Raw genomic sequence first — 57671 nt, 5'->3', positions numbered from 1 at the left:
TAACGGAATGTCTGGAGCAGAACCTTCAGGTGAACTGGATTTCTCTGCGAATATCGCCGTCCTGCTTCATCAAAGGGGCAAGAGCGTATGTTATTCAAATGGCTCTGGCGGAATGGGGAGATATTTTATATGCCTCGCCAGAGCCAGGCAGTTTGGATGAGCAAAATGAAGAGGAAGTGGAGCTGCTTTTTCTTCATGCTGGTGTTTATGATGAGAAACAGCTGTTTATTTTGGCGTCAGAACTTATGGATGTAGAGAATGTTGTTGTTGAGCCTGTCCGGGCTGAGGAATTTACGATTCTGCCGTCTTCTGCTCCTGTCCTTGATAAGAGATTGGAAACGCCGGAAGCGTCTTTGTCTGCAAAAGCCAAACCTCAGACCATTCGGGTCAGCGTTGAGCGCTTGGAGCACTTAATGAATCTTGTTGGTGAGCTTGTGATCGATCAGACACGGATTCAGCAGGTTGAGCAAATACAGAGAAGACGATTTACCGATGATTCCGTAACGGAGCTGGCTCATATTTCTGATCATCTGTCTCGTATTATCGGTGATTTGCAGGATAGCGTCATGAAGGCAAGAATGCTGCCAATCGAGCAGCTGTTTAACCGATTTCCACGTATGGTCAGGGATTTGAGCCGGAATTTGGGGAAAAACATCAATTTGGTAATTGAAGGAAGAGATACCGAGCTTGATCGTACGTTAATCGAAGAGATCAGCGATCCGCTTATCCATCTTATACGCAATGCGGTCGATCATGGCGTTGAAACACCGAGTGATCGGATCGCCGCAGGCAAGCCCCCGACAGGTCAGTTGTTGATTCGGGCCGCGCATGAAGATAATCAGGTTGTGATTTACATAAAGGATGATGGGGCTGGAATCGATTCGGATAAGATGAAGTCCTCTGCCGTAAGAAAGGGACTTCTCACAGCGGAAGAAGCAGAGGCTCTAAGCAAGAGGGAGGCCGTGGATCTTATATTCCGCCCTGGATTTTCAACTGCCAGTGCTGTAAGCGATGTATCTGGACGCGGAGTGGGAATGGATATCGTAAGAAGTCATATCGAGAAGTTGAACGGAATGATCGATATTGATACGGAGCTGGGAGCAGGTACGCAGTTTAAGATCAAGCTTCCGCTTACACTTGCTATCATTGAAGGCCTTCTCGTAAAGATTTCCGGTCAAACCTTTATTATCCCGATGAGCAACATTGCTGAAATTGTAAGACTGAAGACAGAGGAGCTTGTGACAATCCAGGGGCAGTCGGTTCTATTGCTTCGTAATCAGGTTATTCCTGTATCCAGGGCGCATGAGTATTTTAATCTGGAAGGCCCAAAACAGCCTAAGAGCCAGCTTTCACTTGTTATTGTCGGGTCGGCAGAAAAGCGCTTAGCCCTGGTTGTTGATGAGCTTATCGGAAATCAGGAGATTGTGATCAAATCACTTGGCTCTTTTATTGGCAAGGTGGAAGGTGTCGCCGGCGGTACTATTCTTGGCGACGGCAGCGTAGCTCTCATTATGGAGATATCGACATTGTTTAATTTGTTTGGTGAAGTGGATAAGGCAAAGAAGTTAAAATAAAGGAAGATAACTTTGTATGGGAGTTATAAAAGTATTGGTTGTGGATGATTCACTCTTTATGCGTAATTTGATTGTTCGTTTGATAAAAGAAGACGATTCCATTGAAGTGATCGGGACCGCGCGAAATGGAGTCGAGGCTGTTCAGATGGTCAAGGACCTCCGTCCCGATGTTGTAACCATGGATGTTGAAATGCCGGAAATGAACGGTATGAAAGCATTGGAATGCATTATGGATGAGCTTCCGACCAGAGTTATCATGCTTAGTGCATTCACACAGGAAGGGGCCGAGATTACGATCTCGGCACTTCAGAGTGGGGCGGTAGATTTTATCTCTAAACCTTTTTTAACGGAAATGTCCGATGTTGGAGAAGTGAAAAAGGAACTGGTAAGCAAAATTAAGTCAGCAGCGCGAACCTCTCTTTCTACGCTCATCGCTGCAAGAAACCGTCTGAATCCGGTTGTGCATCAACCTGTAATAAGTAAAAAATCAGGGCCGAAGGATTTTAAGGAGATCGTGGCTGTTGGCACTTCCACAGGGGGACCCAAAGCATTACAGACTTTTCTGAGCGGACTTCCTGCACAGTTTCCTTCCCCTGTATTCGTTGTCCAGCATATGCCTCCGAAATTTACGTTATCGCTTGCGCAGAGACTGAATCAATTATGTCAGATTTCGGTCGTGGAAGCATATAACAATCAATTAGTGCGAGGTGGAACCGTATATATTGCCCCTGGGGGTTACCATATGAATGTAGTAAAGAAACAGGGGGAATACCGTATTGCTTTGCATCAGGAGTCTCAAGTAAATGGCCATCGGCCATCGGTGGACGTGCTTTTCCATTCTGTGTCTAAGCTAGTAGATGTAAAGCGACATTTCGTACTTATGACAGGCATGGGGAGTGATGGAGCCAGAGGAATGGCTCATGCGAAACGCCATGGTGCAACGTCTACCATCGCAGAGTGCGAGGAGACCTGTGTCGTATTTGGTATGCCCAGGGCAGCGATCAGGTTGAACTGTGTGGATCATGTACTGCCGGTTACTGCCATTGCTGCTAAGCTGAAACAATTGATATGTTCTTCCTAGAACCTTTTTGAACTTGAAGAAACGCCGTTGTCCTTTAAATCAGGATGATTAAGGCGTTTCTTTTGTTCAAATTAAAAAAAGTATAAGCTTGGTATGATCCATTAATCTTAAATAATTTCAAATTTTAGAAGATTTCTGAAATTAGGGGTGTTTGTGATCTGCCTTTCGGTAGTATAATGGTAGGGAATTGCCTAAAAGTGGGTAAAAAGCTGCTAAAGGAAATTAATTTTAACGCTGTGGGGGGCTGAAGTCAATGATCATTGGGGTTCCTAAAGAAATTAAAAACAATGAACACCGAGTGGGAATGACGCCAGGTACGGTAATAAGCTACAAAAATGCGGGGCACGAAGTTTGGGTAGAAACTGGGGCAGGTGTCGGGATCGGATTTACCGATGATGATTATATTCGATCTGGTGCCAAAATCGTCCCCACTGCCAAAGAAGCGTGGACGGTAGATATGGTGGTGAAAGTGAAGGAGCCGCTGCCGGAGGAATACGCATACTTTAGGGAAGGATTGATATTGTATACTTATCTGCATCTGGCTCCCGAAGCGGAATTGACTAAGGCGTTGATTGACTCAAAGGTAACGGCGATCGCTTATGAGACGATACAACTGGAAGATGGAAGTCTTCCGCTGCTTACACCGATGAGCGAGGTTGCGGGCAGAATGTCTATCCAAATCGGCTCCCACTTTCTGGAGAAGGCTCATGGTGGAAAAGGAGTTCTTCTCAGTGGTGTACCGGGTGTAGCACCGGGAAAGGTCGTGGTGTTAGGTGGAGGGATTGTTGGAACCAACGCTGCAAGAGTCGCTCTTGGAATGGGGGCGGAAGTAAGCATTCTAGACATTAACCCGATCCGTCTTCGTCAGCTGGATGACCAGTTTCAGGGGCGGATCAAGACGATCATCTCGGACTCGTTTCATATTGCAGAAACGGTGAAAGATGCAGATCTCGTTGTAGGAGCTGTCCTCATACCTGGAGCGCGGGCCCCTCGGCTGGTCACAGAGGAAATGGTAAAAGAAATGAGTCCGGGTTCAGTCATTGTCGATGTGGCCATTGACCAGGGAGGATCGATAGAAACGATCGACCGGATTACGACACATGATAATCCGACTTACGAGAAGTTCGGCGTTATTCATTATGCTGTTCCCAATATACCCGGTGCAGTGGCGCGTACATCTACAATTGCTTTAACCAATGCGACGACGCCTTACGGTCTTAGAATAGCAAATCAAGGGATTCACCAGGCATCAGCTGCTAACCGAGCTATAGCCAAAGGAATCAATATAATCGGCGGGAAGGTAACGTATCAGGCGGTGGCCGAAGCTCACGGATATGACTATACCCATATTGACAATTATTGGGCAGACCTTGAAAGGGCAGATTAGGCTTATCACAAGCCAGTTGAAAAAGGCAACCTGATGATCAATTATACGAAGAGGGGTGACAGGTTTATTGATCTGTCACCCCTTTTGCCTGTAAAGCCATTCCCCGTTTTTTAGAAATCATCATAAAATATGTGCTCGTTCATTGCCTCATCCACAGCGGTTTGAATATCCTCTGAACCGATACAAATATAATGATAATCCTCTTCCATATGCTTTTTTAGTGCACGCTGCTTTACAAACTTTGGGCTGGCTTCTCCCGAATCCTCATCATAAACGAGCAAAATTCCGTCGGTTTTTCGAAATAATAGTTCGTCTCTGGCTTTAAACTGCCAGCTTCCCTGATAAGATTCTTTGCTGACAGCGGCGTAGTAGTCTACCCCCCGAAGGATTTGCATGTAATACTCTTTTTTGTCGTCACTCCATTGCTCTTCCGGATGAGCATAAGCGGTAATAATGGAGCATTTCAGCTGCGGGTACTGCTGCTTTAATGCGATAGCCGTTTCACATGCCCACAGGTCTATCCCGTACTGGCCTGGTGTAATCACCCATTCCAGCCCTTCCTCAATTAAAGGAACCAGCTTCGATTCAATCGCTTTTTTTATATATGGAATTCCTTTGTGCTTAAGATTGTAAATGCCGAGCTCATGAGCCCGGTAACCTGTAATCAGGAGATTTTTCATTTAGATAGCACATCCCTTGATGATCATTCATTGTTTATTAAGTGTACCCGCTCTGCTCGTGGCAAGGCAAGAAGTCATCTGACAAACAAACATAAAATAATAAAATTTGAAATAAATTAAATGGATGGTGTTACACTTTTTTCTATATTGGGTAATAACGAAGGAATACATAATTTTTAGGAGGAATTTCTTTTGAAAAAATGGACAGTGGCATTATTCAGTGTAATTTTGGCAGCGGGGATAACTGCTTGTAGTACTGAAAAGGGGGCGAATGATGGTAATGCAACACCGCCCGCAGAACAGGGAAGCGGCCAGACGAAAGAGACACCGTCAGATGCGCCTAAGGAACAAGCGCTTCCTACGGTTGAGGAATTGATTACGAAATCAGCAGAGGCCAGCCAAAAGATGAAGAGCTTCTCTATGGACACGGTTATTAAACAAAACATTGTAATCGGTGAAGGCGAGAGCAAGCAGGAACAAAACATCAATATGTCCATGAAAGTGGATGCGACCATGAAACCAATGGAAATGTACCAGGAAATGCAAATGGAGGTTCCGGGCCAAGGAAAGCAGGACATCAAGCAATACGTTACCCAGAAGGGAGTATATACCTCAATGGGTGATGAGTGGTTCCAGCTGCCTGAAGAACATGTGAAAGATATTAAGGCTAGTATGGAGATGACAACAGAAGGTCCGGAGAAACAGTTGGAGCAGTTTAAGTCAATCGCCCAAGATACGAAGGTGAGTGAGGAAGGCGACTTATATATTCTGAACGCAGACGTTTCCGGTGATAACTTGAAGGAGCTGGCGAAATCCTACATGAGTCAAACCGGTGGAACGGATGATCAAACGGCTGCGATGATCGAGCAGATGGATATAAAGAGCATGAAAATCGTTCATGGTGTGAATAAGGAAACCTATCTGCCGGCAAAGTCGGAAGTTGAGATGGTGATGAGCATGGGTGAGGCTGAGCAGAGTGTTTCCGTAGATATGAAGATGAATAGCACGTTCTCCAAGCATAATGAAATCGAGAAGATAGAAGTTCCGAAAGAAGCACAGGAGGGTGCGAAAAGTCTGGACGACGCGAAATAGGCAAAAGGATATCATAACTTAGCCATGCATGCCTTTAGGCAAAGTTGTAAGAGGCTGTCCCAAAAGTAGCTCTACTCACTAGACGAGACACTCACTTAATGAGTAAATTATGCAAAAAATAAAGAAATGGCGGTGCCAAGGAGGTTATCCCTGCGCCGCCATTTCTGCTTTTTGGTCTATTGCTGCCTTCTTGAAGCAATTCTGGAAAAGCGGTCGCGGTCGCCTTTGTTCCCGATATATCTTCCTTGTAAAATGAATTCAGGATATTCGGGGGCAAGAGCGATTGGAGGAATGCTTCGTTCCGATAGCAAGAAGTAACAAACCATGATATGAAATATGGAGCGTCGTTTCGAATCAGTCATTTTCTAAAGGAGGTGGGATAAGTGAACGAGGTTAAGGATCATCTTGATTACGGACTCGCCGTTCTTTTCATTGGGTTTAACCCGAGTTTGCGTTCGGGTGAAGTAGGCCATCATTATGCGAATCCCCGCAACAATTTTTGGCGTATATTGTATCGTTCCGGACTTACTCCACGACAATATGACGCATCTGAAGACAGCGATTTGTTAAAGCTGGGATATGGCTTTACAAATATTGTGGCCAGACCAACCCGGGGAGCTGAGGATATCAGACGGGAAGAATATGAGCAGGGGCGTGAAATTTTACGATCCAAGCTTGAAAAATACCGTCCTCGCGTTGCGTGTTTCGTTGGTAAAGGGGTCTATACAGAGTTCAGCCGAAGAACACGGGTTCAATGGGGGTTTCAGCCTGAGTCTGTTGTGGACGGAGTGCTTGATTTTGTCGCACCCTCTTCCAGTGGTCTGGTTCGTATGCCGATGGATGAAATTGTACACATATACCGGCAGCTTGGCGATTTTATACAGAATTGAAGGATACGTAAGAATGATGCCAGAGTGTTGACGGTAGGACTAACGGATGGAAATTAAGAGGAACGCCTAAGTTCATGATGAACCTTGACGTTCCTCTTTGTATTGATAAAACCGTTTACGCTTGTCTATCGCAGCTTGGCAAGGTCTATTTCCGGAACAAGCCCTTCGTCTGCAGCACGGCCTAACAGTGCCGCTACAGCAGCATATCCATCCTCCCCAAGGTTGGCGGTAAAGGGGTTTACATACAATTCAATATGCGCTTTGGCTACCGCTTCCTCCATCTCCTGTGCGTGGCTCATGACGTAGTCTCGGGAAGCCTCTGGATGGGCCCAGGCGTATTCGACCGAGGCGCGTGTCCATGTTGCAATCTGATCCAGTTGAAGTGATCGGTGTGCGATGATGGCGCCGAGAGGAATCGGCAGGCCGGTGTCCGTTTCCCACCAGCTTCCGAGATCTGTTATCAGATTTAGACCATAAGAAGGATAGGTAAAGCGAGCTTCGTGTATGACAAGCCCTGCATCCACTTTTCCATCACGGACCGCAGGCATGATTTTCTCAAACGGCATAACGATTATTTTGCCGATTCCGCCAGGAACATTCTGCGCTGCCCATAGACGGAAGAGCAAGTAGGCGGTAGAGCGTTCACTCGGAACCGCTACGGTGCGCCCTGATAGAAAAGCTGGATCAGCCGGATCTGAAGCGCTGGGCGTTCCGGCTCTCAGAAGAAGCGGGCCGCAACCGCGTCCAAGCGCTCCCCCGCAAGGGATAAGTGCGTATTCATCAAGCACCCATGGCAAGGCGGCATATGATATTTTCAAAATGTCATGTTTGTTCGTACCTGATTCGGCAGCCCAATAGTTCGTGATGTTGATGTCGGCATAAGATACATCCAGCCGAGGGGCCCCTGGAATCAGGTGATGTACCCAGGCGTGGAATACAAAAGTGTCGTTCGGACACGGTGAAAAAGCAATCTTCATGACAGCACCCCCGATAGTTGTGAGATAGCAGTTTCCAACGCTTGCAGCGCTTGGGGAATTTTCCATGCATCGCGGTTTCGCGGACCTACTATATTCGATACAGCGCGAATTTCCAGCACAGGCAGTCCGCAATCATGAGCGGCTTGTGCTACGCCGAACCCTTCCATTGCTTCGGCAGCTGCCCCAGGGACGCGTGCTGCGAGTGCATCGGCTGTTGCTTGTGTTCCCGTAGTCGTTGATACACTAAGAATTGGACCAGATAAGGCAATCAGCCCCGCCGCTTGAAATGCTTCAGTGATCTGTCTCATCAGCTTAGGCGGCGTTTGAATATAGGCAGAGCCGAACCCGAGCTGATCTACGCTGAGGAAGCCTTCCTGCGTTTCAGAGCCAAGATCGGCAGCAATAATACTGCTGGCAACCACCACGGAACCGACAGGAGCTTGTCCTGAAAATCCACCGCCAATGCCTGCACTAATGACCAATTTATACTGACCTGATCCCAAAGCTCTGGCTGTACTCGCTGCCGCCGCTGCAGGTCCGACACCCGCTGTTATGACTTCATAGCGGTCTTCACCGTTTAGACCGCGAAGTACGGCCTCTTTTTCTGCGGCAACGGCTGTGACGATCAGAATTTTTTTCACAGATTCATTCATAGCATACTCTCCCTTGTAACGGTGTTAATCCTACCGTACTAACTTAACGTTATATGGTTACGGTCTTTTTGTAAAGGAAAGGAAGAATATATATTGTACCAGTGTCTTGCCAGCGGCCTGTTTGATGAATAATGATATCTTTGTCGGCTGTATTTTTTCATTCTATATAGATTGAACTAAACAAAGGTACTACTTCAACGAAAGAAGTCGGAATTATTCTGGAGAAACGTCAGTGTTCGCCTAAAAGCTTTCCGCAGGAAAGCTCGCTTCGAAAGCGTAATCTGTCCCCGGATTTCAACGATTGTATAAATCCTTCAGAGAAATCTGGGGGCAAGAGCGATCGGAAGAATAATCCGAATTCGTAGTGATGCTTAGGCTAGGATCATTAGTTCAATATAGCAAGGGTATGGAGCATGAAGTATAATGAATGAATACACATCCAGATAGAGACGGAGGTTCGAGAGCTTTGAGAAAAAAGGGTGCCAACGGGCAAAAGAGCAGAGCAAGATTGTTAACGGTTGCAGCCAATGAATTTGCGCGGTCTGGTTATCATAAAACAAAAATTAGCACCATTGTTTCCCGGGCAGGACTGACTCAGCCATCGTTTTATTTGTATTTTGATAGTAAAGAAGCTGTGTTTAATGAACTGATGCAAACGTTTCGTTCCCGGTTGAAAGAACTCATTGCAGACAGCCGTCTGGAGGCCGGAATTAGACGTGAAGATGTGCCGGGCCGGATTAGAGCCGTTCTAAAAGGTTTGTTCGATTTTCTAAAGAAAGATCCGGATTTGACCCGGATCGGTTTTTACATTGGTCAGGAATCCGGTGAGGTCAAGAAAGAACTTGCCATGATGATTGCACAGAATTTGAAGGCTGAGCAAAACGATGGGTATTTTCATCAAGACATCAATATGACGATTGTGGCGGAGTGCCTGGTAGGAACGATTGAGCGGCTGACCTCGCATCAGCTGTTGACAGGTCAATGCACGTCAGAAGAATTGGCCCATCAAGTCGTCCATTTATATATGTTTGGAATTACGGCTTAATTATTCGGAAGCCTTTAAATGCTCGTCTGATTCTATCGGAGGCCGCTTTCCGCGCTTAAGTTCTTTGATTGTGAGACCGAAATCCATCTGAAGGTGGGGATAATCCGGGAAGTTGGTCCAGTCGCCGCCCCACTGAAATCCAAGGTCTTTGGCAACTGCGACGACCTCCATCCAGTCTGATTTACCATTTCCATTGCCGTCATATTCCAAATCCCAGATGACACTGCCGTCATTCAGCCGGAGTGCAAAATCGATAGCCAGGCCATAATTATGCATAGATTCACCCGCTCTGGCATTGGTAACGATATCTCCTTTCGCACTTCTTCCTTGCTTATACAAACGCTCCTGTTCTTCATTACTTCGATAACCATCTGTAATTATAATTTTGATTCCAAGCTCTCTTGTCTGTGCGACAAGTTTATTTTTCTGGTCAAGTACAACGGGGTGTATGCCGGTAATCGAAGGGGCATCTTCTATATCTGGATCGGATATAAAGTTATCAATAGTCGTCGATAGCTGCATATATAAAATGGCTAGTAGTATCGCAATGATTATAAAAGTTGTCTTTTTTTTACGCTTGACTCTTGTCTTCACTTTTGCCATATCGTTTCTTTTCTCTACCTACTTTCAGCATTTATATTAATAACGATTATATCGGCTATTTAGTCTTTATTCTATAATTTCCATTTTCCAATCCCTATTATATTAAACTATGGCATAAAGCCTCTTTTTTCGTTTAGATGATAGATATCCAAACCGTTCTTCTATGAATGCCATAAGATAGACTATCAAAAGAAGGAGGTTGATGGAATTGTCAATAGTAAAGTTTTCGACAGGTCCAGTAGAAAATGCCATTAATGTTACAACGCTGCCGGGAGAATCCAGAACGTTTTTTGTAAAAGCGGTGAATAACGGTCGCACAAGTGCCAGAGTTCAAATTAGATTGTTCCGGTTGAATGGAGAAAAAGTGTTGGTTGCAACCAGAACATTTACTCTCGCTCCAGGCTCGTCTGCATTCCGTGTATTGAACGTTGCCCAGCTGGCTCAATTCGAAGTCCAGATCAGAACCAACAGCAGACATGTACTTGTATCCGGATGGGGCAAAAACGCTGCTGGCCGAATCGTTGCCGCTCATCGTTACACGCCAGAAGAACTGGCTAAATCCGTAGTACGCTAAATGTTCGTAACCTCCAGCCTATACTCACTATAGTAGCTCCTTTGTGCAAATACCCCAGTTCGTTCTCAGCGAACTCGGGGTATTTTTTTGTAAAAATGGCCGGGCTATCGGGATTTCACGGATCTCATCAAAAACGGCCCATTTGCTTTGTTTGCAGGGAAGGTAAAGTGGATGGTGTATATAAATGGAATGTTTTCTGCATCCTAAACAGACAATAGGCAGAAGTTGTGAAAGGGGAAATTTTTATATGGAAAATGTTCAATTGATTGCACATAAATTAAACCAGGTATCGATGCTGCTCACTCAAATGCAGCAGAGCGGACAATATGATCAGCTAGCCGCTGTTTTAAATGATTTAAGTCAGATGGATGCGGAACTGCAAACGGTTCAAACTCAAATTACACCTGAAACGTCAGCACATTTGAGACAAGATTTCGTCAACTGCCGCATGATGCTTCATGACATGATGAAGATGGTGTTGGAAATCCGTTCGGATACGGCCCAGCGGTATCGCGAGGTTTTGGGCGATCAGAAAGTATCGTTTGAGCAAATGAATGAGTCGGAGCAGCAAAATGTATATCCTGAAGCATACCAGTACAGACAGGTGTTTAAACAGATGGATGATGTAAGCAGCCGCCTTCATCAGCTGAACGGTATAATCATGGATGCTGGTTACCAAGCCGGACGCGATCAACAGAAGGATGGTGCAGAGATATACGGAGACACCATTCAGGATGAATTGACATCGAAGCCGGATTCGACGGGCTGGTTTTGATTAAGTTTGAATCCAAAAACAAAAAGGGACCCGAAAGGTCCCTGTGATCAGTTTGTTTCCTTGCGCCATTCAGTTATGGCTGCGTGAAGACGAGACATGGCTTCTTCCGCTGTTGCGCGGGTGCATGCCATGTTCATTCGCATAAAGCCTTCGGCATTCGTGCCGAAAGAACTGCCTCTGTTCATTCCAATTTTGGCTTTCTGAACGAGGAAGCGGTTCAGCTCCTCATCGCTCATTCCTAGCCCACGAAAATCGATCCAGAGAAGGTATGTGGCTTGTGGAAGCTTTACCTTTATCTCAGGTATATGTTGTTGAATATAGCTTTGAACGTACTCCATATTTCCACGAACATAGGTTAACAAAGCATCAAGCCATTCTCCGCCTTCACGGTAAGCCGATTCTGTCGCAACGGCACCGAGTGGAGTTATCGTTCCGAGTGCATAACGTTTGAGCACTTTATGAAATCTACGGCGCAGCGTATCGTTTGCAATGATGATGTTGGCCGTGTTGAGCCCGGCGATATTAAAGGTTTTGCTGGCCGCCGTACAGATGAAAGAACGCATTGCTGCATCTTCTGAGAGGGAGGCAAATGGTATGTGTGATCCTGGCTCGTAAATCAAATCGGCATGGATTTCGTCTGATACAACAAGGACATCGTATTGTTCACATAAAGAAGCAATGCGGGAAAGCTCAGCTTGAGTCCATACTCTTCCAATCGGATTATGGGGGCTGCATAAAATGATGATTTTCGCCCGCTCGTTAGACAAGCTTCGTTCAAGGTCCTCAAAATCGATTTCGTAATCGCCCTGTTCATTCAGGATCAGTGGATTTTGTACAAGTTCTCGTCCATGATCCTTCACAACGTTGTAGAAGGGAGGATAGACGGGGGTTTGAATGATGACCTGGTCTTCCGGTTCTGTAAATACTTCTACAATCAGACTTAACGCTGGCACGACGCCAGGGCAATACTGAATCCATTCCGGTTGGATGTTCCAGCTGTGACGCTGCTGCATCCAGTTTATGATTGCTTCTTGGTATGATTCGGTTTGAAGTGTATAACCGAATACACCGTGCTTGACACGGGTATGCAGAGCCTCGATAACAGCAGGCGGAACTGCAAAATCCATATCTGCGACCCACATCGGAAGAACATCATCTGCTCCGAATTGACCCAGGGTATAATCCCATTTTACAGAAGCGGTACGGGTACGATTAACAGGTAAGTCAAAATTCATACGATTTCCTCCTAACGTGTATAATTATGCGATAACCTTGGCCAAAGATATTAAGCCTGTAATTGTAATAACATTCAGGATCGTTGACAGGAGCACGGTCTGTGCCGCAAAATCAGGTTCATTCTGATACTCTTCCGCAAGGATCGATGTATTTACTCCGACGGGCATCCCGGAAGCGATAATGAGGGCCTGAGCGGGAATTCCTTCGAGACCGAGAGCAAGTACGATGAGTATTCCGATTGTCGGAGCGGCAAGCAATCGCAGCGCTACGCTGAGATACACCTCGAATCTGCGTAATCTGAGCGGATATTTAATAATTTGAGCACCTAGCGTAAGCAAAGAAATGGCGACAAGAGATTGGTCAGCATACGTCAGCGGTTGAGACACAAAAACAGGCAAAGGAACCGCAAAAGCATGCAGCAGCAGTCCCAATACAAGCGCGTAAGGTACCGGCATTTTTAGAAAGCCGATGATGGCGTGCCGATACAAGCCTTCACTTTTTGCCCCCTGGATGGAAATGACACCATAGGTGAAGGTAAGGAGACTTTGAAGGGACATGATTAATGCTTGTATCGAACCGGCCAAGGAGTCGCCTTTAAACACAAGATCATTGATCGGCAGGCCGTAGTTTCCTGCATTGTCCAAGATCAGGCTGTTTGTAAATGCAGCTTTCAACCCTCGGCTGAATTTACAGCGTTTGGCGGTCAAACTTCCTATAATATAAAGAGCAGTTACATAGATCGTATAAAATAATGTGACGGTTCCAAGTAATTTGGGTGACATGTCAGATTCATACATACTCATGAATACAGCAGCAGGTGTGATGTAATAGAAGTTGATTTTGGCCAGTGTATATAGATCAAGCTTAAAAGCTCGCTGCATTAAAATGCCGATTCCGATCAGGACAAAAATAGGCAGGACTACTTCCAGAATAATGTCAGTTATCATGTTGTTCATCTTCTTTCTTTTCTAAAAACATATGGAAGGAAGTACCCAGTCATTATATCATGCCGCTGTTGTTTTCACACGGTTGAAAAAGTAAAAGCCGTCTTATTCCGGTGAGGAACAGGCGGCTTCACACTTTATTATGGACGTTTACTTCTTTTCAGGTTCGGGATAATCTTTGCCTAACGTATCAACCGTTACTTTTTTTATTATTGGAAGGGAATCTTGGGGACGGTTGCTTCTATCTGTTCGCAGGGCGGCGATTTCATCGACAACATCCATGCCCTCTGTTACTTTCCCGAACGCAGCATATTGACCGTTCAGATGAGGGGAATCGGCGTGTACGATGAAGAACTGGGAGCCTGCGGAATCAGGGGATTTGGTTCTGGCCATCGATACAACTCCGCGTGTATGTTCCAGGTCGTTCTGGAATCCGTTAGCGGTGAATTCGCCAGCAATGCTGTAACCCGGACCTCCTGTTCCATCTCCATCTGGGTCCCCGCCTTGGATCATAAAGCCGGACATGATGCGGTGAAAGCCTGTCCCATCATAAAATCCCTGTTCAATTAAAGAGATAAAGTTGTTCACTGTATTTGGAGCGATTTCGGGATATAGCTCAAGTGTGATCTTTTTGCCGCTATCCATCTCAATGGTGACGATCGGGTGGCTTGCATTTGGATCGGGAAGAACTTTTTCCTCGGCAGCCGGTTCTTCAGCCGGTGCGGGTGTGCTTGCATTGCTGTTGTTATTTGTGTCTCTTGTTTCGTCCGAGCCGCAGCCGGCTAAGATGACCAGCAAAGTCATCATGGACAGAAGAAGGGTCCATAATTTGTGCTTAGGTTTCATTATAAGTTACCCCCTAAAGTGTAGTCCTGTTGTATCTTAACACATGTCTTGTTATACAGACAAAACAACAGCAAGAAAAGCGCTTTTGTCATCCTGCATAAGGATTGAAAGCGCTTTTTCAAGTAGACTATTTTACTCGAAAGGGTGCCCTCTACTTTGTTAAGGGGGAACAAAATCCGTGAAGGACTCTTACCCTTTCCTGGATTCGGTGGAAGGCTTGGCCGCTAGGGAACGTTGTCCGGATTCCAACGAGCGTACTTCGGCGGGGCGGGTGACCCGCCTTCAAATTGGGTATTGTCCTGAATTAAAAATCTTCAGGCAGCTTTCGGTCGTTCTCATCATCGACACCGCCAACACCATTCAGCAGATCGATACCATGCTGGTCGGTATCTTGAGCAGCAGGATCGACAGGGCTGTCCATCTGGATTTCATCGGCATCAGGTACATTTTCCAGCGGAGTTTCGTCTGTGCTTTCATGGTCTTCTGCAAATGCCGCATCATAGACCGGATATCCATGAGGATATGTCTCATTGGCATCTTTGCCGAGAGGAGGTGTTGCGTCTGCAGGGCCAGCTTCATTTTGGCTGAATCCGCTGTGATCAGCATCTTCACTGCTCAAACTTTGGCTCGTCGTCGTGCCTACATCTTTACGATCGTCCTCGGGTATATCGGTCATGGGGTCCAAGGGGTCCATTTTTTCATATTGTTTATGAACAAGATCACCGTACGAATTCCGATTTAATTCATCTCGCATATTGCACATCTCCTTTCAGTGTCCAGAGCTTCAAGCTTCTTATATTTGAAAATTACCCGCCTAAAGCGAAATGAATCCTATGCTTATTGTTGAAACATCCCCCCAAAATTATTCGAAAGCCATAGGGGGCTCACTTGCTAAATAGCAAGCTTCGGGCTATGAAGCAAAAAAATCCCTCTTTTCTTCGGGATGTCCTTGAAAAGAGGGTTCGATCTACTGATGAACATAGGATTGTTTATTTGGTCGCTAACTTTTTCCCTGATAATGTTATCGAGCGATTCACAAGCACTTCCATGGCATCGATGGAGCATTCTTTGTAGAAAGCACTTAACTCAATGCAAGATAATTCGGTACATGCCAGTATCACGCAGTGGCAGTGCTCTTCATAAACCAGTTGATGAATTAGAGCTTCCAGCTTGCCGGGGTCTACGTTATTCTGTCCCTTAACGTCGTTATAAATGATGTCCATCACTTTATTTTGAAGTGAAGGAGCCGGTTCATATAGCTTCATGCCGTACTTTTCACAGCTGTCATGGTAGATACCGCTGCTGATTGTACCATTTGTTGCCAGGAGAGCGATCTTGCTGCCATCTCCATAACGTCTGTGAAGCTCCTGTACCGTCTCATCCACCATGTTAATGATGTTCACGGAGGTCATCTGCTGCATGTCTTCATAGAAATAATGAGATGTGTTGCACGGAATGGCGATGTTCGCAACACCAGCCTGTTCCAGCAGTTTAAGATCGTTCGCCACAGCGTTAAGGAACCATTCATGACGTTCTTCCAGGATGACTTCAGTTCGATCCGGCAAAGTGGCGTGGTTCAAAATAAGTATGTCGATATGGTCCTGATCACGTTCGGCCGCTGTATTTTCAATGATTCTTTCAAAAAAGACCGAGGTCGCCTTTGGTCCCATACCGCCAATGATGCCTAATTTTTTATTATCCATAGTTTAACAACTACCTTTTTATAAATTCATTCACAATCTCAGCTTCATTAAAAGGAATTTCGGTTTTTCCGATAATCTGTGTAGTTTCGTGACCTTTCCCCGTGATCAGAATGATGTCGTCTTTCTGTCTGATCGAGAGCGCATATTCGATCGCTTCTTTGCGGTCAACGATCGCTTTGTACGAGCCTCCAGCGGCTTCCATTGAAGCGACAATTTCTGTAATAATTACATCGGGGTCCTGATCCTTGGGATTATCCGACGTAACGATAGACAAATCGGCATGTTTGGCGGCGACTTTTCCCATGGAGCTGCGTTTGTCACGGCCAAGTTCGCCTGCAGCGGCATACACGCCAAATACGAGAATGATGCGGCCTTTGGCATAGGGACGGAGGGTTAACAATGCTTTTTCAAGGCTGTCTTCCGTGTGTGCAAAGTCCACAATGACCAGGTTGCTCTTGTCCTTGTACACAACTTCCATACGGCCCTTTATGCCTTCTACCGCTTGAATTCCTTCCTTGATTACTTCCAGATCAATTCCGCTACAGTAGGCGCAAGCAATGGCAGCGAGGCTGTTAAGCACATAGATTTCGCCGGGGAGATTTACTTTGATCTCGATGCTTCCCGCCGGGGTATGCGCATTGTAAATGGTTGAATCTATGGAATAGCGAATGTTCGAGGCGTATACATCAGCTTTATGGTTAATTCCATATGTAATAAGCTTCGACTTATAATGCTTAACTTTGTCTATCAACCTTCTGCCGTACGGATCATCTGCATTGATGATATTGTAATCGGATGTGAGCTGAAACAGCTGAGATTTGGCTTCAAAATACTCTTCCATGCTGTTGTGAAGCTCCAGATGATCTGGCGTCAGATTAGTAAAGATCCCTGTGTGAAAACGGCTGTATGCCACTCGTTTAAGATTTAATGCATGGGAGGAAACCTCCATGACACAGTGACTGATATCCGAACTGACCATATCTGCAAATATTTGCTGAAGATACAGTGATTCCGGAGTCGTGTTCTTGTTTTTTTTCAGCTGATCGCCGATCATCGTTCCGATCGTACCAATAACCCCCACTTGCTTGCCGGCTTTTTCCAAAATTGATTTCATAAAATAGCTGATCGAGGTTTTACCGTTTGTGCCTGTAATGCCGATCATATTTAGTTGATCTGTTGGCTTGCCGTAGAAGTTAGCCGACAGGAGCGCAAGCGCGTCGCGGGTATCCCGAACTTTGAGTACCGTGACGGCATGATCTATTTGCACGTCTTTTTCGACTACAATTACTGTAGCTCCTTGATGAACAGCTTTAGGTATAAAACTATGGCCATCTACGGTGAAACCCGATATCGCAACAAAGACGCACTTGGGTGTGACTTCCCTGGAATCGAAGGCGACTGCGTCTACATCCAAATCCAGATCCAGATCACCTTGCACGAGATCAAACTCGAGGTCTTTCACAATGGAAGTTAATCGCAAGGGAAACAGCTCCTTTCCATGGCTTATCTTCTAAATATTTTCTTGAGTATTTTTCCGCCGATCATCGACGTATAAGCAATGTTTCTTCCTTATAATGCGAAAGAGATTACTCTTTCCGAAGTATACTTTGACTGAGCTCCATAAGCGTGTTTATTAGAATAGTCAACAGCGACTGTATGAATTCCATGAATCCCCAAGGAGCGAATCGTACTTAAACCAATATAATAGTTGCAGCCTAAAATTACCGCCTTGTTATTCATAAGAAGCACATTCTGGTACAGAAAATATTAGAGCATATCAACTAATAATAATACTTCCTCATTAGATAGATTACAAATAGATTTGTATCATTGGGAGATTTTGTTCAGGTCTGCTACACCTTGATTTCCGCTCGAAATTAAAGAACAGCACAGCCAATTCATGATATATTGATAAGAGTGTGTTATATGGAATTGATACAAACTGGTAAATTGCTTTAATTACGAATAGGGGTAGAGGTGCTAACCGAATGAAGGCTGTGCCTAAATATTTCGATGTTTGCATGAAAGCTGTACTATTGACAGTACTTTTTCTATTATCGATCCCGCATACTGCTGACGGACGTGAGGCAAGAACGTTAATTTCGGATTGGCAGATTAGATGGGACTTACAAAGACCGGCAGCCATATCCCCGGCTCAGGTGAAACATAATATGGATTGGGTCAATATAGACCAACCGGCAGTTCTGACCAAGCCCGAAAATGCTGAATCTGTATGGTTTCGGGTAACTCTTCCGGAAAATGTATGGAACGATCCGACTCTTCTCCTCGATCAGATCGAGGGGCAGAACGTTCTGGCTTTCGTGGATGAGAAGCTTGTTTATGAATCCCGACGTGATTATTTGTATACGATGCATCGTGTGTTTCTTCCAGTTCAGCAGGAGGATATGGGGAAGAATCTATACATTTGGATTGAGACACCAAAAGATTTCGTTGGGGTTATAGGCAACCTCCAAATTGGAGAATATGAGGATTTGCGGGGAGACTTCATCCTGAGGGATCTGGGTGACTTTGTGATGGGAAGCACCTTTCTTTTTATCGCCATTGTCATGTTTTTCAGCTGTTTCTTTTTGCCGAAACCATCCAGGTCATCTTGGCTTTCACTCGGTATGGTCATTGGCTCTTGCGGAGTTATTCTTATTACATACTCACCGTTTTTGTATACGTTCTATGAAGAGTATGGAAATATATGGTTCACATTGTTTGATGTAGCACTGTATATTCTTCTTCCGGCATTAATCTTTTATTTTCAAAAAATATATGGCCCAGGCCCGTTTGGTTTGATTCGACATTGGACCAATTTTCAATTCATCTACTCGGCAATTTGTTTTATATTTCTGATTATCAATCAGCTGAACGATAACCAGTTTTATAAAGCGTATTATTTTGTTTCGTCACGATTGCTAGGCGTTATTATGATCTTGCAGATGTTGTTTCTGGCAGGAATGACGGTGGCTTATATGCTGAAACGGAAGAAGGAGGCATATATTTTTTCAATTGGTTTCAGTGTGCAGACCGCCGCAGTATTAGGAGATTTGATAACTTTTTATGTGAAAAAAGGCAACCACCATTTATTTTTATGGAAATGGGGCGTACTTGCATTCGTCGTTTCTCTTATCGTTATACTCGGTCAGAGATTTGTTCGCAGCCATGAGAAGCTGATTAAATATTCAAAGGAACTGGAGCTGTTTAATAACGAGCTGCAGCGTTCCGAGAAGATGGAGATTATCAGTGAGCTTGCTGCTTCCGTTGCCCATGAAGTCCGTAATCCGCTTCAGGTAACCCGAGGGTTCATGCAACTTCTGGAAGAGAAGTCGAGAGCGGATCAACAAGAATATTTAAATTTGGCTCTTGAAGAACTGGACCGTGCTTCAGCGATCATTACCGATTTTCTCACTTTTGCCAAACCAGAGCTGGAGCAGGTGACGGAGCTGAACCTGTCTGATGAACTTCGCCATGTTACCGGAATCTTATCGCCACTGGCTAATATAGGCGGAGGCACGATCAGCCTTGAGGTGCCCGAGTCCATTTACATTCTAGGCAATTCGTCCAAGTTCAAGCAGGCGATGATCAATCTTGTCAAGAACAGCATCGAAGCGCTTGATGGAGAGGGAACTGTCAAGATATGGGCTTGCACGGACAAGGAACAAGCTGTCATTCGTGTTCGGGATAACGGAATCGGGATGGATATGAATGAGATTTCCCGTCTTGGTGAACCTTATTTCTCGAACAAAACTAAAGGAACCGGCCTTGGATTAATGGTGACTTTCCGCATCATCGAAGCGATGAAGGGAAGCATTCACTTTATAAGCCGAAAGGGAATTGGCACGGAAGTTACGATTAAGATCCCTGCATCGACACATGCTAAGGAGAAGTGCCCATCAGAACATAAAAATAGAGAATAAGAGGTCGTCCCCATAGCGGTTTTCTCGCATCTTAGGGACGGCTTCTTTACTATTCATAAATCACTTCAATGTGATGCTCAGCAAATAAATTAAGCCATACTTCTGATGGTTTCGTATTCGTAATCAGGTAGTCGATCACATTCCAATCTGCGAGCTTTACAAATGCTTTTCTATCAAACTTGGTATGGTCAGCAAGAAGGATGATTCTCTCTGCTTGCTTGATCATCAGCTTCTTGAGCTCGCACTCAATCTCATTGGAGTCCATAATACCGCTTCCGATGGCCAAAGCCTTGCAGCTAATAATTGCGGTATCCGCATTGTACTTTTGCACCGTTTCCTGTGCTGTAGGTCCGATCAGTGACAAGGATTGGGGACGTAATGAGCCGCCCGTTGAAATAACATTGTAATGTGAAATAACGGGCTCAAGCAGGATGTTAACAGAACTGGTGATGATCGTTAGTTCTTTCTTATTGCCCAGCATCTTAATAAACTCCATGGCGGTAGTACTCGGATCGACCATTAGTGTCTCGCCGTCATTGATCAATTTAATGGCCTTCAGTGCAATATCTCGTTTTATATCTATATTTGTAGCATGGCGTGTAGTAAACGGTACATCCTCATTAATATGACGATTCAGCATCGCCCCTCCATAAGTACGGGTAACGACACCTTCTCGCTCCAGCTTCTCCAGATCACGTCTTATGGTTTCCTCTGTAACCTTAAACTGCTTGCTAAGCTCGGCAACTAGCACTTTGTTATTCAGATGAACCATTTCAACGATCTGATTACGTCTCTCTACGGCTAACAATGCTTTCACCCCAAATGCAATTATCTTTGTTTCACAGATTATTCTACCATAAAAACGACATAAATAATACAAAACAAAAATAAAACAACACATAAAAAGATTATTTTTGTTGATTTCAAAGATATAGAGGGGTAAGATGAGCTTGAAAGTGATATTGCTGAAGCGATAACCAGGTATTCAATCGAGAACAAAATTTACAAACTGGAAGGAGTTTACCCAATGACAAACTCGATGCAGAATAAAGAAAATATAAACATGCAGGCTCCATTTGTGCGAGAAATCTGCGAAATAACTTATCATATGTGGAGCATGGGCTGGGACGAGCGTAATGGGGGCAACATAAGCTGCTTGCTGGATAAAGAAGAGGTAGCTGCATATGTTGATATCGAACATGTAGAGCGAACATTACCATTGTCTTTTCCCGTACCGGAGCTTCGAGACAAATACTTTATTGTGACAGGTTCAGGAAAATATTTCAAAAATATAATCTCTGATCCGAAAGCCAATCTTGGCATTGTTCGTGTAAATGAAACAGGCGATCAGCTGGATGTTCTGTGGGGCTTAAGGGATGATGCGGTGCCTACAAGTGAGCTTCCTTCTCATTTTATGAGTCATATTGAGCGGTTAAAAGTTGATCCTAACCATCGCGTAGTGATGCACACGCATGCTACAAATGTCATTGCCATGACCTTTGTCCATGAACTGGATGAGAAAAAGTTTACGAAGACGCTGTGGCAGATGTGTACGGAATGTCTCGTCGTTTTCCCGGATGGCGTCAGTATCTTGCCGTGGCTCGTGCCGGGGACGAGCGAAATTGGCCGCCAAACAGCTGACAAGATGAAGGACCATCGGGTCGTCATTTGGCCGCATCATGGCATCTTTGGTACAGGGGCTTCTTTGGATGATGCCTTTGGTTTGATTGAAACTGTGGAAAAGGCAGCACAGATTTATATGCTGGCTTCACATCAAGGCATAAAGCAGACCATTACAGACCAGCAGCTGCTTGATCTGGCTCAAGCTTTCGGAGTCACCCCTCTTGAAGGGATTTTAGGGGAATAGTCATCAGGAAAGAAACGAATAAGAGGTCGTTCCCATAGCGGTTCATTCGCGTTTTTTGGGACGGCTTCTTTGTTGTATATATATCTAGGTCAAAGGACCTTTTACAACGCAGTGCTTTTGTGTGATTGTGTACATTTAAGGAATAATTTATCAATTTGCCGTAATTTTGCAGGTGCATCTCATAGTTATATCGAATCTATTCTTTCAGAAATGATTTAAATGAATATATGCCATACATCATTTATGGTTGAGGTGAACGATGAAGGTTCCGTTGATACTTAGGGTGTTTGTGTTTTTTATGTTTGCTGAGGCTTTGTTATACGGAAATCCGGGTGCGGCATATGGAAAATCCCCGGAAGTGCTAAGTATTTCAGAGTGGTCTATCTTATGGAGCAGTTCCGCTAAAAACTCATCTAAGTCGGTACCATTAAACGTGCCTGTTGATGCGTGGCAGCCTGCCGCTTCCAAAATGAAAAAACCGCCAGACGCGGAAGTGGTATGGATCAAAATGAAGCTTCCGGTTATCGATAGCCATGCTCCGGGTATTTTAATTGAAAAAATTTATGGGAAGGAAATCTCGGTTTTTGCTGACCAGATTAAGCTGTATGAATCCAGTCGCACGTATAATTACAAGCGGAGTCAGGTTTTATTGCCCTTGCACGCTGATTTGTCGGCCGATCATCTCTATATCCGGGCTGAAGTAGTAAGTAATTATGTAAATATGGAGAATGAAATATATATTGGTGATTTTCAAACCCTGTTCATCCGTTTTATTAAAAATAATTTGGCGGATATTGTGCTTGGCTGTACATTTATATTTATCGCTGGTGTAATGCTGATCTGGTCTATTTTTCTAAACAAACGATATAGGGCAAGCGTCCTGTCGTTGTCTCTCATCATACTGTCTGTTGGAATTCTGGTTTTTACATACTCCCCATTTATACATACGTTATTAGAAGAATATGGACACCTATTTACAGAGCTCTATGATATAGCTCTATTAGTTTTGCTTCCTTCCTTCAGTCTGTTTTTTGAAAAAATATTCGGTCCGGGACGAAAAAATATTTTGCGAAAGGTCCGAAAATTTCAGATTGGATATTCGGCTTTTTGTTTCATGTTTTGGCTATTAAACGATCTGAACTCTGATCATTTCTACGATATATATTACTTCTTCTCCGTTAAGGTGCTTGGCTTGATGATGATCCTCCAGTTTATGCTTCTGCTAGGCAGTTCTATGGTTTATGCGGTTAAAGGCAACAAAAACGCTGTCATTTTTAATATCGGTTTCGCTGTTTTTGCTGTCATTAGTTTAGGGGAGTTGATCCGTTTTTTCGTAAGTGGAGGCGATTATCAGCTGGATTTGTGGAAGTGGGGTGTCGTCGGATTCATAGCGGCTTTGCTCATCATTTTGGGGCGGGCTTTTGCACAAAACCACGAACAGATCATAAAGTACTCTCAAGAGCTGAAAATGTTCAACAATGAACTACAGCGTGCGGAGAAAATGGATATTATAAGTGAATTAGCTGCCTCTGTAGCTCATGAAGTTCGCAATCCGCTTCAGGTGACGAGAGGGTTTTTGCAACTGTTAATCGGGAAATCCAGTGCGGCCGAGCGGGAGTACTTGAGTATGGCTATGGTGGAGCTGGATAGAGCATCCGGCATTATAACTGATTTTCTGACCTTTGCCAAGCCGGAGTATGGAAAGATTGCGGTGTTGAAGGTGTCGGATGAGTTCAAGCATATTGAAGGAATACTAGCTCCGCTGGCTCATTTGCAGGGAGGTACAATTACAGTTGATATACCGGACAATATTTGTATACAGGGGAACTCGTCCAAATTCAAGCAGGCACTGATCAACATTATCAAGAACAGTGTCGAGGCGTTAGATGGTGAAGGTCGAATACATATTCGGGCTTATATTTTGAATGGAACTGTACGGATACATATCGAGGATAATGGCGAGGGAATGGACATCGATGTTCTATCAAGACTTGGTGAACCTTATTTTTCTAACAAAACCAAAGGAACCGGTCTCGGGCTGATGGTCACGTTTCGTATTATTGAGGCCATGGAAGGAAGTATTCATTACAGCAGCAAAAAAGGAGTGGGAACGGAAGCCGTTATTACGCTTCCCGCAGCTGACAGCTAATAGCTGAAGCTGTGGAAGGCAAAGGGCTCGTTCCCACTTCCTTGTTGAAGATGATGATATAAGTATGTATTTCTTAGGATGTATGATGTCGTATTACCACATGGCCTTTTCTTTGGCTTCGGACTTGATCACTCCGGAAGGATTCGGCGGAATGACAAGATACAGTTCGTTGGATTGTTCTTCGACAGCCTTAATCTGAATGTGGTCCGGAATCCATACGCCTAGCACTTCTTTAATGGTGGATTTGGGATCACTAAGCAATTTTGCCTTAAAGCTCGGATCCTCCCATGCTTTTTGAATCAATTGTGTTTGAAAGATGGCTTCTGTCGTCATTAGAATCACCCTTTCAAAATGGTTATTATTTACTCTATAAGAATAACATGGAAGCTGCATAAAATCTATTATTATTTGCTTAAAACAGATAAATAATAGTTTAGACCGCCATGCTCCAGCATTTTTCGGCCGTTTTCTATGTTTTCTGCTTCTTGCATGAGCTCGTTTACTAGCGTTTCATGAAAAGATATGACGTGAGGTACGTTGATGTTTAAATCCAAAATCTTCAGATGAGCAGCCGATGCGATACTTACATAATGATTAAGTGTTTCGTGGAGATAGACAGCACGGTGAACATCATCGGTGGTTAATACATGTTCCTTGGAAAGATTGTAATCTGACTTAATCAGAGATAGTAAACAATTGTAACTGCCGTCAGACAGATCCTGCTCCCAATCCGCCCAATCATCCATCATCTGCAAGGTGAGAAGGACGTTGTTCATCAGATCGTTAGCTACCGGGATGAGGTCATGACGGTTTGAAAGCAGCAATGCAGCAGTGCTTCCAAGTTTGACGGGTGCGGCTTTTTTTGCGATCTGGGTTGGATTGTGCTGGAAGTAATCCTGCTGGCTTTCATAAATGACACCTTCCGACCATTCCTGAATATAGCTTTTATAATACGACCATAACGGAGACTCTATCGGGAATAAGGTCTGATATATACTTATGAATTCCGTATGTAGAAGATTGGCCAGTGCCAACGGATGCTTCCATGTTCCTGGGGTGTGATGTTCCGGCAAGCTGTCCATAATGTCGTCCTGAATGAAAAAGTACAGCATTCCGAAAATGTTGGCTGTTGAAAGATCGCGATACACATTTGCAGGAAGATCAGTTAGATCTTTCATCCAGAAAGGAAGGAGATAACAAATATAGTTTTTGGCGCTCCCTTGTTGAAAAACATCAAATTTCTCCATGTACTGAAGACCGATCTGATTCAGAGGCGGAGGGAATTCAGCGATTTTCTTACTGCATTCCGCAAAGACTTCGGCTAACTCCTCTTCATATGGTTGGAACCAATCCATAACTTCACCAGCCTATTATAGATTTTATGCGATGTCTAACTGATAGCTTGTTTTATTGACTAATATTATCACATATCAGTTAATTTTTTACAAACGTAACATTACTTTAATAGATTTAAAAAAGACCTGCCTTTTTCGGCAAGTCTATGTGCTATTCCACAACAATTTTTCGCTCCGCTGCGAGCGTTCTGAGGTCAATCAAAATACGTTCATTTTCGGAAGGAGGAAGATGGAGTTTTAAACCGTATTCATAACGGATTGAATCATCGGTTCGCTGCCATTGAATCGTTGCCGGACATACAATCGGTGATTCGGTAAGGGGAAGATGAATTTTCACCATCACCTGGTTGGTATCCGCATGAAGATTGAGACTGGACCTAATTTTACAGCCCGTTTTGCTCAGGTTTATGAGTTCTGCTTCTGCAGGCTTGCTCTTTACAGAAGTTCCGTTAAACTCGATCAGTTCAAGCAGACAAGAAATGGGCGTTGTAAGCGAGTAACGAAACGGTTCTTTACGGGATTTCAATGATCTTCCTCCTAAAGTATTCTCTTGTCAATAACTTCCTTGATTATATCGAAAGCCACATGGAAAATCCATCCTGAACTATAATCTACCGCAGTATTGATTTACAAATGTAGACAAGGAGTATCCTTTATGCCCGTCCTTATGTTTGACAGCTTGCATACGCGTTTAAAAAGAGATGAATAGACGCTTAATGAACCACACTATTAAGGAGGGAATCCATATGACTCGGAAAGTTGTCGGTGCATTTCGTACGGAGCAGGAAGCAACACGAGCAATAAATGAATTGAAGGAGATCGGTTTCAATTCAGAGGAAATTTCTGTGATTGCCAAAGATCGTGACGAGGTGACCACGATCAATAATGAAACGGGGACCAAAGCTCCCGAAGGTTTGGCATCCGGAGCCGCTACGGGGGGCGTATTGGGTGGTGTAACCGGTCTATTGGCGGGCCTGGGTGCCATGGCGATTCCGGGGCTTGGCCCGATCGTTGCAGCTGGGCCGATCGCAGCAACCTTGACAGGCGCGGCTGTTGGTGCCGGTGCAGGTGGTTTGGTTGGCGGTTTGATAGGGCTCGGTATACCGGAGGAAGAGGCCAGGGAGTATGATGAATATTTGGATGAAGGCCGGATCCTTGTTCTGGTTGATTCGGATGATCATAATAGAGATCGAGTATATAATACGTTCCGCCGAAACGATACGCTCAATGAGCATGTATACAACGAGAATGGTGAATACACAGGTGCTGGCGTGGATATCGACTCTTATGCCGACAAGAAAGATGCAGCGGAAGAAACGGCACAGGACCCTAACCTCTATCAGGGATACGGAGATGGAGCCGGAGGTGCTGTTGATAAAGGAGAACGTAATCTGAACAGGAAGAACAAGTAGTAGAGTCGATATGGAAACGAAAATAGAAGGATATACAGATGCAAGGTGCCCGGGTCAAAGACCTTAGGGGCACCTTTTTCAACATTTATAAAGGTATGTTAATAGGGGGTTATGTCCGGTAGTTTCCTATGTGTTCTCTATAACCATACTGGTGTGGAATATAGGGACACTTTCTATATAAAAATAGGCATCTGTGCAACCGTATACAATATGAGGGTGATAAAAAAACAAAAATATAGTATAAATTAAATAGTATACTCACCTAAGAGGTTAAGCGAGGAGTTTTAATATGAAAATAAGAGATGATAATGGAAGAAATTGGTTTAAGTTGTTGATGAACAAACCATCATTCTACCGAAAAATGATATTGCTATCTTTATTATCATCGATTATCCCAATCCTGATTTTAGGCGTATCCAGTTATGCCATGATGAATAAAATGGTTAAGGATGATGCCAGTTACGACGTGTCGAGAATATTGAGTTACGCCTCACAGACGATCGATACCGGAATGGACCGTGTACAAAACAATTTGATTCAGCTTCAGCTGGGGTCATTTTTTAGCTCGGATTTAGTAGAATTGAAGCGTAACAATTATGCAGGTTTTTATACGAATGTATATCAAAATTTATCAGCTTTTAAGAATGGAAATCCTCAAATTAAAGACATTTCATTGTATTCTATAGATGAAAACTATGTGATATCGGCTACTTACGGCGGGCAGAAGCTGGAGTCTGATGAAGAAATAGAGAAGGCTCAGCAACTGTTGAACGACACGAAGCAGTTATACTGGAAAACCGGTTATTCTCTAAACGGTACTGATTACAATGACGGCATATCCATCATCAGTACACTTCCACTACATACGAACGATCCGATTGGATTTCTTCAGATCATTATCGACAATCAGATGTTTACGTCACTCGCTAAACCATTTGTTAAATATGAGAACGAACGAATGTATGTGCTTGACGATACGGGGAAGCTGGTATTCCATATCAATGATCCATCTGTTCCTGACGAGTTGTTCGAAATGATAACGGTTACAAACCAGGGGGAGAAGGACTTTTTTTACAATTGGGAAGGGAAGGAATATCTTGTTACGTCAAAGCTCTCGCCAATATATAATCTGCTGTACATAGACATGATTCCAACCGAGGAGCTGTATAGCAGCTCCAAGTGGATCGTTAATATGACCATTCTGATGATTGGGATCGTTCTCGTTACCGGCATTGTACTTGCCATGTTCGGTGCGCAAAGAGTGTATCGCCCAATCAAAAAGCTGATTCATCATGTCAGCGGCAATCAGGCAGCTGATATGGGAATGGATGAGTTCAGTTATGTGAACAAACGATGGGCTGAAATTAACAGCAAGGCAATGGAACTGGAGGGACAACTGAATGAGCAGTTTCCGCTTATTCGTGAAATCTTTGCCTTACGATTGATGGAAGGGCAGTTTATTCATGATCGAAAGGAACATCTGCTTGCGCTTTTGCGAAGGTATAACATTCCTGAACAGCAATCGGCAGCTGTCTTTATTATCGCTGTAGATCAATTTGTAGAAGAGGCCAAATTCCAAGAGGAAGATAAGGATTTAATCATATTCGTTATGAAAAATATTGCAGCTGAGTTATTGGAGCAGCAAGGGCTTGATGGAATTGTTATCAATGTTCTGAATGATCAAGTTGTAGTGTGGCTTTGGAACGAACATAAAGAGATGGAGGATTGGGAGCGCTCCCTTAAAGCGGCAGCTGAAGTCGTACGACAGCAGATCGCACATTATTTGAACTCCCCCGTAACGATTGGTTTGAGCAGAACGGCAAATCAAGTGGAGCAAATACCGGACTTATACCGTGAAGCACAGCTGGCGTTTCATTCCCGTATGATCAATGGAGGCAACCAGATCATTGAGAGTAAAGGGGTTACCAACTCGTTGAACTATCGGTACCCAGCGGAGATCGAGGCCCATTTTACCGCTTCGCTTCAGGTGGGGGACTTTATTGAGACAGAACGAATGCTAAGAGCATTTGCTGATCAAGTACAGAAGGCTGTACATAATCCGGAGCTTATCCTGATGTCATACGATCAATTGCTGTCTACAACACTGCGAACAGCCTTTCTGATGGATATACATTACGACAGCTTGTTTGGGAGAACACCTTATGATTTATCTGCAGAGATGAGAGAGTGTAAGACTATCCAAGAGTTAAATGATTGGTTTACGGGGGAAATACTGGAGCCGATCATGATGTCTGTCAGCAATCAAAAGAACCAGGAATATGAAAATCTTATTCATAAAGTAACGCAATATATCGAAGAGCATTATCAACAGGATATTTCACTGGATCAGTGTGCTCAGATTTGTGATATAAGCCCACAATATTTAAGCAAACTTTTCAAAAAGGTGATGGATATTTCTTTTATTGAGTATTTAACACAGGTTCGCATAGCTAAAGCAAGAGAACTGTTGGTAACGACGGATTTGCTCGTAAATGAAATCGCGGAGAAAATCGGTTACCACCCCAAAAATTTTATACGTGTATTTAAAAAGCATATAGGGGTACCACCTGGTCAATATCGTGAAATGCATAGAAAAAAGTGATTCCCTTTTTTTCTACTGACTTGCAAAGGACGAGAATGAATGTGACCTCTCGTTCTCTGCAAGTTTTTTTTGTGTTTTTAAGAGTTTCTTTTTTTAGTTTGGCATGACCATCAGAGGTTAATTTTTGGGATGCTAACGTTGAAAAAGCCTGTTATATCAAAGGATGCGCTTTTTTTGCAGCAGCGATTTTATTGAATAAGAATTGGTCATTGTTTGTCAGGTAACCAGCTTGGTATGATGCAGACAAGAAACCATTTTGGCAAGTTTAGCTTCATGAATAAACAGGAGGTGGTGAGTACCTTGTCGCAATCCAATACCCAACAAACAATCTTGGTACATGGAAGTGGAAGGGAACAGAAAGAAAGAAAAGTATCCAAGCTAACTAGACTGAAGGTTATATTCGCCAGAGAGAAATATTTATATTTGCTTGCACTTCCGGGGCTACTGTATTTCCTCATATTTAAGTATTTTCCGATATGGGGACTGGCATTAGCCTTCAAAAATTACTCTCCTTATCTGGGATTTTGGGATAGCGAATGGGTTGGCTTTAAATACTTTGCCGAGTTTTTTTCCAATCCGGATTTTTTACTATTATTCCGAAACACGATGGCAATCAGTTTATTGAACATTATTTTCTTCTTTCCGATCCCAATAATCTTGTCGCTGCTTATCAATGAAGTGAGGAGCTTGAGATTTAAGAAGATTGTTCAAACGATCATTTATTTACCCCACTTTTTATCATGGGTAATCATTGCAGGTATTTGTTTTATTATTCTAGGTCACAGCGGTGTGATTAATCAGATTATTGTCGAGCTTGGCGGACAGCCGATCGGATTTTTAACGGAGCCGAACTATTTCTGGGCTTTGCTCACAGGACAGAGCATTTGGAAGGAAGCTGGTTGGGGTACGATCATATTTTTGGCAGCGCTTGCAGGCATTAACCAGGACCTGTATGAAGCAGCACAGATCGATGGAGCGAACCGCTGGAAGCAGATGTTGAATGTTACACTCCCAGGGATTAAAAGTACGATTGTTGTACTGCTGATACTGAGACTTGGTCAAGTGATGGAAGTAGGGTTCGAACAAGTTTATCTGATGATGAGTTCTCCGGTTTCGCATGTTGCCGATGTATTTGATACTTATGTATATCGGACAGGGATACAGAACGGACGATTCAGCTATGCGACGGTTGTCGGCATATTCAAATCGGTAGTCGGTCTTATACTTGTCGTATCCGCGAATCGCTTGGCTAAAAGATTTGGTGAGGAGGGGCTTTATTAATGACAAAGACATTCGGTTTTAAATTTGCGAACGGTGTCATTTATGCAATTCTGTCGTTATTTGCATTAATAACCCTGCTGCCGTTTCTGTACGTTATCATTGTTTCTTTTACAGATCCTACTGAATATTTGAGTAAACCGCTCATTATTATTCCGGAAAAATGGAGCTTAAGCTCTTACAAATACATTTTGTCTACCGAGATGTTTATCCGCTCACTAGGAGTTAGTGCTTTCCTGGCCATAGTAGGCTCAGCGTTCAGTATTATGGTGACGAGTGCTCTCTCGTACTCGTTGTCGCGCAAACGTTTTTTCGGCAAAAAGTTTTTCCTTGTTGCGATTCTCATGACGATGCTGTTTAATCCCGGCATGATCCCGAACTTTTTGCTTGTGGATAGTCTGGGGCTGATGGATACGCTATGGTCACTTATTTTACCGGCTATCACCAGTGCATGGTATGTGTTCTTGATGAGAAACTTTTATCGGGAATTGCCGGACGAGCTTGAAGAAGCTGCAAAAATCGACGGATGTAACGATATCGGCGTATTTTTCAGAATCATGCTTCCGATATCACTGCCTGCCATTGCAGCCTTCGGATTGTTCTTCGCCGTCGGCTTCTGGAACACTTATTTTAACGGTGTCTTGTATATTAACTCGGAAGAGCTTAGACCGATGCAGGTTGTACTGCAGATGATGCTCATACAGGCTTCTACCAGTGTAGCGGACCCCTCTGTAGCTGCGATGCTGCAAAGCGAGCAGATGCTGCCACCGGAGACGATCAAGATGGCTGCTGTTGTGGTCGCGTCTGTACCCATTATCATGGTTTATCCTTTCTTGCAGAAGTACTTTGTCAAAGGTATGCTGGTCGGTTCTGTTAAAGGTTAATACCGCGGCAAGCCAACCATTTTAATATTTTGCTTCATCAAAAAAGGGAGGGTTTTTTTGAATGAAAAAGAGAAGCTGGGTCTCATTGTTATTCGCACTCATACTTATCGTATCCTTGGCGGGATGCTCTAAGGGGGAGAAGGCTACCTCTGCAGAAGGAGGAGCAGCTGAGGGAGCTAAGGAGAAACCGGTTGAAATTTCAATTGGTACGATGACATTTGGAGAAACACCAAGCAATGATTTGGAAAGCATTAAACAATTAAATGAAGAGTTGAACGTCAAGCTCGACATTGAATTCTACCCGATTAACAGTTATAAAGAAAAAGTGAACGCACTGCTTGCCTCCAAGAGCTTGCCCGATGTTATTTTGATTGAAGATATTAATGATCCGGCTTTTTCAACGGCAACGGAGCAAGGCGCGTTCTGGGATTTAACAACTTATATCGATGATTATGAAAATCTTAAGGCATATCCAGATAATGCATATGAAAATACCAAATTCCAAGGTAAAATATTCGGTATTCCACGTGTTCGCCCACTGGATGGCCATGAATCGTTAATGATCCGCCAGGATTGGCTTGATAACCTTGGTCTTAAAGCACCAACGACCATGGATGAGCTTTATAATGTTTTAGAAGCGTTTACAAAGAACGATCCGGACAAGAACGGTAAAGATGATACCTATGGGATGGTACAAGCCAGTGTAAGCACTTATATGATGTCCATGTTTGGTGCAGGTAACCAATGGAAAGAGCAGGCTGACGGTTCACTGGTTCCTTATTGGATGACGGAAGAAGCTAAAACAGCAATGGAATTCTGGAACAAAGCTTTCGAGGATGGGCTGATTACACCAGACTTGCCGGTGATGAAGTCCAGTCAGGTGAAGGAAATGATCATTCAGGGCAAGGCGGGAGTGGCCATTGCCAACGTCAATGAAGCGTTTATGTTTGGTCAGGAATTAAAGAAAGTCAAGCCGGAAGCTGAGCTTAAAGCTTATGAACTGCCAAGTGCTCCAGATGGCAACAAGTATTATGAGCAAGCATACGGGTCCTATGGTGTATTCCTTGTTAACAAATTAACGGTTGATGAGAAAAAGCTGAAAAAGATCCTTGAAGTTTATGATGCTACTGCGGATGAAGAAGGCTACAATTTGGTGACTTACGGAATCAAGGATGTCCATTACACGATCGCGGAAGACGGTTCGATTGTTCAAACCGAAGAAGGAAAGAAACAAGCTTATGGTACCGCTACAACAGCACAATGGATTTCTGGATATTTTAACAAGTACCAGCGTGCAGAAGCACCGGATATGCCGGCAGACGTTAAAGAGTACAATTATAAGCTGATCGATGCAATTTCGGAATCTTCGGTACCAAACCCTGCGGCAGGCTTGCCTGTTACGGATGCATGGATGGAAAGAGGCGGCGATTGGACGAAGAAATTCGTTGATATGTTCACCAATGTTGTCATTGGCAAAGCGAGCATGGCAGATTGGGACAACTTCATTAACGGACTAAAAGCAGACTCGAGCTTCCAGCAGCATTTGAAAGATACAACAGAGAGCTATAAAGCAAAAGCATCGAATTAAAAATGGAAAGCCCCGGTAAATTCGAATTTCACTCGAATTTACCGGGTTTATTGTTTACATAAAACCATTCAGGGAGGGAATGTCCATGGATTCTATTCATGCTAATGAAAAGCTTGAAACCCGGTGTATCAGTTCTTTAGTGAAGGTGTTTGCTGATGAAGAGCTAAATGCTCCTGTTCATCATAGCGGCTCCGCATTGCGCGGTGAGACCTATTCCTTTCAGGTGGCTTATCGGGCGAAAGTGCATCTAAGATCGTTGCAGGTACAGGTGGAGTCTCCGCTCCAATCCGATATCGTTATACGTACAGTGGAACTATCGCCTGCAAACTTTATTAATTATCATGATGGCGACGAGCATGTGCTGCGGAAGACACCGGGCTTGTATCCAGACCCGCTCTTTCCACTATATCCTGAACGCGGGCTAACCGGATATCCAAATCAGTGGAGATCGCTCTGGGTTACAGTGGAGCTTCCGGAGAACGCTGATCCAGGGCTTTTTGATATTGCTGTTCAGATCATGGATGATCAAGGTAATCGGCTGGGCCAGGAAACCTTCAAGTTGGAAGTGATTGCCGAAACATTGCCTGAGCAAACTCTCCTGCATACTGAATGGTTTCACGTCGATTGTCTGTCGACCTACTACGAGACAGAAGTATTCAGCCAGCGGCATTGGCAGCTGATTGAAGAATATATACGAACGGCTGTAAAGCATGGAATGAACATGATTCTTACCCCATTATTCACACCGCCGTTGGATACAGAAGTGGGTGGAGATCGGCCTACAGTTCAGCTTGTAGATGTTGAGCGTGTTGGAGACAGCTATCGTTTCTCGTTCGAAAGATTACAGCGATGGGTAGAGATGTGCAACGAAATCGGAGTGAAATATTTCGAATTTTCTCACCTGTTTACACAGTGGGGAGCGAAACATGCTCCGAAAGTAATGGCGACAGTGGATGGAGAGTATAAGCAGTTATTTGGATGGGATACAGCTTCTGATGACCCGGAATATGCAGCTTTCATCACTTCCATGCTGAAGGAGCTCGTTCAGTTTGTGAAGGAGAATGGGCTGGAGCAGCGAGTATATTTCCATCTGTCCGATGAGCCCAAGCTGGAGGATCTGGAAACCTACCGGGCTGCCAGTGAACTCGTACGGCCGATTTTGAAGGATTTCCCGATCATTGATGCATTATCGGATTATGAATTTTACAAGAGTGGGCTCATAAAACGTCCGATTCCAGCCAGCAACGATATTCAGCCGTTTCTTGATAACGGGGTGGAGGGGCTGTGGACTTATTACTGCTGTGCGCAGTACAAACAGGTTTCCAATCGATTTTTCCATATGCCTTCATCACGCAATCGAGTGCTTGGAATCCAGCTTTACAAGTTGAATTTAAAGGGCTTTTTGCACTGGGGTTATAACTTCTGGTATGCCCAGTTCTCCAAGTATGCCATCAATCCGTTTCAAGTGACAGATGCGGGTGGAGGATTTCCTGCTGGCGATCCTTTCCTGGTCTATCCCGGTGAGGAAGGACCGATCGAGTCGATCAGGCTCGAAGTGTTGACAGAAGCATTGCAAGATTTGCGGGCACTGGAATTGTTGGAGCAAAAGATAGGACGCAAGCAGGTTATCGCCATGCTGGAAGAAGGTTTGGAAGAGGAAATATCGCTTCATATGTATCCGCGTGAAACCGAGTGGTACATTCGAAAGCGGGAGCAAATCAACCGGATGATCCGGGATCATTAAATAGATGAAGCGTACACGAGTTGTAGTACATTACAGCCGGACAAATGGAACGGCACACAATATTTTCGGATCATGAGCAGGAGGAACTTAAAAAAATGGCATCTTTCATGATACAGGGTGATCAATTTATATACGATGGCAAACCGATTCGGATTTTGTCAGGGGCGATTCACTATTTCCGTGTCGTACCGGAATATTGGGAGGACCGTTTGCGGAAGCTGAAGGCTTGCGGCTTTAACACAGTTGAAACGTACATTCCATGGAATTTGCACGAGCCTCAGGAGGGGCAGTTTGATTTCACAGGTATGGCTGATGTTGTAAGATTCATTGAAATTGCAGCAGAGGTTGGTTTACACGTTATCGCACGTCCAAGCCCTTATATTTGTGCGGAGTGGGAATTTGGCGGGCTGCCTGCATGGCTGTTGGCGGATGAGGGGATCCGGCTGCGCTGCTATGATGAGAAGTTTCTGTCTAAGGTAGACGCTTATTTCGATGTGCTTCTGCCTATGTTCAAGCCACTGCTCTGCACGAACGGCGGTCCGATTATTGCCATGCAGATCGAGAACGAATATGGAAGCTACGGCAATGATCTTAAATATTTGGAATATTTGAAAAAGGGCATGATAGACCGCGGCATGGATGTCCTGCTGTTTACATCAGATGGTCCGGAGGATTTTATGCTGCAAGGCGGCATGATTCCGGGCGTGTTTGAAACCGTTAACTTTGGATCGCGAACAGAGGAAGCGTTTAACGCCCTGAAGGAAGTCCAGCCTGATAAGCCGCTTATGTGTATGGAATATTGGAACGGTTGGTTTGATCATTGGCTCAAGCCGCATCATACCCGAGACGCACAGGATGCGGCTAACGTGTTTGAAGATATGCTGAAGGCGGGCGGCTCAGTTAACTTCTATATGTTCCATGGGGGCACGAACTTTGGCTTCTATAACGGTGCTAACAATCATGGGAAGTATGAGCCGACCGTGACGAGTTATGACTATGACAGTCCGTTAACGGAATGGGGAGATATAACGGAGAAATATGTACTGGTGAAGGAAGTCATCCAGAAATATTTTGATGTGGAACCGATGCCGCTTCCAGAGCCTGTTCGCAAGAAAAATTATGGCCAGGTTCAGATGAAGCCGATTGCACCGCTTTTTGACCTGCTGAATGTATTGTCAACGCCTGTACAGAGAGCTTGTCCTGAACCGATGGAGAAGCTGGGTCAAGCTTATGGTTTTATTTTGTACACTACCCAAATATCCGGTCCTAGAAAGCAGTGCTCCCTTGAGCTTCAGGAGGTTCATGACCGTGCGCTGGTATTCCTTAATGGGGAATACAAGGGAGTGATTGAGCGTTGGGACCCGAAACCGATTGAGCTGCAGATTCCAGAAGGCGGAGCGGAGCTGCGCATTTTGGTCGAAAACATGGGCAGAACCAACTATGGCCCATACTTGAGAGATTATAAAGGTATAACCGAGGGTGCGAGGTTAGGCTTCCAATTCCTTTTTGATTGGACGATTCATACGCTGCCGCTCGACAATATCTCACTATTGAATCAAGCGCCTTCTGTTCAGGCTGAGGTACAGATGGAAGGCCCGGCATTTTATAAAGGCTCCTTCCATATTGCGAATGAGGAAGATATCGCCGATACATTCCTTAAGCTTGAAAGCTGGACTAAAGGAGTTGTGTTCGTAAACGGTTTTAATCTGGGGCGCTATTGGGAAGCTGGCCCGCAAAAGACGCTCTACGTTCCAGGGCCGCTGCTGCGCGCGGGAGACAATGAGATCGTTGTATTTGAATTGCATGGAACAAAAGAGCGGCAAGTTGCGCTTCAAGATCAACCGGAATTAGGGTAAAACATCACACTACTTATGCTTCAAACGAAAAGGAGCAATTGTATGGATATCAGAAAAAGAAGGATATCAATCGTAGTCGTATTCTGTATGACATTTCAGCTTGTTTTTGCAGGATTACCCTTATTGAATGATCAGGTGGATGCCAGTGCAGTGGCGGATCAGTCGATTAACCACGGACTGACCTTGCGCTCGTCAGACCCGAATGTAGCTTCACAAAGCCAGATTCGTGTAGAATCGGATGATCAAAGGCAGGTGTTTGATACGATTCGGCAAAAGTGGGCTTCAAAGCTGGTTGGCGGACAAGGCGTTAATATGAACGATCCGGATGTTGCCGCGAATGTGGAAGCACTGGTTCAGCGAATGACCAACCCGGAAAAGACAGGCAGATGGGACACATTAAGCCAAGCTGAAGATCCGGATGCTTTGTGGAATGACGTCATCAGCAAAACACAGAACGATTCTTGGCGTATATCCTGGGCTTACGGAATTATCCGCGATCTCGCGCTAGCTTATTCCATCGAAGGATCATCCTTGAAGGGAAATGCAGCGTTGAAGGACGATATCATTCGCGCCATGGATTGGATGTATAAATACCATTACAACGAAAACAAGAAGATTACAGGTAACTGGTGGGATTGGGAAATCGGCTCTCCACAGGAGATTATGAACATTCTTACACTTATGTATGATGTCATGCCGCCAGAGCTTCTGGACAAGTATATGATCACCATTGATAAGTTCGTTCCAGATCCGAAAAAGCGTGTAGCCAATCCTGCTGCTGTAGAAACAGGGGCTAACCTACTCGATAAGTCACTCGTTGTCACCTTGCGAGGCATCGTAGGCAAGGAAGAATCCAAGATTCAGCAGGGCAGGGATTCGATTTCCAATGAATTTTTGTATGTGAAACAGGGGGATGGGCTGTATGAAGACGGCTCCCTTGTGCAGCACAAAAATATCGCATATACAGGCGGTTATGGCGCCGTATTGCTAGGACGAATGGCCGATCTGTTTTACTTGTTCGAGGATTCGCCATGGGCGATCACAGATCCTAATGCTAACAATGTATATCAATGGGTGGAAGACTCCTTTGAGCCGCTGATTTATAAAGGGGCGATCATGGATTCCGTGAAAGGACGCAGTATTTCGCGAGCTGCAGATTCCGACCATATTACAGGGCGTTCGATTATTATGACGCTGCTTCGTCTGGCCCAATCGGCTCCGCCTGAACAAGCTACGAAAATCAAGAGCATGGTGAAGGAATGGGTGCTGGAGGACACGACATTTGAAAATTATTATGCAGGCTTGCCGCTGTATGAACTGAATCTGTTAAAACAGCTGATGCAGGATGATAGCATCGTGCCGCGTGGTGAACTGGTTCATACGCAAATGTTTGCAGGGATGGATCGTGCGGTTCAGCTGCGTGAGGATTTCGGCATCGGAATCAGTATGTTCTCGGACCGGATCTCGGCATTCGAATATGGTAATGGGGAGAACAAAAAAGGCTGGTATACCGGAATAGGGATGACCAGTCTGTATAACAGTGACTTGAAACAATTCAGCGATCAATACTGGCCTACGATTGACAGCTATCGACTGCCTGGAACGACTACAGACGGTTCATTCAAAACCCCTGAGGAGTGGGCCTATTATATGAATCCTAAAGATTGGGTTGGCGGTACGGTCATGGATGATTATTATGGAGCTGTAGGAATGGAATTTTCCCTTGCGCAAAGTACAGGAAGTTCCTTGCAGGGCAAGAAATCATGGTTTTTGTTCGATGATGAGATGGTTGCGGTTGGATCAGATATCAATAATGATTCTTCCGGTCTAACAGAGACCATTGTTGAAAATCGCCAGTTGACATCATCCGGCAGCAACAAGCTGATTGTGGACGGTCGTGAAATGCCGAGTCATTTAGGGTGGCAGGAAAAAATGACGGGTGCGAAGTGGGCTCATCTGGAAGGTAATGTAGCAGGCTCCGATATTGGTTACGTATTCCCGTCTGGGGCAGATGTATCCGGTAAGCGTGAAGCCCGCACCGGCTCATGGAGTGAAATTCATAGGAGTGGTCCAACAGACCCGATTACTCGCAACTATTTGAGTTTAGCAATAGAACATGGAACTTCACCGAAGGCCGGCAGCTATAAGTATGTGCTGCTTCCTGGCAAAACGTCAGAGCAGACAGCCGCTTACGCAGTTAATCCGGATATTGAGGTATTGGCGGCAAATGAACGTGTTCATGCCGTCAAGGAATTGAAACAGAACGTAACAGGCATTAACTTCTGGGAAGCGGGCGCATTTCAATATGTGAAGACAGACAAACCGATCTCTTACATGATGAAGGAAAACGGGGATCAGTTGAAGATTGCGGTGGCAGAGCCTACCCAGAAGCAAGGAACAGTCGTTGTTGAGATCGGCAAAGTCGGACTGGAAATCGTTGAGAAAGATCCGAGCGTGACGGTACTGCAGACATTTCCATATACCCGTTTGGCGATCGATACACAAGGTTCTGTAGGGAAGAGCCATACGATCACTTTGAAGATGGACCCGAGCCAAACCGTTGATTTGAGCCGGATTGCTGGGGAAACCCAGTTTGTAAAGTGATAACAGTGAATGGAAAGGATGAAAAGGACATGTGGAAACACGCAATTGAAGATGCAATGATGAAGATCAGAAACAACGTGGAGCGTTTCGGAGATCGCTTCCCGCATGTCAGTGAGAACGGCAAATATGAACTAAATAACAATGAGGATTGGACGAATGGGTTCTGGAGTGGAATGCTGTGGCTCTCTTATGAATATTCTGGCGATGAGTTTTACCGGGAGGCAGCACGCCGCACGGTAGAGAGCTTCAAGCGCCGAATGGAACAGCACATCGTTCTGGATCATCACGATATCGGATTCCTTTATACCTTATCCTCACAGGCACAATGGATTGTAGAACGTAATGAAGAAGCGAAACAATTGACACTGCAAGCAGCCGATGTGCTGATGCGCCGCTGGCGTGAGAAAGGTGAGTATATTCAGGCCTGGGGATTGCCAGATAATGCACAGCATGGAGGGCGCATGATCATCGATTGCCTCCTGAATCTTCCCTTGTTGTTCTGGGCTTATGAACAAACCGGAAATGAGCGTTATCGTGAAATCGCGATCAAGCAGGCGGACCAAAGCCGTCGATATCTTGTTCGCGGCGATGACAGCTCATATCATACATTTGTATTTAATACGGAGACAGGTGAACCGCTTGGCGGAGCGACACATCAAGGGTATACGAACGGCTCTACATGGGCTCGAGGTCAAGCATGGGGTGTGTATGGCTTTACCCTGGCTTACCGTTATACCCGAAACCCGCTTTATCTGGATACAGCCAAACGTATGGCGAACTATTTCCTTGAGCAGCTGCCGGAGGACCATGTAGCCTATTGGGATTTCAATGCTCCTGTTGATGTGAATACATATCGGGACAGCTCCGCCTCTGCCATTGTTGCAGCCGGATTGATTGAGCTAATAGGCCATTTGGATGACAGCGATCCAGATCGTGCTGAATACGAAGAGAAGTTAAAGCTGTCGATGACTTCGCTTGTTGACAATTACTCAACGATCGGTGAAGACGATGCCGAAGGGCTGTTAAAGCATGGATCTTATTATGTACGTGGCGGTGTGGCTCCAGATGATTATATGATTTGGGGCGACTACTATTATCTCGAAGCATTGATGCGAATGGACAAAGGGATAAAAGGATATTGGTACGAATTATGAACAATCCACTATGGAGCTTGCTGAATCTGGATGCCGAAGCACTGCAACCGATCAGCGATGCATTAATAAAGGGCGATGAGAGAGCAGCGTATTCTGCTCTCCATCGCCATTATACATCGCGCGACGCAGTGAAATTGTATTTTAATGAAGAAGAGACGGCTGAATTATCAGCCTATGTACAGAAATTTTGCCCGGAAGAAACGGAGCTAGTGCTGAGAACAGCCAATGAAGTGCTTGAGCAGACCTTTGTGTTTCAGTTCCCTTGGGATATGGAACGGACGAATGTTCCGGTTACTTTTGAAGGGGCAATCGATTGGCATCACATGCCTGATCATGATGTGGAATGGACGTATATGCTTAACCGACATCGGTATTGGATCGCTTTAGGACAAGCTTATGCGATGACTCAGAATGAACAGTACGCTCAAGTATGGTGCTCCCAGCTGGAGAATTGGATAGATGCGAATCCTGTCCCTGAAATACCTACCCGAAGCAATCCGGCTTGGCGTTCCATTGAAGCCGGTATTCGCTGTGAGAACTGGATTAAATCCTTTCAATATATGAAGCATAGTCCACATTTTACAGCGAAGCTGCTGGCAAAGATGCTTGTATCTTTGCATGAGCATGCTCAATATATCGTTAGTGATTTTAATGATTGGAAACGGATCAGCAACTGGGGAGTCATAGAAAACCATGGTTTGTATATGATGTCTGTATTCGCCCCAGAAATGAAACTGGCTGCTGAGTGGCAAAGGTTAAGCATCGAGCGTCTGGTGGAAACGACGCGATTGCAGGTCACGAAAGAAGGAACGCATTGGGAGCAATCGCCGATGTATCATAATGAAGTATTGCATTGCTATGTCAGCATGATGACGTTGTCGGCACAAAATGGGATAAAGGTTCATGAAGCCATTTCTGGTACGGTTCACAAGATGATGAAAGCAAATCTGTATTGGGCCAAGCCGAATCATCACCAGCCTATGCAGGGGGATAGCGATGACAACGACATTCGCGATTATTTGACAGCCGGAGCCATCTTGCTTCAGGACGGCGCTTTGAAATTTGGAGCATATGAACATCTTGATTTTGACAGTGTGTGGAACTTCGGTACTGAAGGAATGCAGAAATATAGGGCGGTGGACATTCAACAGCCGGAACACTTGTCGTTTCCTTTCAAGCAGTCGGGCAATTATGTCATGCGTTCGGATTGGAAAGAAGATGCCCGTTATCTGTATTTTCACTGCGGCTTTCTAGGAGGAGGTCATGGGCATGCTGATTTGCTGCACTTCGACCTACATGCCTATGGCAAAGATCTTTTGTCTGATCCGGGGCGTTATAACTACAGTGATACAGAACCTTTGCGGCGGGAATTAAAGCAATGCAGCGCCCACAATACGACGATGGTCGACGGCATCGAGTTCACGGAGTACATCGATACGTGGTCAAATGGCCGTGTAGCCAAGCCAACGGATGTCATATGGAGCTCTGGGCCAGAAGCAGATTATGTTGAAGCAGGGCATACCGGTTATCGTCACCTGGCGGATCGAGTGGACCCGCTAAGGCGAATCATTTTTGTTAAGCCGGATTATTGGGTGTTGGTAGACAGTTTTGATTGTAAGGAAGAGCATGAGTTTACACAGCATTTTCATTTTGCTTCGGATAACGTCGAGATCGATCCCGTCGATAGCTCTTGCAGAACTTTGGATGAATCAGGACCTAATTTGTGCATCATTCCGGCCGATCCGCAGCAGCTGGAAGCTTCATTGGAGTCAGGATGGATTTCCTACGAGTATAACCGCAAACAGCAGAAACAATCGTTAGTCTATAAGTGTCGGGCGAGAGGATTTACTTCCATAATACAGGTTCTTTATCCACAGCCTTCAGGCAAACAGGACAGGCCCGTGGTAGAGCGGCTGCCAGTAGCGGATTACAAGGGAAATTTGTTAAGTTCATCTGCTGCCGAGGCCGTCCGTATACGATTTTCTGAAACGGAAATGGAGCATATTGTGCTCATAAGCCATGAGAGGGAGGAAAGCCCTCAGACCGTATTTTTGGTAGATGGAGTAAGAGTGTTTGGTCAGATTTCCCTCATCAAGAGAGATGGGGGAGAAGAAACTATAACTGTGATGAAATGATAGAGAAATGACGAATAGAACAGTCGGCGACCTATTACAAAACTTGAGGGTAGAACATGACAACATTAGCATTATTATTGGTGATTGCGTCCGGCTTCACACATTCCATATGGAACCTATTTGCAAAACGAAGTATTAACAAAGATGTGTTTTTGTGGATGATCAACATCCCGTGCTTTTTTCTCTTGATGCCTGTCGTAGTAAAGTGGCTTATGAACAATACCATTCCATTGAAAGGTTATGTTCTGATTTTACTGTCAGTTGTACTGCAGAGCAGTTATTTTCGGCTGCTGTCTAAAGCATACCAATACGGTGATATCTCACAGGTATATCCGATCATGCGCGGTACCGGGGCATTGCTGGTTCCTGTTTTGAGCGTATTGCTTTTTAATGAAGAGCTGTCTGTTTATGGCTGGATCGGGCTTGGGTTCATTATTATCGGTCTCATTAAAATTGGCGGATTTAAGCTGAACAGAGCGATGCTGCAGGATAAGAAATATGCAACAGGGATGATGTTTGCCCTCGGCGTCGGCTTGTGTATTACAGGTTATACGCTTGCGGATAAACTCATCCTTGATTATATTTCTCCGCTTGCTTTGCTAGGATTATGCAATATCGGTTACATGGGCGTGCTAACTGGCCCGGCGCTCCGTTCAAAAGGCATTAAAACAGAATGGAAGGTTAACAAAATTCCGCTTATGGTTGGAGCTTTATTCTCTCCGGGGTCTTACCTGCTTTTCTTGTATGCAATGAGTTTGGGACCGTTATCTCATCTGTCTCCGATACGTGAGATCGGGACTGTCTTCGGGACACTGCTTGGTATTTTTATTCTGAAGGAACAGCAGGGGAAGATGCGGATTGTCATGTCGATTGCGATTACGACAGGCATTATTTTGATAGGAACTCTTGGATAGACGCCCCTATCGCGTTTTTAAAAAAGATAACGAGTTTTTATAAGCGAAAATTGAGTTTTAGATAATGAAAATCTGCATTTCTACTATGTTTGGAAGGTGAGCAGACGATGGGTAAAGGACACTTATCAGTGACGATGGACCAATTCACCAGCTTTTTTCCGATACAAGTCGAAGAAGGACAAAGCTGGATTGCATTTCAGTTGAAATTTGAGGCTCATCAATCTTGGGCGAGAGCTTACTTGTGGGATGTTGAGAAGTCACTCCGGTTCTGTTTCCTTGATGGCGGGAACGAGCGAAATATTGTTATACATGAGCAGGCAGAAACGACGAGTCCGATCGCCGTATCAGGAACGATTATGCCAGGAACATGGTTGCTGGAGATCAGTACAGATGTCGGGAAGCATGTGGAAGTGGTATGGGAAACGGGGGCTGGCAAGTTGCCAGCGCAGTATGATTCGCCACAGCTGCATGGTGATCGGGAATACTGGAATAGCGGGGAAAAGAACGCAGGTTTTACGATGGACAATTATGACTGGAATAAAATTTGGCAGGAAGGCAGCCGCTGGTATAAAGGTGATTTCCACACGCATACGGTTCTCTCAGACGGCAAAATGACGCAGCTTATGAACAGTGATCAAGCGGAGAAGCTCGGAATGGATTTCTTTACGGCGACCGATCACAATGTGATGTCAACGTCTTGGCCGAAAGGAAATGTGCTCGTTATTCCGGGAGTGGAAGTGACTTCGGGTGACGGGCATTGGAATGCACTGGGTTTGCGAAAATGGATCGATTGGCGCACTTCTGCACCCGATGGCGGACTCACGACTCAAGCGGGCATGGATCGTCTGATGAAGGAAACTGCTGAACAAGGTGCGGTATGCTCCATCAACCATCCGATGCTGGTTCCATGGGCATGGCAGTATGGAGAAACATTATTAAGTGCGGTTCACTCGATGGAAATATGGAATGACCCGACCTATTCACCGAACCCGGAAGCAACGGAAAAAGCATTAAAGCTATGGAGTGAATGCTGGAATAGAGGGCATAGGCTTACAGGTATCGGTGGATCGGATTCACATATGCTGCCGACCGAACGTTATCCGGACTGTGACATTCCATCCTTGATCGGTGATCCGGCAACCTACGTCTGGTGCGATGATTTATCAGCAGAAGCTGTGCTGGAAGGGGTTCGCCGAGGTGAGGTATACGTCTCACGCGGGCCGGTCCTTGAAGCCACTATTCGAGCAGGTGATCGGGAGTATCGGTTTGGCAGTGATGTATCACAAGCATTTGCAGATGAGCAGCAAGCGGAATCGGAACGAAACATAACTTGCTCCTTAAGCATTTATAGTGAGACGAATATTCTGGTTTCTCTCGTCCATAACGGTACTCCTGAATCGGTCAAGGCTGCTCCAGCTGCTGGTGGATCGGACCCGGCGGTGTTGGAATGGATCATTCCATGGGAAGCGGATGCGTATCATTGGTACCGATTCGACGTTCGGGATGAAGAAGGTCGGCTGCTTGCCTTCACGAATCCGATCTATTTCGGGGAGAAGCAGCCAGAGGAAATAACGTGGAATGATCTGCTAAGTGTCACTGGTATGAAGTAAACATTTTTCAAATGATTTGTTTCGCCAAGAAATGTACATGTAGATTCAGATTCGTTATATATTTTGCAGTTTTCATATCTTCAAAGTTTAATATATAAATTTCAGGGTAATAATCACCTAAAGCACAAGATTATATTTGATGTTGTGCGCTTGAAATATATATTGAAAGGAAAGGATGGAATGACTGCATATAGTGAATTGAATCTACAGTACATTTCTGGCAAATGGCGTGAAGGAAACAGTCAAACGATGTATGAGAATAGAAACCCGTATGATGACGCGTTAATTACTGCAATAAAGCTTGCCAGCAAGGAAGACATAGAAGAAGCATATTTTGCAGCAGAAAAAGCACAGCCTGCATGGGAAATGGTAAACGCTTTCAAGAAAACGGAGATTTTTGAGAATGCTGTATCCATCATGAAGGCGCGTCGTGAGGAAATATGTGACCTCCTTATTCAAGAGACGGGTTCTTCTTATGCCAAGGCTAGTGTCGAATTGGAGTTTTGTATTTCGATTACGAGAGAAGCGGCAAGTTTCCCGATGAGAATGGGGGCAGAGATCGTCCCTTCGCTCGTTCATGGCAAGGAAAATCGGATATACCGTCGTCCGGTTGGGGTCGTTGGTGTGATCAGTCCATTTAATTTTCCGATGTATTTGTCTATGCGCTCGGTTGCCACGGCGTTGGCAGCTGGAAATGGTGTCGTGCTGAAGCCTGATGAGCAGACCGCGATAAGCGGAGGTTTGCTGATAGCTAAAATTTTTGAAGAAGCAGGCCTTCCAAAAGGTTTATTGAATGTAGTTGTCACTTCGATTGATGAAGTTGGAGACAGCTTTGTTGAACATCCGATCCCAAGGGTGATTTCGTTTACGGGTTCGACTGCGGTAGGACTTCATATTGCTCAAATCTGCAGCCAAATGATGAAAAAGGCGATACTGGAATTGGGCGGTAACAATCCGATGCTCGTTCTGGAAGATGCCGATGTTGATAAAGCAGTTCAATCTGCAATATACGGAAAATATTTTCATAATGGTCAAATCTGCATGGCGATTAATCGAATGATTGTGCACGAGAATATATATGAAACGTTTGTGGACAAGTTTGTTGAAAAATCCCGGAAGATCAAAGTTGGCGATCCCAGAGATCATTCGAATATGATTGGACCGCTCATTAACAGCAAAGCTGTAGAACGAATTACTAGAGAGATCGAAAAAGCGAAAGCGGAAGGCGCCAAGGTTGTACTGGAAGGAAAGGTGGAAGGGAATATCCTCTCTCCATATATTCTGACCTCTACTACAAATGATGTCTCCACAGCGAAAAATGAAATGTTCGGTCCGGTGGCAACGGTGATTCCGTTTAAAACGGAGCAAGAGGGAATCGCGATGGCCAATGATACTCCATATGGTTTAAGCGCCGCCGTTTATACAGGTTCTATTGAAAAAGGGGTAGAGGTAGCAAAGCAGATTCAGTCCGGGATGGTTCATGTCAATGATCAGAGCGTTCATGATGAACCGTTAATCGCTTTTGGCGGTGAGAAAAAATCAGGATTGGGACGCTTTGGCGGCAAATGGTCCCTTGATGAGTTTACGACATTCCAGTGGATTTCTACGCAGAATGAAATGCGTGAATATCCATTTTAAAAGTTTAAAGCCCTTGGAAACGATGCCAAGGGCTTTTTAGTATGTGCTTTGCTAAATATAGTGCAGACCTTCTGTGTAGGGCAGTGGAATCGGACGAAGGGTAAATTGATGATCTTCTGTGTTGCCGCTTTCTTCTGCCGCTTTTCTATAAGGGGATTGCGGATCAAACAGCAGGGAAAGAAGTCCCTCATCATCCAATTGGATCGTCTCTTTCCCTTGTTTATACACATATGGTCCATGCTCCCCTTGTGCCTGAAGAATACCTGCTGCTTCCTCAGGAAGAATAGGGGTTATTTGATTTATAAGCTCACGGCCATTCACAAGATAAAGTGTTCCGGAATTGCGTATATCGTGGACTTCAGAGCCTGCTTCTTTCAGTATGCTTGACAGTCCCTGGTCTTGCCATGGCAATGAAACAACGAGCTCCTGTATAGCGTATTGGTTAAACGCTTCAGATAGAATGAAGGCCGCGGCTTCATTATCTCCTGCCCATTCAATGAGTGTTGGCGGGCTTGATGGGGTCATCACATTTCCAGGTATGCCGATGATGGCAACCGCTTTAACGCTGCCGTTCTCCTCAGCTACAAGCACTTTTTGTTCCAGCCGGATTACATTTGAAAAAGCGCTTGCATCAAGAAGCTTGTTCAAATCATTGACTGTACTGACATAACCGGACGAGCGTTTCTCTAACAATTCATGGATTTTAAAAATATCCTCTGAAATCATCTCACGAATCTGATATGAACTTTTCAATCTATTCTTTAGCTGGCTCATATTTTCTAATGTTAGGCGATGCTGCATAGCCCGTCCGAAATATCGGCAGCCGGCGCGTGTATAAAGAGAACGTGCTCCGGAAACGAAAATAAGGGATGCGCCGGAGCGCTTGGCATGGGCTTTGCAGTGATCCAGCAGTTCACCCGCCAAACCTTTTCCGCGGTGATTCGGATCAGTGCAGACAGAGCCAACGGAAAAGACCTTAAGCATGGCCGCGCCGGAGCGAATCGTAAACGGGACAAGTCCCATAAATGAAGCAAGCTTATTTTCTGCGTCAAAAGCTCCGTAGGAATGACTGATGCCAGGTTCAAAAATCATAGGGAAGGATATTCCCATCGACGGTTGATCGGGCTCTTTTAGAAAAATGCGGTCAGACAGTTTCACCGCTTCGGTTAACGTGCGCGGCTCCATTTTCTTTATGTCCATCGTATCTAGATGCCTCCTGTGCCTTTTGTTTACTTAGAGATAAGATATCTTCAGTATATAGTATGAATGTCACATAACTCCAACTAATATAAATCAAAATTTTTAATTCGACTTGATCTTCTTTTTTCGGGGTAATATATACCAAGTCTTCAAGTCGGAGGGATGAACTTGTTAAGCTATGTTGATACCGTAATCTTTATGTCTGCATTGCTCTTGTTAACGGGAGTACTGACGACGAAATTCTCAGTCCGGTTTGGAATGCCGGCACTGGTGTTATTTATAGCATTGGGAATGATTCTAAGCCGCTTTGTATATTACGATAATGCTGAAATCACGCAGCTTGTCGGGACTTTTTCTTTGATTGTCATCCTGTTTCAAGGGGGGATGCAGACGGACTTCAAGGAAATCAGGCCGATTTTGGGTCCGGCGCTGTCGCTGGCTACCGTAGGGGTGTTGCTGACATCAATTATTATTGGATTATGCGCCACCTACATACTTGATATATCACTGGAGCAGGGCTTGCTGATCGGGGCCATTGTTGGCTCTACCGATGCGGCAGCCGTTTTTTCTGTCCTCGGAGGGCTAAACCTGAAGCGACGGATCGCCTCTACACTCGAAGCGGAATCGGGAAGCAACGATCCTATGGCTGTTTTTTTGACGGTTTCTTTAATCGAATGGATTCAGACACCCGATACTAGTGTCGCAAGTATGATCCTTTCATTTTTCATGCAGATGGGACTTGGTCTTGTTGTAGGAATTCTGATCGGCTTCCTAGCGGTGCTTATTATTAATCGAATTAATTTTGATTCGTCTGGTCTCTACCCCGTGATGGCACTTGGTTTTGCTGTATTGACCTATGGCGCAGCAGTGCTTGTTCAAGGCAGCGGGCTATTGGCCGTTTACGTTATGGCTTTGGTGCTCGGCAATAAAGAGCTGACATACCGGAGGACGATCCTCGCATTTAATCAAGGTTTTGCCTGGATGATGCAGATTGCGATGTTTGTACTGCTGGGCCTGCTTGTATTTCCGAATGAGCTGGTAAGCGTTGCCTGGCAGGGGTTGCTGCTGTCTTTGCTGCTTATGCTGGTTGCTCGCCCGATCAGTGTACTGGTCAGCTTGATGTTTACGAGGTTTGTATTTCGTGAAAAAGTGCTCATTGCTTGGGCCGGATTACGTGGAGCAGTCCCGATTGTCCTCGCAACTTACCCGCTAATCGCGGGGGTTGAGGGGGGCCAGTTATTTTTTAATGTTGTATTTTTCGTTGTTTTGACCTCGGCAATCATTCAAGGAACAACCATTTCGCCGCTCGCCATACGACTCGGGCTTGTTGAAAAGGATAGACCGCAAGGCCCTACCTTGCTGGAGCTGATTGCCCTTGGAAAAGCCAACTCGGAAATTAATCATATTCAGGTCCAAGAAAATATGCCGCTGGTCGGGCAGGAAATCCAGAATTTAAATCTTCCGGAGGATATACTTTTTACCGCCATCATCCGTGGGGATAAAATCATTACCCCGAGAGGGAGTACAATGATCGAAAAGGGGGATACAATATATGTGATAAGTCCGAAAACAAAAAGGGAGCAAATGAAGAGGCTTCTTGGCTTGAAGGAGGTTGCTTCGGAAATTCCCTAGTATGATGTTTTTAACAGCGTTTTCCAATAAGTAAACATAACATGTGGGTATAAATAGAGCCCAAAATCTTCATCCTAACTTCATCTGAAACGTATCAAATTTTTTTGATAATGCAGCTTCAATATGCTATACTTAAACAAGGATTTAGAATAAGTCTAAATACAATACATTGGAAAAGAGGTATATTGAAATGAGTAACTTCACTAATGTTCAATCTACTGACAAACTGAATGCTGTATTAAATACACAGCTTGCCAACTGGAGTGTGCTTGGGGTAAAGCTGCATAACTATCATTGGTTTGTGAAGGGGCCTCAATTTTTTGCCCTGCATGAGAAGTTTGAAGAGCTCTACAACACTGCAGCTGATTATGTGGATGAGATCGCAGAGCGAATGCTGGCTATCGGCGGAAAACCTGCGGCATCGATGGCTGAATATTTGAAACTGGCTTCTATTGAAGAGGCAACTGGCGATCACAGTGCAGAGCAAATGGTGGCTGCTTTGGTAGCAGATTTTCAAATGATTGTAAAAGAATTGAAAGCTGGCATTGAAATCGCGAATGATCAAGGTGATGATCCAAGCGCAGATTTGCTGATCGGTATGTTGACCGATGTGGAGAAGCAAAGCTGGATGCTCAGCGCGTTTTTGGGCAAATAATTTACTTAGACAAAAGTATTTCAGACTATGTTATTAAAAGATGATTCCTGTACATCAGGGGTCATCTTTTTTTAAAATTTTTAATAAATAATGGGTCATTTTTGGAGTTGATGCGTATAACTTCATAGAATAAGGGGGGAGAGAATAACACGATGGAATCAAAGCAGTATCTTGAATCCGAGCTGGAAACGATAAGAAAATGGGAAAAAGAGCAGAAGGATGTGTTCTTCTGGGAAAAGATCGGAAGAATTCCATTTATGCTCCTGGACCGGCTAACGCCGAAAATAGTCCGGGATAAAGTGGGAGAAGGGCTGAATGAGCTTGGAAAATTCATTCAAACCGGTGGCAAATATCTCGTAAGAAAAAAATCAGTCCTTATTATATTGACAGAGACAGCGACACGAGGACGTGCTGGGATGCTTGATTCTATTGAAGCAGAGCACAGCGCAGCAAATCGTAAAACTGAGGAAGACTTAAAGGGAAGAGTTGATCAGTCAGCGGAAGAAGTACTGACACTGGAGGAAGCATCGAAGCTCCCGATTTCAATTATGCATATGGCTTCTGACGGTATTATTGCCAAACGGGTCAAGTTTGCAGCAGCCCAAGGAGCGGCAACAGGTATAGGCGGTGTATTTACGATGGCGGCTGATATCCCGCTTGTTTTGGGACAGTCGCTGAAGGTGTTGCAGGAAATGGCGCTATGCTACGGATATGATCCGGACGATCCCAAAGAACGGGTGTTTATCGTCAAATGTCTTCAGTTCTCATCGGCTGATATCGTTGGGAAAAAAGCAGTGCTGGAAGAACTGGCGGCATTTGATGACGCGAATCAATCGAATCAAGTGTTTTCTCAAATTCAAGGCTGGCGTGAAGTCGTTCAATCGTATACGGACAGCTTCGGTATGAAAAAATTGTTTCAGCTCATTCCAATAGCCGGTATTATATTCGGCTCGATCAGCAATAAAGGCACGATTGGAGATGCCGCCGAGGCCGGAAAGATGCTGTATAAAAAGCGCCGAATTAGCCAGAGGCTAGGTAACAACGAATTTCTTCATTAAATCAAAACCGGAGCTGCTCATTAGGCATGCTCCGGTTTTTGCAATTTAGCGGTTATCTATTTTTTCAGGGTACAAATCATGGTTCATGAGACGCTGTGCAGCCATCTCCTCATATTTAGTACCTGGGCGGCCATAGTTACAGTAAGGGTCAATGGAGATGCCGCCTCTTGGAGTAAACTTGCCCCACACTTCTATATAGCGAGGGTCCATCAGCTTAATCAGGTCATTCATCATAATATTGACGCAATCCTCATGAAAATCGCCGTGGTTTCTGAAGCTGAACAGATACAGTTTCAGTGACTTGCTTTCCACCATTTTAATATCCGGAATATAGCTGATATAGATCGTTGCATAGTCCGGCTGACCTGTAATCGGACATAAACTCGTAAATTCAGGGCAGTTGAACTTTACGAAATAGTCTCGATACGGATGTTTATTGTCAAAGCTTTCGAGTATGCCAGGGTCATATTCAAACTGATACTTGGTACCTTGATTGCCAAGCAGTGTAATATCTTTCATTTCATCATGCTGTCTTCCAGCCATCTGATTCAACTCCTTTATTTCTGTAGCTAATTTAAACCCCCCGTTTGTTGCTCCACACCAAGGTATGGAGCTGGGGCAGAACACGAACATCGTTCAGACGATCGGAACTCATAACCGCATCAATCAGACGTTCATAGCGCTGAAGCAATTCCGAGATGTGAGAAGAAGCATCCGATGCTGTGTTTACATCCGGATTCCCGGTTTGCACATAGAACGGGACATTCGGGTAACGTTCGTGCACCGTTTCGGCATAAGCCAGATCGTGATCATCAAAGATGACGACCTTAAGACTGAAGGAACGTCCCGGTTCCCGGGCAGACAGTCGGGAGATCATGTCGTCCAGCTTGGTCCAGTCGGTTGTCATTCCCGAGCTTGGCGGCTTCGGCGAAATGGTCACTTCATCAATGTCCAGCAGCCAATCTTGCCAGCGGGAGCCTTGCGTTTCCACAGCAACGGTTATTCCGTGGCAGTGCAGAACATCCACCAAAGCGCCTAATTGGGATAAAAGGGCCGGATTGCCTCCGGAAAGCGTAACATGGTCAAACCGGTCGCCCCCCAAGCGCAGCAATTCCTGCCATATCTCATCGGGATTCATACGAGAAATCAAATCGTTTTCGCTTCCATTCCATGTAAATGCAGAGTCGCACCAAGAGCAGCGGTAGTCGCAGCCAGCGGTCCGGACAAACATCGTCTTGCGGCCGATGACCATTCCTTCCCCCTGAACCGTCGGTCCAAAAATTTCAATGACAGGGATTGGCCGTTCCATGACACCGACAGTTGACGAAATTGCGGATAAATGCTTGGCCTGAGCATAGGCTTCACGATTATTCATGATCCATCCACTCCCGTCTAACCTCAGCATAACTGGTTGGTGTTTCATACAGCCGTACGAATTCGGTCCGTGCTTCCTGCTCTCTAAGGGACTCATACTCCATTAATGCCTGCTGCATTTGTTCAAACAGCCAAACGACCATATTTTCAGCAGTTGTATTCATTGGGGGCAAGGTTTCATTCAAATATCGGTGATCCAGAAAGGGTTCGATTGCAGATTTCCAGATTTCCTTAATTTGTCCAAAATCTACAGTGATGCCGATTTCATCCGGTTTTCCGCTGATCCCAAATACAACTTTATACGTATGTCCATGCAAATTTTTGCACTTTCCCTCGTAAGCATGCAGATGATGGGCTGCGTCGAAAGTGAATTCCTTGGAGACGAGCACCCGTTTACGGTGATAACGCAGATGTTTGTAATCGATGTCTTCACCCAGTTTTTGGAGTTTATCCACAATCCGAAAAGCTCCAGGCTGACCGGTCATTACTGAATCTCTCCTTTAACATGTGACTTCCGGCGGCTCAAATATTTGTCCAATCCGGCTTTTCTAAGTTTGCAGGCAGGGCATTCACCACAACCGTCACCTATAATTCCGTTGTAGCAGGTAAGCGTGTTCTGACGTACATAATCCAGGGCATTCATTTCGTCAGCTAGCTCCCATGTGTCTGCTTTATCTAGCCACATGAGCGGTGTATGGATCACAAATGGATAGTCCATCGCTAAGTTAAGCGTTACATTCAGTGACTTAATGAAATTGTCCCGGCAGTCGGGATATCCGCTGAAGTCGGTTTCGCAAACACCGGTAACCAGATGTCTGGCACCAACCTGTTTGGCGAGCACCGCTGCGAAGCTGAGAAATAGGTGATTGCGTCCGTCAACGAATGTATTTGGAACGCCTTTATCCCCTTCAGAAATAACCATGTCATCGCGCGTTAATGCATTCGGTGCAAGCTGATTCAAAAGACTCATATCCAGAACAGTCTGTTTCACACCTTGCTCCGCAGCGATTCGTGCCGCACATTCTATTTCATTTTTGTGTCGCTGTCCATAATCAAAGGTCACCGTTTCGACCTCGGCAAATTGTTTTTTTGCCCACAACAGGCAGGTGGTGCTATCCTGTCCGCCGCTGAATACAACGACCGCCTTTTCATTTTTAAGCATAAAAAAACCTCTCATTCTTCAAATGATAGCAGGCAGCGGGGCTGGCCTGAGAAGAAAGAGAAGATCTTGAACTGAATCCATAAAAAACAAGCCTTATTATATAGAAGAAAACGACTTCGTTGTCTTTTGGCAAAGAGGCAACGGCGTTTTGTGAGAAATATAAGCCTAAGCCAAATACGAAACCTATATTTTCATATAAAAAAATAAGACAGTTTAGTTTTTTATAGAGGGAGTTCGCGAACCTCTCCCATGCGCCGTATAGCTGCATGGATTGTCTTCTGTTGTCAGCGCAGTTACCAATCAGCGTTGTAACCACATAAGTCTCATTATAACATGATGTTTCTATTTGATAAATACACCGCCGAATGGGATCACTTCTCTCAGGAAACGCTTGATTATGCCCTCGTCGTTCATATCCCGCTCCAACTGTCGATTTTTACGTCCTGCTTGGAACAGGACAAAACCTTCGCCTGTCAGCTTCCAATGATAGTTCATATGCTGGCTTGCCAAGTGATTGCCATACACCGTTAATTCCAGCTTGGCGCTCTCCGGATAAGCGATAATGCTGCCGGCATCCACATATATAGGCTCGGTCGGATGCAGCTTGGCTTCGCAGACCGGACCTTGGGTAAGGATACCGATGCTTCCGTTTCCGCTGAATTTCATTTTGACGGCATCACGTGTAATGAGCATGTTTTTGATTTTTAAAATCCGTGTTTGCATGTGAACATCTTTAGTATAGAAAAACACATGGCGGAAGTCATACAGCATGTCCTGATTGTCGGTTAATTGAATCTCCCTCATGCTAAAACCGGTTGGAAGAGCTGCGGTAAACTGACTTGGTCCGCTGATGTCTGCCCGGACCAGCTTCTGCTTGCGGTATATTCCTTTTACATCCATCAATCGGTCGCTACGTCCATGGGATGGGCCACGGTATGCAACGATCTGGTCCGGATGCAAAATATGGGCTACATCCCCTTCCTGAAGCGAAAACGTAACCGCTTGGCCTGCACCGTAGCCGTAAGCATCTTCTATCCGGATGATCATATGCGCATATCCTCCTTCTTTGACTGCATTAACCCACTGATCAGTTGGTACGCCGCATCCCGAACCGGAGAGCCCGGGTCAGTATAAAATAACCAGCTAGCAAGGCTACAGCGGTAATTGCTATGGTTTTTAGACGACTGGCATTTTGTGCTCTTGCTGCCTCAGCTTCTTGAAGCTGCTCAACCATTTCAGTAAGTTGGCGGTTTTGTTCTGCTAAATCAGCATTTTGTTTTTGATATAACTCGGTGTCCATCTTGGCTCGATCCAAATCCTGAAGTGCTTTAGAATAACTTTCTTTTAATTCGTTTATTTGATCAGGGAGTTCCTTGAATTCCTGAATATTGTTATATATATCGCTGAAGTATCCCGCATGCGCAGAGCGTTCATCAGCGATCCATACAGTACAAAATACCCAAACCAGTGGCAGAAGAACAACTATTTTTTTTACTTTAAGCTTGTCCACTTGAGAATCACCCCGCATTCATGCAATAGAGTCTTCTGGAAATATTATACGAAATATAGGTCCTCAAGTTTCTATAATACCATTTAACTTCTATTATTTTGTCGTTAAAAGTAAAAAAGCTGACTCATGTTTATCGAAAAAGATAAAAGACGACAAATTTTGACAAATTATCGATTATTTTCGTATTTATTAACTAGGAACATATGTTCCCTGACAGAGTGATGTCCATCCAAATTGGTACAGTAATATAAGAATGGAAAAGAGGTGGATGTGTTGCAGTCGGGCTTGTACACAAATTTTACATGGTGCAGAAATCATGTAATTGCAAGCAGCGCCAATCGTGTTTATTTGCTGGTGGAGTGGCGAGGAACCGTGACACGGCCGAGAAAACAGAAGTCTATTTTCTATCGTGTTGCAAACCAGGTTCAGCTGCATCTTCAGTTGGAGGCTGGCGTTCAGATTATTGGGTTATATGGATGTAAAGCAGAAAGGTTAAATGGTCGGAATTTGACACTGAATCTGGGATCATTATCGGAAGATGTGACCAAACAAATTGTATTGAAGTTTGAAATAGGCCGTCGATCATCAGGAATTCATCCTATTGTTTCAGCTATGTGGACGTATATTGATGACGTTCATCGATCCGTCGTCGTGCCCTCACGTACCATTTCATTGCAGTTTAGCAATCATACGGGTATTCTTCGAAGGGACATGGATCATCGTGTATATAAATATCAAAAATTGCTTGAAAACCCCTCAATTCTTGAAAGCGCTCTTAGAGCTTTTGAGATGGGGTATTACGAGGAAGGAGAAGATATCATTCGTCGCCGGGCAGATGAAATGTTATTATATGCCCTTCGTTTGGGTGATTTTGAGTATTTGAGAGAAGCGGAAATTATGTATGATTTGAGTTGTGCATTTCTGGAGTCCTATGCTTCCGCAAGTACAGTCAGTTGATGTTCATGCATCTGGTTGGTGAATATGAGGGACTTTAGACTTATAAACAGTGATTTTATAGCTATTAAAAAATAGTTCTATATAAACAGTCGACAAAGAAGGAATATATGAAAAAGGGTCGAATGTACTAGTTATGAAGTCTTAATATATAAGTCTAATTTACTAGATAGGGTAGGGAGAATGCATATGACAGATCGACTGATCCGACTGATGAAGATTATTACGCTTGTTCAGGCAAGGCCGGGAATATTAGCCAGGGAACTTGCGGAACGGTGCGGAACTAGCGAAAGAACCATATATCGGGATATGGACGCGCTAAGTGCGATGCACATTCCGATAACCCATCAAGGTAGGGGCCGGGGATATACGTTTATCGGTCACTTTGCAATGTACCCATTAGGATTGACGGAGGAAGAAGTTCAAGCACTATACAAACTTTTACCGATGCTGGAGGAACTCAAACCGATTTTGCCTCCATGCTTTGAAAGTGCTTATGAGAAAGTGTTGGCTGCCGTTTATAAACAAAGTGCCGAAAAGGCAGAGATCCAGAGTGGAGACCGTGAAGATCATATGGAATCCTGACAATATAACAAGTAAGAAAACAGCGTTTCCTGTAAGGGAATCGCTGTTTTTATATATCTTTTCAATATGTTGGCCAGCTCCCCGAATTCAGCAAATAACGTGCAAAGCCGATAGGCTTGCAGTACGTCTCTTTCCATACCCTTTCCAATCCGACTTCTTTGAACCCATAACGTTGATCTCTTCCATTTGCTTCAATAAAGTAAAGCAGTCCTTCAGAGGTAACTGCTATATCCATACCAAAGTCCGCCGCGTAAGGCATATGCTTGGAGAGCGAATGAGCGATCTGAAGCGCGAATTGAGCTATACGATCAATGAGGAGATCGGTAGGTATATCAGGTAGAGAACGACTGAAAACGTCATGAACAGGATAAGCTGATCCACCTTGAGCGATATTCGAAACGAAGGTTCGAGGCGATGAAGTTTTGACAAACATTCCGCTTATTTCCCAAGTGCCGCTCAGGCCCCGTTGCACCGTAATACGGATGTCATAAGGCTTGCCCCCATACTCAGCTAGTTGAATTCGTTGTTGAGCAAGAAAAGGGAGGGAGCGTATTCTTTTGCGCAGCAGCAGTGGCAGATATCCTCTGGCTACACGCTGGGTTCTCCAGCCCTTGGCCGAAGGGGATGAACGTGAATACGTAAAATGATCATGGAATTTATCGCGACGCAGCCGCATCATACCGAGTCCAACGCTTCCTCGGCAAGGTTTCAGAATAACATCTCCATGCTGCTCAAGCATGAAGCGGATTGAAGCAGGATTAGCAGGAA

The 57671-nt window shown here is 44.7% G+C and carries 51 protein-coding genes and 1 riboswitch (2 of these 52 only partly in view); of the genes, 29 read left to right on the top strand and 22 right to left on the bottom strand.

Annotation, left to right across the window (positions count from 1 at the left end; genetic code table 11):
* From C8268_RS16245 to ald, 3 genes are all read left to right on the top strand, one after another.
* Window positions 1-1574: the 3' portion of a chemotaxis protein CheA gene (locus C8268_RS16245; protein ID WP_106768637.1), read on the top strand. It extends 457 nt beyond the left edge of the window; only the last 1574 of its 2031 coding nucleotides appear in the window; the start codon falls outside the window, past its left edge; the stop codon is at window positions 1572-1574.
* 16 nt (window positions 1575-1590) lie between these two features.
* A complete protein-coding gene (locus C8268_RS16240) occupies window positions 1591-2655 on the top strand; it encodes a protein-glutamate methylesterase/protein-glutamine glutaminase (RefSeq protein ID WP_106768636.1) in 1065 nt (354 codons plus the stop codon).
* A gap of 253 nt (window positions 2656-2908) precedes the next feature.
* Window positions 2909-4042: an alanine dehydrogenase gene (ald, locus tag C8268_RS16235; RefSeq protein WP_106768635.1), complete on the top strand. Its 1134-nt coding sequence runs from the start codon at window positions 2909-2911 to the stop codon at window positions 4040-4042.
* Window positions 4043-4152: 110 nt separating this feature from the next.
* Here the strand turns inward: ald and C8268_RS16230 are convergent, their stop codons facing one another.
* Window positions 4153-4722 carry an SLOG family protein gene (locus C8268_RS16230; RefSeq protein WP_106768634.1) on the bottom strand — a complete coding sequence of 190 codons (570 nt, stop codon included), beginning with the start codon at window positions 4720-4722 and terminating at the stop codon, window positions 4153-4155.
* A gap of 192 nt (window positions 4723-4914) precedes the next feature.
* On the opposite strand from C8268_RS16230, the gene C8268_RS16225 reads away from it, so the two are divergent.
* Together C8268_RS16225 and C8268_RS16220 are read left to right on the top strand one after the other, a co-directional pair.
* The gene (locus tag C8268_RS16225) at window positions 4915-5814 is read left to right on the top strand and encodes a DUF6612 family protein (protein ID WP_106768633.1); all 900 of its coding nucleotides are present in this window, start codon (window positions 4915-4917) and stop codon (window positions 5812-5814) included.
* 383 nt (window positions 5815-6197) lie between these two features.
* A complete protein-coding gene (locus C8268_RS16220; protein ID WP_106768632.1) occupies window positions 6198-6704 on the top strand; it encodes a mismatch-specific DNA-glycosylase in 507 nt (168 codons plus the stop codon).
* 125 nt (window positions 6705-6829) lie between these two features.
* Here the strand turns inward: C8268_RS16220 and C8268_RS16215 are convergent, their stop codons facing one another.
* Together C8268_RS16215 and C8268_RS16210 are read right to left on the bottom strand one after the other, a co-directional pair.
* Entirely contained in the window at window positions 6830-7681 is an 852-nt protein-coding gene (locus tag C8268_RS16215) for a 1,4-dihydroxy-6-naphtoate synthase (protein ID WP_106768631.1), read from the bottom strand.
* A complete protein-coding gene (locus C8268_RS16210; RefSeq protein WP_106768630.1) occupies window positions 7678-8334 on the bottom strand; it encodes a futalosine hydrolase in 657 nt (218 codons plus the stop codon). The genes C8268_RS16215 and C8268_RS16210 overlap by 4 nt, the downstream gene beginning before the upstream one ends.
* Window positions 8335-8800: 466 nt before the next feature.
* Here C8268_RS16210 and C8268_RS16205 point away from each other — a divergent pair, with 466 nt between their 5' ends.
* A complete protein-coding gene (locus C8268_RS16205; protein ID WP_106768629.1) occupies window positions 8801-9379 on the top strand; it encodes a TetR/AcrR family transcriptional regulator in 579 nt (192 codons plus the stop codon).
* On the opposite strand, the gene C8268_RS16200 is transcribed toward C8268_RS16205, so the two are convergent.
* Window positions 9380-9982, bottom strand: coding sequence for a M15 family metallopeptidase (locus C8268_RS16200; RefSeq protein WP_106768628.1), 603 nt, complete (start codon window positions 9980-9982; stop codon window positions 9380-9382).
* 208 nt (window positions 9983-10190) lie between these two features.
* Between C8268_RS16200 and C8268_RS16195 the strand changes: the two genes are divergently transcribed.
* Both C8268_RS16195 and C8268_RS16190 read left to right on the top strand, forming a co-directional pair.
* Window positions 10191-10556, top strand: coding sequence for a hypothetical protein (locus C8268_RS16195; protein ID WP_158702746.1), 366 nt, complete (start codon window positions 10191-10193; stop codon window positions 10554-10556).
* A gap of 247 nt (window positions 10557-10803) precedes the next feature.
* On the top strand, window positions 10804-11331 hold the full coding sequence (locus C8268_RS16190; RefSeq protein ID WP_106768626.1) for a hypothetical protein: 528 nt from the start codon (window positions 10804-10806) through the stop codon (window positions 11329-11331).
* A 47-nt stretch (window positions 11332-11378) separates the two neighbouring features.
* Here the strand turns inward: C8268_RS16190 and C8268_RS16185 are convergent, their stop codons facing one another.
* The 6 genes from C8268_RS16185 to C8268_RS16160 form a co-directional block, all read right to left on the bottom strand.
* The gene (locus C8268_RS16185) at window positions 11379-12566 is read right to left on the bottom strand and encodes a MalY/PatB family protein (RefSeq protein ID WP_106768625.1); all 1188 of its coding nucleotides are present in this window, start codon (window positions 12564-12566) and stop codon (window positions 11379-11381) included.
* Between the two features lie 24 nt (window positions 12567-12590).
* The gene (locus tag C8268_RS16180) at window positions 12591-13514 is read right to left on the bottom strand and encodes an AEC family transporter (protein WP_106768624.1); all 924 of its coding nucleotides are present in this window, start codon (window positions 13512-13514) and stop codon (window positions 12591-12593) included.
* A gap of 147 nt (window positions 13515-13661) precedes the next feature.
* Complete coding sequence (locus C8268_RS16175; RefSeq protein ID WP_420094282.1) at window positions 13662-14360, bottom strand: peptidylprolyl isomerase; 699 nt, start codon at window positions 14358-14360, stop codon at window positions 13662-13664.
* Between the two features lie 301 nt (window positions 14361-14661).
* The gene (locus C8268_RS16170) at window positions 14662-15111 is read right to left on the bottom strand and encodes a hypothetical protein (protein ID WP_106768622.1); all 450 of its coding nucleotides are present in this window, start codon (window positions 15109-15111) and stop codon (window positions 14662-14664) included.
* 235 nt (window positions 15112-15346) lie between these two features.
* Window positions 15347-16060, bottom strand: coding sequence for an aspartate/glutamate racemase family protein (locus C8268_RS16165; RefSeq protein ID WP_106768621.1), 714 nt, complete (start codon window positions 16058-16060; stop codon window positions 15347-15349).
* 10 nt (window positions 16061-16070) lie between these two features.
* The gene (locus C8268_RS16160; protein ID WP_199794862.1) at window positions 16071-17540 is read right to left on the bottom strand and encodes a UDP-N-acetylmuramoyl-L-alanyl-D-glutamate--2,6-diaminopimelate ligase; all 1470 of its coding nucleotides are present in this window, start codon (window positions 17538-17540) and stop codon (window positions 16071-16073) included.
* A gap of 508 nt (window positions 17541-18048) precedes the next feature.
* On the opposite strand from C8268_RS16160, the gene C8268_RS16150 reads away from it, so the two are divergent.
* Window positions 18049-19983 (top strand): sensor histidine kinase, encoded by a 1935-nt coding sequence (locus C8268_RS16150; protein ID WP_106768620.1) that lies wholly within the window; start codon window positions 18049-18051, stop codon window positions 19981-19983.
* A 49-nt stretch (window positions 19984-20032) separates the two neighbouring features.
* On the opposite strand, the gene C8268_RS16145 is transcribed toward C8268_RS16150, so the two are convergent.
* Window positions 20033-20800, bottom strand: a complete 768-nt coding sequence (locus C8268_RS16145; RefSeq protein WP_337441795.1) for a DeoR/GlpR family DNA-binding transcription regulator — start codon at window positions 20798-20800, stop codon at window positions 20033-20035.
* Between the two features lie 210 nt (window positions 20801-21010).
* Here C8268_RS16145 and rhaD point away from each other — a divergent pair, with 210 nt between their 5' ends.
* Together rhaD and C8268_RS16135 are read left to right on the top strand one after the other, a co-directional pair.
* Window positions 21011-21850 carry a rhamnulose-1-phosphate aldolase gene (rhaD, locus tag C8268_RS16140; protein ID WP_106768618.1) on the top strand — a complete coding sequence of 280 codons (840 nt, stop codon included), beginning with the start codon at window positions 21011-21013 and terminating at the stop codon, window positions 21848-21850.
* A 259-nt stretch (window positions 21851-22109) separates the two neighbouring features.
* Window positions 22110-23999 carry a sensor histidine kinase gene (locus tag C8268_RS16135; RefSeq protein ID WP_234032844.1) on the top strand — a complete coding sequence of 630 codons (1890 nt, stop codon included), beginning with the start codon at window positions 22110-22112 and terminating at the stop codon, window positions 23997-23999.
* 93 nt (window positions 24000-24092) lie between these two features.
* Here C8268_RS16135 and C8268_RS16130 read toward each other — a convergent pair whose 3' ends face one another.
* The 3 genes from C8268_RS16130 to C8268_RS16120 form a co-directional block, all read right to left on the bottom strand.
* Window positions 24093-24332, bottom strand: a complete 240-nt coding sequence (locus C8268_RS16130; RefSeq protein ID WP_106768617.1) for an NHLP leader peptide family RiPP precursor — start codon at window positions 24330-24332, stop codon at window positions 24093-24095.
* Between the two features lie 71 nt (window positions 24333-24403).
* Window positions 24404-25354, bottom strand: a complete 951-nt coding sequence (locus C8268_RS16125; RefSeq protein WP_106768616.1) for a hypothetical protein — start codon at window positions 25352-25354, stop codon at window positions 24404-24406.
* 151 nt (window positions 25355-25505) lie between these two features.
* Entirely contained in the window at window positions 25506-25880 is a 375-nt protein-coding gene (locus tag C8268_RS16120; RefSeq protein ID WP_106768615.1) for a PilZ domain-containing protein, read from the bottom strand.
* Window positions 25881-26100: 220 nt separating this feature from the next.
* Between C8268_RS16120 and C8268_RS16115 the strand changes: the two genes are divergently transcribed.
* The 13 genes from C8268_RS16115 to C8268_RS16055 all read left to right on the top strand — a co-directional run bounded on the left by C8268_RS16115 (window position 26101) and on the right by C8268_RS16055 (window position 46773).
* Window positions 26101-26766: a general stress protein gene (locus tag C8268_RS16115; RefSeq protein WP_106768614.1), complete on the top strand. Its 666-nt coding sequence runs from the start codon at window positions 26101-26103 to the stop codon at window positions 26764-26766.
* 289 nt (window positions 26767-27055) lie between these two features.
* Entirely contained in the window at window positions 27056-29368 is a 2313-nt protein-coding gene (locus tag C8268_RS16110) for a helix-turn-helix domain-containing protein (protein WP_106768613.1), read from the top strand.
* Window positions 29369-29641: 273 nt separating this feature from the next.
* A complete protein-coding gene (locus C8268_RS16105) occupies window positions 29642-30649 on the top strand; it encodes an ABC transporter permease (protein WP_106769985.1) in 1008 nt (335 codons plus the stop codon).
* The gene (locus C8268_RS16100; RefSeq protein WP_106768612.1) at window positions 30649-31530 is read left to right on the top strand and encodes a carbohydrate ABC transporter permease; all 882 of its coding nucleotides are present in this window, start codon (window positions 30649-30651) and stop codon (window positions 31528-31530) included. Before C8268_RS16105 ends, C8268_RS16100 begins: the two co-directional genes overlap by 1 nt.
* Window positions 31531-31591: 61 nt before the next feature.
* Window positions 31592-33118, top strand: coding sequence for an extracellular solute-binding protein (locus C8268_RS16095; RefSeq protein WP_106768611.1), 1527 nt, complete (start codon window positions 31592-31594; stop codon window positions 33116-33118).
* Window positions 33119-33203: 85 nt separating this feature from the next.
* Complete coding sequence (locus C8268_RS16090) at window positions 33204-34862, top strand: DUF4091 domain-containing protein (RefSeq protein WP_106768610.1); 1659 nt, start codon at window positions 33204-33206, stop codon at window positions 34860-34862.
* A 95-nt stretch (window positions 34863-34957) separates the two neighbouring features.
* Window positions 34958-36718: a glycoside hydrolase family 35 protein gene (locus C8268_RS16085; RefSeq protein WP_106768609.1), complete on the top strand. Its 1761-nt coding sequence runs from the start codon at window positions 34958-34960 to the stop codon at window positions 36716-36718.
* Between the two features lie 42 nt (window positions 36719-36760).
* Window positions 36761-39322 carry a polysaccharide lyase 8 family protein gene (locus tag C8268_RS16080; RefSeq protein WP_234032842.1) on the top strand — a complete coding sequence of 854 codons (2562 nt, stop codon included), beginning with the start codon at window positions 36761-36763 and terminating at the stop codon, window positions 39320-39322.
* A gap of 29 nt (window positions 39323-39351) precedes the next feature.
* Window positions 39352-40476 carry a glycoside hydrolase family 88 protein gene (locus C8268_RS16075; protein ID WP_106768607.1) on the top strand — a complete coding sequence of 375 codons (1125 nt, stop codon included), beginning with the start codon at window positions 39352-39354 and terminating at the stop codon, window positions 40474-40476.
* The gene (locus tag C8268_RS16070; RefSeq protein WP_106768606.1) at window positions 40473-42611 is read left to right on the top strand and encodes an alginate lyase family protein; all 2139 of its coding nucleotides are present in this window, start codon (window positions 40473-40475) and stop codon (window positions 42609-42611) included. Before C8268_RS16075 ends, C8268_RS16070 begins: the two co-directional genes overlap by 4 nt.
* 56 nt (window positions 42612-42667) lie before the next feature.
* On the top strand, window positions 42668-43525 hold the full coding sequence (locus C8268_RS16065; protein ID WP_106768605.1) for an EamA family transporter: 858 nt from the start codon (window positions 42668-42670) through the stop codon (window positions 43523-43525).
* 107 nt (window positions 43526-43632) lie between these two features.
* Window positions 43633-45135 carry a CehA/McbA family metallohydrolase gene (locus C8268_RS16060; protein WP_106768604.1) on the top strand — a complete coding sequence of 501 codons (1503 nt, stop codon included), beginning with the start codon at window positions 43633-43635 and terminating at the stop codon, window positions 45133-45135.
* A gap of 180 nt (window positions 45136-45315) precedes the next feature.
* On the top strand, window positions 45316-46773 hold the full coding sequence (locus C8268_RS16055; RefSeq protein WP_106768603.1) for an aldehyde dehydrogenase family protein: 1458 nt from the start codon (window positions 45316-45318) through the stop codon (window positions 46771-46773).
* 51 nt (window positions 46774-46824) lie between these two features.
* Here the strand turns inward: C8268_RS16055 and C8268_RS16050 are convergent, their stop codons facing one another.
* A complete protein-coding gene (locus C8268_RS16050) occupies window positions 46825-47973 on the bottom strand; it encodes a GNAT family N-acetyltransferase (protein ID WP_106768602.1) in 1149 nt (382 codons plus the stop codon).
* A gap of 162 nt (window positions 47974-48135) precedes the next feature.
* Between C8268_RS16050 and C8268_RS16045 the strand changes: the two genes are divergently transcribed.
* The 3 genes from C8268_RS16045 (at window position 48136) to C8268_RS16035 (ending at window position 51318) form a co-directional block, all read left to right on the top strand.
* A complete protein-coding gene (locus C8268_RS16045) occupies window positions 48136-49605 on the top strand; it encodes a potassium/proton antiporter (RefSeq protein WP_199794861.1) in 1470 nt (489 codons plus the stop codon).
* A gap of 190 nt (window positions 49606-49795) precedes the next feature.
* Entirely contained in the window at window positions 49796-50260 is a 465-nt protein-coding gene (locus tag C8268_RS16040; RefSeq protein WP_106768600.1) for a Dps family protein, read from the top strand.
* Between the two features lie 152 nt (window positions 50261-50412).
* Window positions 50413-51318 carry an EcsC family protein gene (locus C8268_RS16035; protein WP_106768599.1) on the top strand — a complete coding sequence of 302 codons (906 nt, stop codon included), beginning with the start codon at window positions 50413-50415 and terminating at the stop codon, window positions 51316-51318.
* A gap of 45 nt (window positions 51319-51363) precedes the next feature.
* On the opposite strand, the gene queF is transcribed toward C8268_RS16035, so the two are convergent.
* The 6 genes from queF to C8268_RS16005 form a co-directional block, all read right to left on the bottom strand.
* The gene (gene queF, locus C8268_RS16030; RefSeq protein ID WP_106768598.1) at window positions 51364-51861 is read right to left on the bottom strand and encodes a preQ(1) synthase; all 498 of its coding nucleotides are present in this window, start codon (window positions 51859-51861) and stop codon (window positions 51364-51366) included.
* Between the two features lie 31 nt (window positions 51862-51892).
* Complete coding sequence (queE, locus tag C8268_RS16025) at window positions 51893-52627, bottom strand: 7-carboxy-7-deazaguanine synthase QueE (protein WP_106769984.1); 735 nt, start codon at window positions 52625-52627, stop codon at window positions 51893-51895.
* 58 nt (window positions 52628-52685) lie between these two features.
* Window positions 52686-53177, bottom strand: coding sequence for a 6-carboxytetrahydropterin synthase QueD (queD, locus tag C8268_RS16020; protein WP_106768597.1), 492 nt, complete (start codon window positions 53175-53177; stop codon window positions 52686-52688).
* A complete protein-coding gene (queC, locus tag C8268_RS16015) occupies window positions 53177-53854 on the bottom strand; it encodes a 7-cyano-7-deazaguanine synthase QueC (RefSeq protein WP_106768596.1) in 678 nt (225 codons plus the stop codon). The genes queD and queC overlap by 1 nt, the downstream gene beginning before the upstream one ends.
* A 212-nt stretch (window positions 53855-54066) precedes the next feature.
* A riboswitch (PreQ1 riboswitch) is annotated at window positions 54067-54105 on the bottom strand.
* Window positions 54106-54196: 91 nt separating this feature from the next.
* On the bottom strand, window positions 54197-54901 hold the full coding sequence (locus tag C8268_RS16010) for an AIM24 family protein (RefSeq protein WP_106768595.1): 705 nt from the start codon (window positions 54899-54901) through the stop codon (window positions 54197-54199).
* 40 nt (window positions 54902-54941) lie between these two features.
* Window positions 54942-55364 carry a hypothetical protein gene (locus C8268_RS16005; protein ID WP_158702745.1) on the bottom strand — a complete coding sequence of 141 codons (423 nt, stop codon included), beginning with the start codon at window positions 55362-55364 and terminating at the stop codon, window positions 54942-54944.
* A 270-nt stretch (window positions 55365-55634) separates the two neighbouring features.
* Between C8268_RS16005 and C8268_RS16000 the strand changes: the two genes are divergently transcribed.
* Entirely contained in the window at window positions 55635-56321 is a 687-nt protein-coding gene (locus C8268_RS16000; RefSeq protein ID WP_234032840.1) for a hypothetical protein, read from the top strand.
* 186 nt (window positions 56322-56507) lie between these two features.
* The gene (locus tag C8268_RS15995; RefSeq protein WP_106768592.1) at window positions 56508-56903 is read left to right on the top strand and encodes a helix-turn-helix transcriptional regulator; all 396 of its coding nucleotides are present in this window, start codon (window positions 56508-56510) and stop codon (window positions 56901-56903) included.
* Between the two features lie 61 nt (window positions 56904-56964).
* Here C8268_RS15995 and C8268_RS15990 read toward each other — a convergent pair whose 3' ends face one another.
* Window positions 56965-57671, bottom strand: the 3' portion of a protein-coding gene (locus C8268_RS15990; protein WP_106768591.1) for a YheC/YheD family endospore coat-associated protein. The gene runs 397 nt beyond the window's last position; only the last 707 of its 1104 coding nucleotides appear in the window; its start codon lies beyond the right edge, outside the window; it ends in the stop codon at window positions 56965-56967.

The sequence above is a fragment of the Paenibacillus faecalis genome (assembly GCF_900289175.1).
Lineage (GTDB): Bacteria > Bacillota > Bacilli > Paenibacillales > Paenibacillaceae > Paenibacillus_AQ > Paenibacillus_AQ faecalis.
This window is presented reverse-complemented; position numbering and strand designations above follow the sequence as displayed.

Bases quoted from the DNA above. Each gene is read 5' to 3' on its own strand.
- C8268_RS16240 (WP_106768636.1), top strand. From the start codon at position 1,591: ATGGGAGTTATAAAAGTATTGGTTGTGGATGATTCACTCTTTATGCGT.
- ald (WP_106768635.1), top strand. From the start codon at position 2,909: ATGATCATTGGGGTTCCTAAAGAAATTAAAAACAATGAACACCGAGTG.
- C8268_RS16230 (WP_106768634.1), bottom strand. From the start codon at position 4,722: ATGAAAAATCTCCTGATTACAGGTTACCGGGCTCATGAGCTCGGCATT.
- C8268_RS16215 (WP_106768631.1), bottom strand. From the start codon at position 7,681: ATGAAGATTGCTTTTTCACCGTGTCCGAACGACACTTTTGTATTCCAC.
- C8268_RS16210 (WP_106768630.1), bottom strand. From the start codon at position 8,334: ATGAATGAATCTGTGAAAAAAATTCTGATCGTCACAGCCGTTGCCGCA.
- C8268_RS16200 (WP_106768628.1), bottom strand. From the start codon at position 9,982: ATGGCAAAAGTGAAGACAAGAGTCAAGCGTAAAAAAAAGACAACTTTT.
- C8268_RS16190 (WP_106768626.1), top strand. From the start codon at position 10,804: ATGGAAAATGTTCAATTGATTGCACATAAATTAAACCAGGTATCGATG.
- C8268_RS16185 (WP_106768625.1), bottom strand. From the start codon at position 12,566: ATGAATTTTGACTTACCTGTTAATCGTACCCGTACCGCTTCTGTAAAA.
- C8268_RS16180 (WP_106768624.1), bottom strand. From the start codon at position 13,514: ATGATAACTGACATTATTCTGGAAGTAGTCCTGCCTATTTTTGTCCTG.
- C8268_RS16170 (WP_106768622.1), bottom strand. From the start codon at position 15,111: ATGCGAGATGAATTAAATCGGAATTCGTACGGTGATCTTGTTCATAAA.
- C8268_RS16165 (WP_106768621.1), bottom strand. From the start codon at position 16,060: ATGGATAATAAAAAATTAGGCATCATTGGCGGTATGGGACCAAAGGCG.
- C8268_RS16150 (WP_106768620.1), top strand. From the start codon at position 18,049: ATGAAGGCTGTGCCTAAATATTTCGATGTTTGCATGAAAGCTGTACTA.
- rhaD (WP_106768618.1), top strand. From the start codon at position 21,011: ATGACAAACTCGATGCAGAATAAAGAAAATATAAACATGCAGGCTCCA.
- C8268_RS16135 (WP_234032844.1), top strand. From the start codon at position 22,110: ATGAAGGTTCCGTTGATACTTAGGGTGTTTGTGTTTTTTATGTTTGCT.
- C8268_RS16130 (WP_106768617.1), bottom strand. From the start codon at position 24,332: ATGACGACAGAAGCCATCTTTCAAACACAATTGATTCAAAAAGCATGG.
- C8268_RS16125 (WP_106768616.1), bottom strand. From the start codon at position 25,354: ATGGATTGGTTCCAACCATATGAAGAGGAGTTAGCCGAAGTCTTTGCG.
- C8268_RS16115 (WP_106768614.1), top strand. From the start codon at position 26,101: ATGACTCGGAAAGTTGTCGGTGCATTTCGTACGGAGCAGGAAGCAACA.
- C8268_RS16110 (WP_106768613.1), top strand. From the start codon at position 27,056: ATGAAAATAAGAGATGATAATGGAAGAAATTGGTTTAAGTTGTTGATG.
- C8268_RS16105 (WP_106769985.1), top strand. From the start codon at position 29,642: ATGAATAAACAGGAGGTGGTGAGTACCTTGTCGCAATCCAATACCCAA.
- C8268_RS16100 (WP_106768612.1), top strand. From the start codon at position 30,649: ATGACAAAGACATTCGGTTTTAAATTTGCGAACGGTGTCATTTATGCA.
- C8268_RS16095 (WP_106768611.1), top strand. From the start codon at position 31,592: ATGAAAAAGAGAAGCTGGGTCTCATTGTTATTCGCACTCATACTTATC.
- C8268_RS16090 (WP_106768610.1), top strand. From the start codon at position 33,204: ATGGATTCTATTCATGCTAATGAAAAGCTTGAAACCCGGTGTATCAGT.
- C8268_RS16085 (WP_106768609.1), top strand. From the start codon at position 34,958: ATGGCATCTTTCATGATACAGGGTGATCAATTTATATACGATGGCAAA.
- C8268_RS16080 (WP_234032842.1), top strand. From the start codon at position 36,761: ATGGATATCAGAAAAAGAAGGATATCAATCGTAGTCGTATTCTGTATG.
- C8268_RS16075 (WP_106768607.1), top strand. From the start codon at position 39,352: ATGTGGAAACACGCAATTGAAGATGCAATGATGAAGATCAGAAACAAC.
- C8268_RS16070 (WP_106768606.1), top strand. From the start codon at position 40,473: ATGAACAATCCACTATGGAGCTTGCTGAATCTGGATGCCGAAGCACTG.
- C8268_RS16065 (WP_106768605.1), top strand. From the start codon at position 42,668: ATGACAACATTAGCATTATTATTGGTGATTGCGTCCGGCTTCACACAT.
- C8268_RS16060 (WP_106768604.1), top strand. From the start codon at position 43,633: ATGGGTAAAGGACACTTATCAGTGACGATGGACCAATTCACCAGCTTT.
- C8268_RS16055 (WP_106768603.1), top strand. From the start codon at position 45,316: ATGACTGCATATAGTGAATTGAATCTACAGTACATTTCTGGCAAATGG.
- C8268_RS16050 (WP_106768602.1), bottom strand. From the start codon at position 47,973: ATGGACATAAAGAAAATGGAGCCGCGCACGTTAACCGAAGCGGTGAAA.
- C8268_RS16045 (WP_199794861.1), top strand. From the start codon at position 48,136: ATGAACTTGTTAAGCTATGTTGATACCGTAATCTTTATGTCTGCATTG.
- C8268_RS16040 (WP_106768600.1), top strand. From the start codon at position 49,796: ATGAGTAACTTCACTAATGTTCAATCTACTGACAAACTGAATGCTGTA.
- C8268_RS16035 (WP_106768599.1), top strand. From the start codon at position 50,413: ATGGAATCAAAGCAGTATCTTGAATCCGAGCTGGAAACGATAAGAAAA.
- queF (WP_106768598.1), bottom strand. From the start codon at position 51,861: ATGGCTGGAAGACAGCATGATGAAATGAAAGATATTACACTGCTTGGC.
- queE (WP_106769984.1), bottom strand. From the start codon at position 52,627: ATGGAACGGCCAATCCCTGTCATTGAAATTTTTGGACCGACGGTTCAG.
- queD (WP_106768597.1), bottom strand. From the start codon at position 53,177: ATGACCGGTCAGCCTGGAGCTTTTCGGATTGTGGATAAACTCCAAAAA.
- queC (WP_106768596.1), bottom strand. From the start codon at position 53,854: ATGCTTAAAAATGAAAAGGCGGTCGTTGTATTCAGCGGCGGACAGGAT.
- C8268_RS16010 (WP_106768595.1), bottom strand. From the start codon at position 54,901: ATGATCATCCGGATAGAAGATGCTTACGGCTACGGTGCAGGCCAAGCG.
- C8268_RS15995 (WP_106768592.1), top strand. From the start codon at position 56,508: ATGACAGATCGACTGATCCGACTGATGAAGATTATTACGCTTGTTCAG.